General features: G+C 70.4%; 44 protein-coding genes, 3 tRNA genes and 1 pseudogene (2 of these 48 running past the window's edge). 19 read left to right on the forward strand and 29 right to left on the reverse strand.

The genetic code is table 11. The annotated features are described in order from the left end of the window. The 6 genes and pseudogenes from ACIRQP_RS23930 to ACIRQP_RS23955 form a co-directional block, all read right to left on the reverse strand. A protein-coding gene (locus ACIRQP_RS23930) for a beta-ketoacyl-[acyl-carrier-protein] synthase family protein (protein ID WP_403893162.1) crosses the window boundary here: on the reverse strand, window positions 1–619 show its 5' portion. It extends 611 nt beyond the left edge of the window; only the first 619 of its 1,230 coding nucleotides appear in the window; it begins with the start codon at window positions 617–619; its stop codon lies beyond the left edge, outside the window. A 116-nt stretch (window positions 620–735) separates the two neighbouring features. Further along, a pseudogene (locus ACIRQP_RS23935) lies at window positions 736–960 on the reverse strand (acyl carrier protein); the annotation flags it as partial. 46 nt (window positions 961–1,006) lie between these two features. Further along, window positions 1,007–3,004, reverse strand: a complete 1,998-nt coding sequence (locus tag ACIRQP_RS23940; protein WP_403893163.1) for an acyl-CoA dehydrogenase — start codon at window positions 3,002–3,004, stop codon at window positions 1,007–1,009. Between the two features lie 251 nt (window positions 3,005–3,255). Then, window positions 3,256–4,509, reverse strand: coding sequence for a beta-ketoacyl-[acyl-carrier-protein] synthase family protein (locus tag ACIRQP_RS23945; RefSeq protein WP_403893164.1), 1,254 nt, complete (start codon window positions 4,507–4,509; stop codon window positions 3,256–3,258). After that, window positions 4,506–5,711, reverse strand: coding sequence for a beta-ketoacyl-ACP synthase 3 (locus ACIRQP_RS23950; RefSeq protein ID WP_403893210.1), 1,206 nt, complete (start codon window positions 5,709–5,711; stop codon window positions 4,506–4,508). Before ACIRQP_RS23950 ends, ACIRQP_RS23945 begins: the two co-directional genes overlap by 4 nt. A gap of 163 nt (window positions 5,712–5,874) precedes the next feature. Then, on the reverse strand, window positions 5,875–8,184 hold the full coding sequence (locus ACIRQP_RS23955) for a germacradienol/geosmin synthase (RefSeq protein ID WP_403893165.1): 2,310 nt from the start codon (window positions 8,182–8,184) through the stop codon (window positions 5,875–5,877). A gap of 158 nt (window positions 8,185–8,342) precedes the next feature. Here ACIRQP_RS23955 and ACIRQP_RS23960 point away from each other — a divergent pair, with 158 nt between their 5' ends. Both ACIRQP_RS23960 and ACIRQP_RS23965 read left to right on the forward strand, forming a co-directional pair. Then, the gene (locus ACIRQP_RS23960; RefSeq protein WP_403893166.1) at window positions 8,343–8,948 is read left to right on the forward strand and encodes an HhH-GPD-type base excision DNA repair protein; all 606 of its coding nucleotides are present in this window, start codon (window positions 8,343–8,345) and stop codon (window positions 8,946–8,948) included. 160 nt (window positions 8,949–9,108) lie between these two features. Next, on the forward strand, window positions 9,109–10,650 hold the full coding sequence (locus tag ACIRQP_RS23965; RefSeq protein ID WP_403893211.1) for a M28 family peptidase: 1,542 nt from the start codon (window positions 9,109–9,111) through the stop codon (window positions 10,648–10,650). A 34-nt stretch (window positions 10,651–10,684) separates the two neighbouring features. On the opposite strand, the gene ACIRQP_RS23970 is transcribed toward ACIRQP_RS23965, so the two are convergent. Continuing rightward, on the reverse strand, window positions 10,685–10,825 hold the full coding sequence (locus ACIRQP_RS23970) for a DUF397 domain-containing protein (protein ID WP_240045375.1): 141 nt from the start codon (window positions 10,823–10,825) through the stop codon (window positions 10,685–10,687). Beyond that, entirely contained in the window at window positions 10,782–11,729 is a 948-nt protein-coding gene (locus ACIRQP_RS23975; RefSeq protein WP_403893167.1) for a Scr1 family TA system antitoxin-like transcriptional regulator, read from the reverse strand. The genes ACIRQP_RS23970 and ACIRQP_RS23975 overlap by 44 nt, the downstream gene beginning before the upstream one ends. An 865-nt stretch (window positions 11,730–12,594) precedes the next feature. Here ACIRQP_RS23975 and ACIRQP_RS23980 point away from each other — a divergent pair. Together ACIRQP_RS23980 and ACIRQP_RS23985 are read left to right on the forward strand one after the other, a co-directional pair. Next, the gene (locus ACIRQP_RS23980; protein WP_023540426.1) at window positions 12,595–12,897 is read left to right on the forward strand and encodes a type II toxin-antitoxin system VapB family antitoxin; all 303 of its coding nucleotides are present in this window, start codon (window positions 12,595–12,597) and stop codon (window positions 12,895–12,897) included. 149 nt (window positions 12,898–13,046) lie between these two features. Continuing rightward, complete coding sequence (locus ACIRQP_RS23985; RefSeq protein WP_403893168.1) at window positions 13,047–13,682, forward strand: LytR C-terminal domain-containing protein; 636 nt, start codon at window positions 13,047–13,049, stop codon at window positions 13,680–13,682. Between the two features lie 61 nt (window positions 13,683–13,743). Here the strand turns inward: ACIRQP_RS23985 and upp are convergent, their stop codons facing one another. Then, window positions 13,744–14,379 carry a uracil phosphoribosyltransferase gene (gene upp, locus ACIRQP_RS23990; RefSeq protein WP_030349959.1) on the reverse strand — a complete coding sequence of 212 codons (636 nt, stop codon included), beginning with the start codon at window positions 14,377–14,379 and terminating at the stop codon, window positions 13,744–13,746. Between the two features lie 141 nt (window positions 14,380–14,520). Between upp and ACIRQP_RS23995 the strand changes: the two genes are divergently transcribed. The 4 genes from ACIRQP_RS23995 (at window position 14,521) to ACIRQP_RS24010 (ending at window position 16,296) form a co-directional block, all read left to right on the forward strand. Further along, on the forward strand, window positions 14,521–14,844 hold the full coding sequence (locus ACIRQP_RS23995) for a hypothetical protein (RefSeq protein WP_403893169.1): 324 nt from the start codon (window positions 14,521–14,523) through the stop codon (window positions 14,842–14,844). Between the two features lie 224 nt (window positions 14,845–15,068). Beyond that, window positions 15,069–15,605, forward strand: coding sequence for a hypothetical protein (locus ACIRQP_RS24000; RefSeq protein ID WP_403893170.1), 537 nt, complete (start codon window positions 15,069–15,071; stop codon window positions 15,603–15,605). 65 nt (window positions 15,606–15,670) lie between these two features. Continuing rightward, window positions 15,671–16,099 carry a tRNA adenosine(34) deaminase TadA gene (tadA, locus tag ACIRQP_RS24005; RefSeq protein ID WP_403893212.1) on the forward strand — a complete coding sequence of 143 codons (429 nt, stop codon included), beginning with the start codon at window positions 15,671–15,673 and terminating at the stop codon, window positions 16,097–16,099. 112 nt (window positions 16,100–16,211) lie between these two features. After that, window positions 16,212–16,296 (forward strand) — tRNA-Ser (locus tag ACIRQP_RS24010). 312 nt (window positions 16,297–16,608) lie between these two features. On the opposite strand, the gene ACIRQP_RS24015 is transcribed toward ACIRQP_RS24010, so the two are convergent. Next, complete coding sequence (locus tag ACIRQP_RS24015) at window positions 16,609–16,731, reverse strand: hypothetical protein (protein WP_403893171.1); 123 nt, start codon at window positions 16,729–16,731, stop codon at window positions 16,609–16,611. Between the two features lie 1,457 nt (window positions 16,732–18,188). Between ACIRQP_RS24015 and ACIRQP_RS24020 the strand changes: the two genes are divergently transcribed. Next, complete coding sequence (locus tag ACIRQP_RS24020; RefSeq protein WP_403893172.1) at window positions 18,189–20,894, forward strand: ADP-ribosyltransferase; 2,706 nt, start codon at window positions 18,189–18,191, stop codon at window positions 20,892–20,894. Window positions 20,895–21,113: 219 nt separating this feature from the next. On the opposite strand, the gene ACIRQP_RS24025 is transcribed toward ACIRQP_RS24020, so the two are convergent. The 7 genes from ACIRQP_RS24025 to ACIRQP_RS24055 all read right to left on the reverse strand — a co-directional run bounded on the left by ACIRQP_RS24025 (window position 21,114) and on the right by ACIRQP_RS24055 (window position 30,412). Next, window positions 21,114–22,175: a tetratricopeptide repeat protein gene (locus ACIRQP_RS24025; protein WP_403893173.1), complete on the reverse strand. Its 1,062-nt coding sequence runs from the start codon at window positions 22,173–22,175 to the stop codon at window positions 21,114–21,116. A gap of 22 nt (window positions 22,176–22,197) precedes the next feature. Next, window positions 22,198–24,696 carry an Hsp70 family protein gene (locus ACIRQP_RS24030; protein WP_403893174.1) on the reverse strand — a complete coding sequence of 833 codons (2,499 nt, stop codon included), beginning with the start codon at window positions 24,694–24,696 and terminating at the stop codon, window positions 22,198–22,200. A gap of 21 nt (window positions 24,697–24,717) precedes the next feature. After that, window positions 24,718–25,251, reverse strand: a complete 534-nt coding sequence (locus tag ACIRQP_RS24035) for a hypothetical protein (RefSeq protein WP_403893175.1) — start codon at window positions 25,249–25,251, stop codon at window positions 24,718–24,720. A gap of 23 nt (window positions 25,252–25,274) precedes the next feature. After that, window positions 25,275–26,531, reverse strand: coding sequence for a hypothetical protein (locus tag ACIRQP_RS24040; protein WP_403893176.1), 1,257 nt, complete (start codon window positions 26,529–26,531; stop codon window positions 25,275–25,277). Window positions 26,532–26,584: 53 nt separating this feature from the next. Then, entirely contained in the window at window positions 26,585–27,634 is a 1,050-nt protein-coding gene (locus ACIRQP_RS24045; RefSeq protein WP_403893177.1) for a serine/threonine-protein kinase, read from the reverse strand. A gap of 102 nt (window positions 27,635–27,736) precedes the next feature. Next, window positions 27,737–28,534, reverse strand: a complete 798-nt coding sequence (locus ACIRQP_RS24050) for an FHA domain-containing protein (protein WP_403893178.1) — start codon at window positions 28,532–28,534, stop codon at window positions 27,737–27,739. Between the two features lie 456 nt (window positions 28,535–28,990). Beyond that, the gene (locus tag ACIRQP_RS24055; protein ID WP_403893179.1) at window positions 28,991–30,412 is read right to left on the reverse strand and encodes a tol-pal system YbgF family protein; all 1,422 of its coding nucleotides are present in this window, start codon (window positions 30,410–30,412) and stop codon (window positions 28,991–28,993) included. Window positions 30,413–31,138: 726 nt separating this feature from the next. On the opposite strand from ACIRQP_RS24055, the gene ACIRQP_RS24060 reads away from it, so the two are divergent. The 4 genes from ACIRQP_RS24060 to ACIRQP_RS24075 all read left to right on the forward strand — a co-directional run bounded on the left by ACIRQP_RS24060 (window position 31,139) and on the right by ACIRQP_RS24075 (window position 33,771). Next, window positions 31,139–31,303, forward strand: coding sequence for a hypothetical protein (locus tag ACIRQP_RS24060; protein ID WP_165371796.1), 165 nt, complete (start codon window positions 31,139–31,141; stop codon window positions 31,301–31,303). Between the two features lie 67 nt (window positions 31,304–31,370). Beyond that, the gene (locus ACIRQP_RS24065; protein WP_403893180.1) at window positions 31,371–31,664 is read left to right on the forward strand and encodes a Dabb family protein; all 294 of its coding nucleotides are present in this window, start codon (window positions 31,371–31,373) and stop codon (window positions 31,662–31,664) included. Between the two features lie 175 nt (window positions 31,665–31,839). After that, window positions 31,840–32,670, forward strand: coding sequence for an RNA polymerase sigma factor SigF (locus ACIRQP_RS24070; RefSeq protein WP_403893181.1), 831 nt, complete (start codon window positions 31,840–31,842; stop codon window positions 32,668–32,670). A gap of 234 nt (window positions 32,671–32,904) precedes the next feature. Then, entirely contained in the window at window positions 32,905–33,771 is an 867-nt protein-coding gene (locus ACIRQP_RS24075; RefSeq protein WP_030349953.1) for an RNA polymerase sigma factor SigF, read from the forward strand. Window positions 33,772–33,843: 72 nt separating this feature from the next. Here the strand turns inward: ACIRQP_RS24075 and ACIRQP_RS24080 are convergent, their stop codons facing one another. After that, a complete protein-coding gene (locus ACIRQP_RS24080; protein ID WP_129767389.1) occupies window positions 33,844–34,053 on the reverse strand; it encodes a hypothetical protein in 210 nt (69 codons plus the stop codon). Between the two features lie 335 nt (window positions 34,054–34,388). Between ACIRQP_RS24080 and ACIRQP_RS24085 the strand changes: the two genes are divergently transcribed. From ACIRQP_RS24085 to ACIRQP_RS24100, 4 genes are all read left to right on the forward strand, one after another. Further along, entirely contained in the window at window positions 34,389–34,874 is a 486-nt protein-coding gene (locus ACIRQP_RS24085) for a MarR family winged helix-turn-helix transcriptional regulator (RefSeq protein WP_403893182.1), read from the forward strand. Between the two features lie 13 nt (window positions 34,875–34,887). Continuing rightward, window positions 34,888–37,437 carry an MFS transporter gene (locus tag ACIRQP_RS24090; protein WP_403893183.1) on the forward strand — a complete coding sequence of 850 codons (2,550 nt, stop codon included), beginning with the start codon at window positions 34,888–34,890 and terminating at the stop codon, window positions 37,435–37,437. A 158-nt stretch (window positions 37,438–37,595) separates the two neighbouring features. Beyond that, on the forward strand, window positions 37,596–38,477 hold the full coding sequence (locus ACIRQP_RS24095; RefSeq protein WP_403893184.1) for a YceI family protein: 882 nt from the start codon (window positions 37,596–37,598) through the stop codon (window positions 38,475–38,477). A gap of 109 nt (window positions 38,478–38,586) precedes the next feature. Beyond that, the gene (locus tag ACIRQP_RS24100; protein WP_129767386.1) at window positions 38,587–39,051 is read left to right on the forward strand and encodes a PPOX class F420-dependent oxidoreductase; all 465 of its coding nucleotides are present in this window, start codon (window positions 38,587–38,589) and stop codon (window positions 39,049–39,051) included. 129 nt (window positions 39,052–39,180) lie between these two features. Here ACIRQP_RS24100 and ACIRQP_RS24105 read toward each other — a convergent pair whose 3' ends face one another. The 10 genes from ACIRQP_RS24105 to ACIRQP_RS24150 all read right to left on the reverse strand — a co-directional run bounded on the left by ACIRQP_RS24105 (window position 39,181) and on the right by ACIRQP_RS24150 (window position 50,926). Next, on the reverse strand, window positions 39,181–40,032 hold the full coding sequence (locus ACIRQP_RS24105) for a TetR/AcrR family transcriptional regulator (RefSeq protein ID WP_403893185.1): 852 nt from the start codon (window positions 40,030–40,032) through the stop codon (window positions 39,181–39,183). Window positions 40,033–40,227: 195 nt separating this feature from the next. Continuing rightward, window positions 40,228–41,823 (reverse strand): MFS transporter, encoded by a 1,596-nt coding sequence (locus ACIRQP_RS24110; RefSeq protein ID WP_403893186.1) that lies wholly within the window; start codon window positions 41,821–41,823, stop codon window positions 40,228–40,230. Between the two features lie 130 nt (window positions 41,824–41,953). Continuing rightward, window positions 41,954–44,173, reverse strand: a complete 2,220-nt coding sequence (locus ACIRQP_RS24115) for an ArnT family glycosyltransferase (RefSeq protein WP_403893187.1) — start codon at window positions 44,171–44,173, stop codon at window positions 41,954–41,956. Further along, complete coding sequence (locus ACIRQP_RS24120; RefSeq protein WP_403893188.1) at window positions 44,170–45,621, reverse strand: glycosyltransferase; 1,452 nt, start codon at window positions 45,619–45,621, stop codon at window positions 44,170–44,172. Before ACIRQP_RS24120 ends, ACIRQP_RS24115 begins: the two co-directional genes overlap by 4 nt. Window positions 45,622–45,646: 25 nt before the next feature. Further along, entirely contained in the window at window positions 45,647–47,521 is a 1,875-nt protein-coding gene (locus tag ACIRQP_RS24125) for a sensor histidine kinase (protein WP_403893189.1), read from the reverse strand. After that, on the reverse strand, window positions 47,518–48,273 hold the full coding sequence (locus tag ACIRQP_RS24130) for a response regulator transcription factor (protein WP_403893190.1): 756 nt from the start codon (window positions 48,271–48,273) through the stop codon (window positions 47,518–47,520). Before ACIRQP_RS24130 ends, ACIRQP_RS24125 begins: the two co-directional genes overlap by 4 nt. Before the next feature lie 81 nt (window positions 48,274–48,354). After that, on the reverse strand, window positions 48,355–49,314 hold the full coding sequence (locus tag ACIRQP_RS24135) for an amidohydrolase family protein (protein WP_403893191.1): 960 nt from the start codon (window positions 49,312–49,314) through the stop codon (window positions 48,355–48,357). Between the two features lie 18 nt (window positions 49,315–49,332). Continuing rightward, window positions 49,333–50,238 (reverse strand): DUF2797 domain-containing protein, encoded by a 906-nt coding sequence (locus ACIRQP_RS24140; protein WP_403893192.1) that lies wholly within the window; start codon window positions 50,236–50,238, stop codon window positions 49,333–49,335. Window positions 50,239–50,518: 280 nt separating this feature from the next. Then, window positions 50,519–50,591: transfer RNA gene (locus ACIRQP_RS24145), tRNA-Arg, on the reverse strand. Between the two features lie 244 nt (window positions 50,592–50,835). Further along, window positions 50,836–50,926, reverse strand: a tRNA-Ser gene (locus ACIRQP_RS24150). A gap of 193 nt (window positions 50,927–51,119) precedes the next feature. Here ACIRQP_RS24150 and ACIRQP_RS24155 point away from each other — a divergent pair. Together ACIRQP_RS24155 and ACIRQP_RS24160 are read left to right on the forward strand one after the other, a co-directional pair. Continuing rightward, window positions 51,120–51,635, forward strand: coding sequence for an SSI family serine proteinase inhibitor (locus tag ACIRQP_RS24155; RefSeq protein ID WP_403893193.1), 516 nt, complete (start codon window positions 51,120–51,122; stop codon window positions 51,633–51,635). Window positions 51,636–51,947: 312 nt separating this feature from the next. Further along, a complete protein-coding gene (locus ACIRQP_RS24160) occupies window positions 51,948–56,576 on the forward strand; it encodes a PAS domain-containing protein (RefSeq protein ID WP_403893194.1) in 4,629 nt (1,542 codons plus the stop codon). A 137-nt stretch (window positions 56,577–56,713) separates the two neighbouring features. Here ACIRQP_RS24160 and ACIRQP_RS24165 read toward each other — a convergent pair whose 3' ends face one another. Continuing rightward, window positions 56,714–57,671 carry the 3' portion of a long-chain fatty acid--CoA ligase gene (locus ACIRQP_RS24165; RefSeq protein WP_403893195.1) on the reverse strand. The gene runs 689 nt beyond the window's last position, so 958 of the gene's 1,647 nt are visible here — the last part of the coding sequence; its start codon lies off the right edge, out of view; it ends in the stop codon at window positions 56,714–56,716.

Below are 57,671 nucleotides of genomic sequence, written 5' to 3' on the forward strand. Positions count from 1 at the left end.
CGGCGCCCGAGCGAACGAACCCGGTTATGGCGACCGGGAAGACGATCGATTCCGTCGCCCCCGCCACGGCGATGTCGCACTGCCCGGTGGAGAGCAGATCCCGTGCCACGGACAGCGCCGTGACCCCCGAGGAACACGCCGTGCACGGCGCCATGCTGGGCCCGGTGGCCCGCATCTTGATGGCGATCTCGGCCGCCGGCATGTTGGGGATCGTGAGCAGGATGCCGGACGGGGAGGTCGCCTCGGGGCCGCGTCTGTCGAGCGCGACGGACTGTTCCGTCAGGCTGGCGGACCCCCCGCTGCTGGTCCCGACCACGACGGCTACCCGGGTGCCGTCCCAGCTCGCCGGGTCGAGTCCGGCGTCGGCGACCGCCTCGCGCGCGGCGAGAAGCGCGAACTTCACGTACCGGCCCATCCGGAAGGCCGTACGCCCGCCGATCGCGGCGTCGAGGTCGATGCCCTCGACCGTGCAGGCGAAGTCGACCGCGCAGCCGCTCAGTTCGGGCACCCGGTGGGCCGGGGAGACTCCCGCGCACACGCCGTGCCAGGTGGAATCGGTGTCGTTGCCGGCCGGGGTGATCATTCCCAGACCGGTGATGGCGATGGCGGGTCCGGTCATCGGCCGACGCCCACCGCGGCCTCGTTCGTCTCGCTGACGCCACTCGTCGTGCCGACCGCGTGAACCGCGCGAAGCGCGTGCGCCGCGTGCACGGCGCGCGCCGTACGCGCCGTACGCGCCCCGTCGAGAAACACGCTGATCTCGGTCAGCGTGGCGCCCTTGAGCAGCGAGTCCGAGTCGGCGTCGATACCCAGCGTCTCCTTGATGATGACGGCGAACTCGGCGACGGCGAGGGAGTCCATCTCCAGGCTGTCCATCGTGGCCTCGGGAATGATCTCCGCGGCGGGCACCTTGAACGTCTCCGTCAGCACCTCGGTGATCTTCGGGTGGATCTCGCTCATGGGATGTCCTTTCCAGTGGTTGGGTCGGTTGAAGGGATCGGTGGTTTCAAGCGGGTGCGGCGGGCGCGGCGGGCGCGGCAGGTACCGCGGGTACGGAGTGCCACGCGCCCTCCGCGTCGTCATAGGCGTCCGCGTAACCGGCCCCGGAGATGGGCCAGTCGGCGAACATCTCCTCCGGCAGCGCGAAGGACTCGACGAGGGCGGGGGCATGGCCGGCCAGCCGCGAGATGAGCTGTTCGACGGCCTCGGGCAGTTCGTCGAGATGACGCGGGGCCAGCCGGCCCGCGGCCAACAGATCGCCGCTGTTCCGGTCGATCCACTGGAGCGCGAAGAGCCGGTGCAGTGAACGCAGCAGGTCATGGGCCGAGGGCGAAGGCGACAGCGACGGCGAGGACGCAGACGAGGACGCAGACGAGGACGCAGACGCAGGCGACGACGCCGAGGCGGGCAACGGGCCGGGTTCCAGTTCTGCCACCGCCACCGCGTACGCCTCCGACGCGCGCCGGTACGCGTACGCCTCCACGGCGCGCAGCGCGGCACCGGACGCCGCGTTCCACCGCGCCAGCGAGTCGCCGTGCGGCACCTGGCTCATCCGGCGGCGGGCCCGTGCCAGCCATACGGCCTCGATTGCGACGAGGAGCCCGTCCAGGAACAGCGGATCGGTCAGCTCGCGGTCGGAGGGACCGTACGGTCCCTCCCCCTGCCCCGACCCCGTAGCCGCAGCTGGACCCGAAACCGAAGCCGGAGCCGCCGAGAACAGCATCTCGGCCGCCGCCTTCGCGTAGATCGCGACATTGTCGCCCTCCGCCGTGATGACGCCCTCGATACCCGCCAGCAGCTCGGTCATGCCGTTGTTCTCCAACAGCGCCTGCGCACCGCACCGTTCCCGCGACTCCACGATGACCTCGCGCGCCCGCCAGCTGATCCAGCCCTTGGCGACGGCCACCAGCCGCTCGGCCTCGTCCGTGTCCGCGTCCGTACGCGACTGCCAGGCGTCCAGCGCCGTACGGTGCAGCAGGGTCATCGCGAAGACCATGGCCAGGGCTCCGACCAGCGGGCCGTGGTGGCTGCGGTGCGCGAACACCGGTACCCGCTCCTCTCCTCGGGAACCGGAGATGTGCCGGTGCCGCCCGTATCGCACGGCGAGCGCCAGCGTGACCCGCGCCGAACCGACCGCGCACGCGCTCATCGAGAGCTTGCCCGCCGTGACCCGGCCGATCGAGGTCAGGAAACGCCGTCGGCGGTTGCTCAGCTCGCTCCGGAACACACCGTCCTCGCCGATCCGCCCCTGCGCGCCCCCCAGCAGCGCCTCGCGCCCCACGAAGACCCGGTCGAACGAGGTCAGACAGTGGTCCACCGGACTGCCCAGCCTGGCGGGCAGCCTGCGTACGCGGACTCCGGGGAGCGCCCCGACGGCGTCGGTCAGCGGCGTCAGGAACAGGAAAACGCCCTGATCGGCACCGTCCACGAGCAACCGGGCCGCCACCACGCCGGACTTGGGGCCGCCCGCCGCGCTGGTGTTGGGCATGAACTTCTGCGCCCCGGCATGCGGCGTGCGCAGGACGAAACCGTCCCGTTCCCGGTCGTAGGTGGCCGTCGTCTCCACGGCGACCGCGTCGTTTCCGTGCGCCAGTTCCGTACAGAGGAAGGTGCCCACCCGGCGCAGCGCGAAGAAGTCGGCCAGATCCGCCGGGGCCGCCCCGTCCCGCGCCGAGCGGCGCGCCCCGCCCTGCTCGCTCTCCGCGTGGTCGAGGAGACTGCCGAGGAACAGGTTGTAGTGAATGCCCGCGACCGTCGTGAAGGCCGGATCGACCGGGCCCAGCCACTCATGCAGCGCGGCGAGCCCGCGCGGGTCGGCCACCAGCCCCGCCGGGCTGTCGAGCGTGTCGTTGACGGTACGCAGCCGCTCGTACGCCATCGCCAGCCGTTCCCCGGACGAGGCACCGGGCCGGCGGCGGAACGGCGCCGCGGCGGCGAGCCGACGCCACGGCGCGTGCTCCCGGCCGAAGTCCGCCCCGAAGAGCACGCGCGTCAGCGGATCCACCGTCGGGTCCGGTGATCCGGCCGGGCCCAATGAGCCGGCCGGGTCCAATGCGCCCACCCGGTCCAATGAGCCTGTCTGGTCCAATGAGGCCGTCTGGTCCAATGAGCCCGTCTGATTCACCGTGTTCACGGCCACGGCGTTGATATTTATACTCACGCCGGTATAACGATCAATCAATGGCGAAGAAACGACTCTCCCACCCGCAGAACCATGGGACATTCGTACGATCAGCTCCCTGATGTGACCTGTCGTCAGGCCCGCCGAAACGCCAGCGCCACGTTGTGCCCGCCGAACCCGAACGAGTGGCTGACCGCTGTCTCCACCCACTGCCGCCGGGGTTCCTTCGTCACACAGTCGAGGTCGAACTCGACAGCGGGCGCGTCCACGTTGGCGATCGGCGGAATCACGCCATGTTCGAGGGTCAGCACCGTCGCCACCGCCTCGATCGCCCCCGCCGCCGCCAGCGTGTGCCCGACCACCCCCTTCGGCGCCGTGACCGGCGGCCGGTGCGGGTAGACCCGGTCGATCAGTGTCGCCTCCATCGTGTCGTTGAGCGGTGTCGACGTGCCGTGCGCGTTGACGTGCTCGACGTCGTACGGGCTCCAGCCCGCGTCCCGCAGCGCCGCCTCCACCGCCACCTGGGCCCACCGCCCGTCCGGCGCGGGCGCCGTCGGGTGGTGCGCGTCCGTACTGGCGCCCGCGCCGGCCAGCAGCGCGCGCGGCGCACGACCCCGGGCCCGCGCGTCCGCCTCCCGTTCCAGGATGACCATGGCGGCGCCCTCGCCGATCACGAACCCGTCGCGGTCCGACGCGAACGGCCGGGACGCCCCGCCCGGATCGCCGGTACGTGTCGACAGCGCGCCCATCCGCGCGAAGGCCGTCACCACCAGCGGGGTCAGTACGGACTCGGCGCCCCCGGCCACCACCACATCGCACTGGCCGCTCGTCAGCAGATCGCGGGCCACGGCGATCGCGGTGGCCCCCGAGGCACAGGCGGTCGCCGGGGCCAGGCTCGGCCCCCGGGCCTTGAGCGCGATGGCGACCTCTCCCGCCGCCGCGTTGGGGATCATCATCGGTACCAGTACGGGGGAGACCGCCTGCGGACCGTCCGTCTGGAGCTTCAGCGCGTTGTCGACGAGTACGGAGACACCCCCGACCCCCACCCCCAGCACCACGCCCACCCGGCCGCCGTCCCAGCTCACGGGGTCGAGTCCGGCGTCCGCCACGGCCTGGCGGGCCGCGATCAGCGCCAGCTTCACGAACCGCGCCATCCGCCAGACCGACCGCCCGCCGATCACGGCGTCGAGATCGATGCCCTCGACCGCGCAGGCGAAGTCGACCGGCATACCGGCCAGTTCCGGGCGCTGCCTGGCCACCGACCGCCCCGCGCACAGCCCTTCCCAGAAGGACTGTTCATCGTGGCCGGCGGGAGTCACCACCCCGAGCCCGGTCACCGCGACCGTCCCGCTCTCCTGCCCGCGTCCCCGCTCAGCCGTCGGCGTCATGATCCATTCCTTCCGTCGAGGGCCGTGGCCCGTGAGTTCTCGGGCCGTGCGGCCCCGGACGTTGTCGTCGCAGGCGTGGTCGTCGCGGACGTGGTTGTCGCGGACGTAGTCGTCGCGGGCCAGCGCAGCGCCACCGTGCCCCAGGTGAGGCCGCCGCCGAAGGCGGTCAGCAGCATGCGGTCGCCCGTGAGGAAACGTCCCCGCGCGTCCGCGTCCGCCAGGGCGAGAGGGATGGAGGCCGCGCCGGTATTGCCCACCCGGTCGAGATGGGTGACACAGCGCCGGCCGTCGATCCCCACCCGTTGGGCGACGGCCCGCAGGATCCGGGCGTTGGCCTGGTGCGGTACGAAATGGTCGACCTCGGCGGCGTCCCAGCCCACCGTGCGCAGCAGGGAGCGGCACGAACCGGTCATCCGCTCGACCGCGTGCTGATAGACCGCCCGCCCCCGCATCCGGAAGAACTCGTCGCCCTCGGCGGCCGCTTCCGGCACCGACCTCGACCGCGCTCCGCCGCCCGGCACGGTGATCAGGTCGTATCCCGTGCCGTCACTGCCCAGATCGAAGGCGAGCAGCTCGCCCGGGTCCCCGGCTTCGCCCGCACCGATCAGCGCCGCTCCGGCGCCGTCGCCGAACACCACTCCCGAGGAGCGGTCCCGGGGGTCCAGCCAGGTCGAGTACACATCGGCGCCCACCAGGAGCACCCGTTCATAGAGCCCGGAGACCACCAGGCCATGGCAGACGGCGAGACCGTAGACAAAGCCGCTGCACACCGCGCCGATATCGAACGCGGGTACCGTGCCCAACCCCAGCCGGGCCGCCAGCGCCGGCGCCGTGCCGGGACAGAGATGGTCCGGCGTCGCCGTGGCCAGCACCACGGCGTCCACCCCGCGCGCGGCGCCCACCCGCACCGGAGCCGCCCCTACAGAGGCCGCACCCATCGGAGCCGCCCCCACCAAGGCCGCACCCGCGCCCGCGAGCATGTCGGCACCCGCACCCGCGTCCGCGAGGCCGGGCGCCGCCGCGACCAGCAGCCTCGCCGCCTCGTACGCGATGTCCCCCGTGGACATCCCCGGCGCAGCCCGATGGCGGCCCGCGATGCCCGTGCGCTTACGGATCCAGGCGTCATCCACCTCCCACTCCGCGGGCAACGCCCCATTGGGGACCGGCTCCCCCGGAACCCATCCGGCGACGGCCTCCAGCACCGCCGTCCGCGGCTCCACCCCCTCCCGTCTCTTCTCACGCCCCCTCGCGCGCGGGCCTCGCGCCTCCGTGCGCCCGTACACTGCGTTTCCGCTCGCCACCCACGGCCCCCATCCAGTAAAGATCACATCGACCGGATGACAAACGGGCGCGCCCGTAAGCGAGTTACTGCGCCATTTGGGGCAAAGATCGCGTCGGTTCCCACCCAGGTAGGTGAATCCGTGCCGCGGAGGTGCCGAGCCCGCTCGGAACGGGTGGCAGCCGGCGGGTGATACCGGCCCGGTCCTCCAGCAGTTCGGCCTCCTTGTACCGCTTACAGCCGTGGTGCCAGTTGAGGATCCCGGACAGCCAGTTCTCCAGCTCCTTCACATAGCCGTCGAGCACCCCGCGCGCGTCCGCGTCCAGGTCGAAGTCGTCGTACAGCGTGGGCAGTTCGTGGGCGACGACATGCTGGAACTGGCTCATCCGCGAGTTCATCAGGTCGTCGATGATGACCAGGGCGGTCGGGTAGTCGCAGTTGAAGAAGTTCTGCACGACGAGCAGGCCGTTGTGCACCTCGCCCTCGAACTCGATCTCCTTCTGGTACGAGAAGACGTCGTTCAGCAGCACCGCGTAGTCCTGGGCCGCGTTCTCCAGGGACTTCATCGGCCCCGAGCGGTAGATCTCGGGCGGCACCGCCCGGCCGTGGCTCAACCGCGACAGACTCATCGTCATGTCCGAGCCGAAGGTCTGCCGGCGCATCTCGATGTAGTCGACGGGGTCGGGGATACGGTTCTGCACCTGATTGGCCAGCTCCCACAGCCAGCTGTCGGTCATGTCGACGACGGACTTGCGGAAGACGCGGCGTGCCTCCGGGCCCATCGGGCCCGCCGTACGGGCCCACAGATCGGCCAGGCCCCGTTCCAGCCCGGTCGCGGGCACCGGCGTCTCGAGGCTCTCGACCGGCATGAACAGCGCCAGCCGGTCATTGCACGCCTTCGCGCCCGCCACATCGCGCGCGTTGCCGTAGACGACCGGGTAGTAGTCGTCGCCGTACGTCCCCCACGTCAGCCAGTCCGAGGTGAGGTCGAGCCCCTCCGCCGTGGCGTCCGGATGGATACCGGCCGCGCAGAGCGGCAGATCGATACGGCGCAGCCGCCGCTCATCCCAGACATCCGAGCCCGGGATTCCCGGCTGCCCCCTCAGGATCCCCATGCGATGGGCCCACTCGACGGTGTGCTCCCGCGAGTGGTCCAGATGTGGGCTCATCGACAGCCCGAACGGCATCCGGAACTCCGGCAGCACGGCGGGACCGACCCGCTGGAACGGGATACGGCCATGGCTGCGCGCCCGCGCCGGCGCACCCGCGCCGATCGTCTTCGCGATATCGGCCGCGGCCGTACCGAGACCGACCGGCACCATCGAGAACGACACGCCCGCCCCGCCCGGCACACCACCCGACCCGCTGACCGCCGCGCCGCCCGCGCCGGAACCGGACTCGGAACCGGCACCGTTCATATAACGGCTGGAGCGCATATGCCACTCATGGCCGCCCGACTGCCAGTCCTGGAGCCCCTTCACATAGGCGAGGGTGTCGGCGCACGACTGCGGATCCAGGGCCTTCTCGGCGAAGAGCGGCCCCAGCTCGGTCAGCGCGGTGTTCTCGAACTGCTGGATGCGCGAGGTGAGCAGATCGTTGACGGCGTCCGCCGCCTCCTGTGTCGTACAGCCGAGGAACGTCTCCAGGACGAGCACGCCATTGCTCAGCTCGCCCTCCTCCTCGATCTCCCGCTGGTAGGAGAACAGGTCGTTGCGCAGATGGACAGCGTCCGAGAACGAGTCCCTCAGAACCCGCAGGGGACGTGAGCCGGCGATCACCGCGGGCACTTCGGCGCTCGCCGCGTACTCGATGAGCCCCGCGGACCAGGGCGCTCCGCCGACCTTGCGGCGCATCTCGATGTACTCGACCGGATTCGCGATCCGGTGCGCGTTGATGTTCGCGAGCTCCCAGTCGGACTCGTTGAGGAGATTCTCCGTGGACTCCGCGAACCGCTGCCGCCACGCCATGGACATGCTCGGGACCGTACGGGCCCAGAGGTCCGCCAGCCCCGCCTCGACCGGATTGGTCGCCTCCGGGAATCCGGCGGCGAGATCCATCGGCATGAAGGCGGCCAGCCGTTCGAGATACGCCTTGCCGCCCTCCCGGTCCTGGGGCCGCTTGTAGACCTCCAGGAAGTGGTCGTCGAAGAAGAACACCCACACGTACCACTCCGTGACCAGCGACAACGCCGGACCGTCGCAGTCCGGATGCGTATACGAGCAGAGCAGGGCATAGTCATGGGAATCGAGGTCGCACTCCTCCCAGACACCCGACCCCTCCAGCATTCCCATGTCCCTGGCCCATCGCTTGGAGTGCGCCCTGGCCTCCTCCAGGTGCGGATTGAGTCGGGCCGGATAAGCCATATAGAAATCCGGCAGTTCAAACGGCTGTGTCACGGGCGAGCGGCCTTTCCCGACAGTTCCGGTGGTTTTCCCCTGCGTCGTGATCTACCCCTCGCCCCACTCGCCCATCCGGACCACAAAATAGTCATATGAACACACCGCAAGCGCGTGGCGTAGGCGCCCAACGCCGCGGCCCGGGTGATCATCGCTGAATGAGCACCACGATCCGGCTCGCACAACAGCCCGAGGCCGACGAACTGCTCGGCCGCAGCCCGCTGGCCGCGCTTGTCGGCATGCTGCTTGACCAACAGGTTCCGATGGAATGGGCGTTCTCCGGCCCGTACACCATCGCCGTACGCATGGGACACGACGATCTCGACGCGCGGGAGATCGCCGCGTACGACCCCGAGGCGTTCGTCGCGCTGCTCATGGACAAGCCCGCCGTCCACCGCTATCCGGGGTCGATGGCCAGACGCGTCCAGCAACTCTGCCAGTACCTCGTCGAGCACTACGACGGCGATCCCACCGCGATCTGGCGTGACGTCGCCACCGGCACGGAGGTCCGGGACCGGCTCAACGCGCTGCCCGGCTTCGGCAAGCAGAAGGCCCAGATCTTCCTGGCGCTGCTGGGCAAGCAGTACGGAGTACGGCCCAAGGGCTGGCGCGAAGCCGCGGGCGCCTACGGGGACGTGGGGTCGTACCGCTCGGCGGCGGACATCACCGGACCCGAATCGCTGGCCAAGGTACGGGCGTTCAAACAGGAGGCGAAGCGCGCGGCCAAGGCGGCGAAGCCGGCGCGAGCGCCCAGGACCGACTGACCGCCGGCCGATCCGGGCCCGATCCGCGGCTGATACCCCGATACGTACCGTGAACTGCGACACAGCTGTTCCCAGGCGGCGCGGCGCTGGCTAGCTTTCCCTCACATTTGTTCGCACCGGAAGGATCCCAGCCCCTGTGAACGCAACTTCCCGCAGAATCCTGGCAGTCGTGGCGACCACCGCGCTCGCCGCTCCTCTGCTGCTGTCCGCCTCGCCCGCCTCCGCGCGCTCCCACGACCCGGCCGAGGACGCCGCCAGGGACGCGGCGAAGCTCTCCCGGAAGCTGGTGCGCGAGGCATCGGCCGGCGACGCGTACCGGCATCTGGAGAAGTTCCAGGCCATCGCGGACTCCGCCAACGGCAACAGGGCAGCGGGCACGCTCGGCCATGACGCCTCCGCCGCGTATGTGTACAGCCAGCTGAAGAGGGCCGGTTACCAGGTCTCGTACGACACGTTCGACATCACCTATATCGAGACGCTCGCCGAGAAGCTCACGGTCACCGCGCCGACCCCGCGCGATGTCACGATCACAGCCATGTCGTACACGACGTCCACCAAGGAGGGCGGCATCGCGGCCGACCTCGCCGCCGTCCCGGTCGACGCGACCACCGGCTGCGAGCCCGCCGACTACGCCGCCGGCGCCTTCACCGGCAAGATCGCGCTGATCCAGCGCGGCGGCTGCGACTTCGCGGCGAAGCAGAAGGAGGCGGCGGCGGCCGGCGCGGTCGCCGCGATCATCTACAACAACACCGAGGGCGCGCTCAGCGGAACCCTCGGCGGCCCGGACGCCGGGAAGATCCCCACGGGCGGCATCACGCAGGCCGACGGCCAGGCGCTCGCCGCCGAGGCCGCCAAGGGCGCGGTGAAGGTCTCCCTGGACATCCGCCAACTCCAGGAGGAGCGCACCACCCGCAATGTGGTCGCCGAGACCAAGGGCGGCAGGGCGGACCGGACCGTGATGCTCGGCGCCCACCTGGACTCCGTCACCGAGGGTGCCGGCATCAACGACAACGGCTCCGGTTCCGCCGGGCTGTTGGAGGTCGCCCTCAAGCTCGCCAAGACACACGACAAGCCGGCGAACAAGGTGCGCTTCGCCTGGTGGTCGGCGGAGGAGCTGGGCCTGCTCGGGGCCGAGGCGTACGTCAACGGCCTCACCGCCACGCAGCGCGCGAACATCGCCCTCTACCTCAACTTCGACATGATCGCCTCGCCGAACTTCGCTCAGTTCGTGTACGACGGCGACGACTCGGACGGCGAGGGCGCGGGCCCCGGCCCCGGGGGCTCCGCCCAGTTGGAGAAGGGCATCACCGACTTCCTCGACAGCAGGAACGTTCCGCACGAGGGCACGGACTTCGACGGCCGCTCCGACTACGGTCCCTTCATCGACGCGGGCATCCCGTCCGGCGGCACCTTCACCGGCGCCGAGGGCATCAAGTCCGAGGCCCAGGCCACGGAGTACGGCGGCGAGGCCGGTATCGCGTACGACAAGTGCTATCACTCGGCCTGCGACGACCTCTCGAACATCAATATGAAGGCGTTCGGCATTAACATCGGGGTGATCGCCAACGCCGTGGGCACCTACGCCCACGATCTGAGTTCGGTGACCAAGCCGGTGGCGACAGCCGACGCGGCGCTGATCCCGCTCAAGGGTGGCGAGAGCGAAACTGTTTCGCACTCGCGCGGCCACACGCCCACCGCGTAGCGGCCCGTCCCGAGCAGAGCGCACCCCATCGCGTTCAGGCGGTGGGGTGCGCGGCAGTTCTGGCACCGGAAACGAAAGTGGAGAAAACGGCTCTGCTGAACACAAGGACCGGGCCTTCGGTATTCTTGCTGTCACGTACGGGGATAATGCCCGGGATACCGGTGCCTATTTCCACGCAGTTTCCGCTGTTGTCGCCGCTGTAACTGCTCTTTACCCACGTTGTCGCTCTGAAATCGCGATTCATCATGGTGGCCGTACCCTTCCATCGCGTCATTGAGCAACGCGGCAGACTCGGAGGCGGACAGCGCATCCGCCCTCAGAACAGCATAGGTCTGTGCATGACGGCCGGTAACTGCCGGATCGTCGCTGAAGTGCCCGCGGTCCAGCGATTCCGAGTACACCCAGACATGGCCATCCGAGAGGGTGATCAGAGACATGGACGTATTGGGACGCCAAATACCCGGGACACCCGCGGGGGCGACTTGGACACGGATGTTCGGCTGCTTTCCCACGCGCAGCAGATGTGCGCACTGATCCCGCATGACGGCCGCGCTTCCGACGGTGTTCCGGATGCAGCTCTCGTCCAGGACCATGAGCAGAAGCGGCCCCTCCGGGGAGAGAAACCGGTGTTGTCTGCTGAGCCGCGCGCGAACACGCCTTTCCAGCTCATCCCCACCGGCCCGGCGCGAGAGCAGCGCGCGGGCGTAGTCCTCGGTCTGCAGCAGACCCGGCATCATCTGGGTCTGGTACTCACGGAGCGCCGTCGCCTCGGCGTCCATGGCGGCACGGCGCTTGAACCAGTCCGGATGGTCCACTTCCGGATACCAGTCGATCTTGTGCCAGAGCTTCTGCAGGATACCGCCGGTACGCAGCACGATGTCGCACGTCTCCGCGAATTTCTCGTCAGGAACACGTGTTCCGGCTTCCACACGGGCAACGTAGGAGCGATCGCAGGGGACTTCGCCAGCCAGTGCTATTTGCGTAACACCTATGGACTCACGGCAGTGCTTGAGAACTTCGCCGAACACATCGGCCGTGCTGGCGCCTTTCTCCCCGCCTCCTGCGTTGCGTCGGCCCATGGCCGCTCCCCTCATGTCATGTGACAGATCTCGACTGGAACGCGTGCGACGTTGTGCGCCCGCCCCGCGCAACGCAACCCTTGTCCCGTGCAACGTAGTTGCATCGCCCCGAGGACGACAATGCACAAGGAATCGAACTCAATGACACACCGTCCCCCTGAATTGGAGGCCGTGGTCCTCGGCACGACTATGCTCCGGCTGCGCCGGGCGGAAAAACTACCCGCCGAAGCAGGTGAATTGCACGAGCCGGTTTGTTTTCGGGTGTCCCCCGGAGAGCACCAGAACGCGGCGCACGGAAAGGTGACTTGATGCCCAGGGCAACCTTGACCACCGTGCTTCTTTCAAAAACGGACTGCTGGTACTGCGAATCCTGCTGGATAAACAGCGTGGAGGCGGCACGCACCACCCAGGACGACTGTATGGACCTGCTGTGCCTCAGATGCGCCGAGGCGAATTTCCCGAGGCGCGTGGACATCTTTCCGCCGTTCGGAATCTTCGGGCTCTCGAACCGCAAGACCAGAATGAGCAGTGGAAAGCACGCGAAACCGGGCGGCCCCAAATTACCCCCCGATCCCGGACCGCATCCGCCGCCGAACCCGCGCCCGCAGTCCCCGCCGGGGACCCCGCCCGTCTGACGGGTCCGACGCACGGGTGGCCGGGGTGAGGCGCTGTCGCGCATCTCACCGGACCCCTTTCGAGCGAATCAGCGGCCCGGTCCGGCGGCCGGCGGCCGCGTTCCCGAGGGGTACGGGCACCGGACGAGTGGGTTCCACTCACGCTTCACTCCCCATTTGCCACCTAATGCGACCTTTGCACTCGGTCACCATGGCTGCGCCCGGAGCCGCTCGCCCGGTAGGCTTTCCGTGTGATCTTCAAGCGCATCGGTAACGGGCGGCCGTATCCCGACCACGGCCGGGAAAGCACCCGGCAGTGGGCGGATGTCGCGCCGCGCCCGGTCCGCCTCGATCAGCTCGTGACCACGAAGGGTCAACTGGACCTGGAGACGCTGCTCGCCGAGGACTCGACCTTCTACGGGGACCTTTTCGCCCATGTCGTGAAGTGGCAGGGCGATCTCTATCTGGAGGACGGACTGCACCGCGCCGTCCGCGCCGCGCTCCAGCAGCGCCAGGTGCTGCACGCGCGCGTGCTGGAGCTCGATCTGGGCTGACCCGGCCCGTACAGGCAGGGTCCGCGGAGGAGTCCGCGGCAGGGGTGACCTGTCGGGTACTGAGCCCTTCGGGGTCTTTCGTCACCCGGACCGCTCAACCCATTGATCATTTAGTAGGAAACACCACTGGAGCGCACTACGCTGCGGCCATGAGCATGCTGACTCCCCCCGGCATGGGTGGAAAGTATCGCATTACGGGCACCAAGTACCCGCGCATGCGCCGCCCCCGTCATCGCCGCAGGATCGTGCTCGTGGCCGTCGCATCCGTCGCTGCCCTCGGCCTGGCCGGCTGGGGAACGCTACAGCTCATCGATGTCTTCACGGGGGGCGGCACGAAGAGCGCCGCCGCCCGGAAGCCAGGCTGCGAGCACTCGTCCGCGCCCGTCAAGGCACTTCCCAAGCCCGGCCAGATCACGGTCAACGTCTATAACGCGACTCCGCGAGGCGGACTCGCCAAGACCACCGCCGACGAGCTGAAGAAACGCGGCTTCGTCATCGGCAAGGTGGGCAACGCCCCGGCCTCGTACGACAAGAAGGTCCCGGGCACCGGGATACTGGTCGGCGCCTCGAAGCCCGAGGACGGATTCTTCGTGGTCCTCGGCGCCCAACTGAAGGGGGTCACGTCGAAGACCGACTCCCGTAAGACACCGGATCTCGATCTGATCCTCGGCGCGGCCTTCAAGGAGCTGAACGTACAGGAGGAGGCCGACCAGGCCCTGGCCACCGTGTCGAGTACCGCGTCGGATCCCGCCTGCGGGGATCTGGGGGCGGCCCCGAAGAACTGACCGCTCCTTCCGGTGGGGCCCCGGTTCGCCTGCCGCGCGAACCGGGCCCCAGAGGGATGTCCTACTCGGCCGTCCCATACATACGGTCGCCCGCGTCGCCGAGACCCGGGACGATGTAGCCGTTCTCGTTGAGGCGCTCGTCGACCGCCGCCGTGACGACCGTCACCGGCGTACCCGCGAGCTCGCGCTCCATCACCTCGACACCCTCGGGCGCCGCGAGCAGCACGACCGCGGTCACATCGTCCGCGCCGCGCTTGATCAGCTCACGGATCGCCGCGACCAGCGTGCCGCCGGTCGCCAGCATCGGGTCGAGCACATACACCTGGCGTCCCGAGAGGTCCTCGGGCATACGGTTCGCGTATGTGGACGCCTGAAGGGTCTCCTCGTCGCGGATCATCCCCAGGAAGCCCACCTCCGCCGTCGGCAGCAGCCGCACCATGCCGTCCAGCATGCCGAGGCCGGCCCGAAGGATCGGGACCACCAGCGGGCGGGGATACGAGAGCTTCACGCCCGTCGTGCCCGTCACCGGTGTCTGGATGTCGACCTGTTCTGTCCGTACGTCCCGGGTGGCCTCGTACGCGAGCAGGGTGACCAGCTCGTCGGCGAGGCGCCTGAAGGTCGGGGAGTCGGTGCGCCGATCGCGCAGCGTGGTGAGTTTGTGCGCCACCAGCGGGTGGTCGACGACATGAATCCGCATGGCGACCACAGTAACCGGGGGCCAAGGCTGTACGCGCTGCCACCGCCCGGTCGGCATCAACCCCCGCCGACGAGGGAATGTGTCAGAAGGCCCCGGTACGACCGCGGAGCCGGGCACGCAGCCTGAGGTGGTGACGCATCCATGCCGGACGAGGATCGGGAAGGCCGGGATCAGCGCCCCGACCAGGTCGGGGCCGAGGCACCCGCCGAGGCGCCCGCCGAGGCAGAGGCCCGGGAAGCGGCTCGGGCGGAGAGCCGGGACAGGGCTGGGGCGGAGAGCCGGGACGAGGCCGGGGCGGAGCCCCCGGCAGACGCTCAGGAGAGCGAGGCGGAGCGCCGTCGGCGGCGCGCGCAGTTCCTGCGGGAGCTGAACGAGGCCAAGGCCCTGCGCGAGCGCGTGAAACCCCGCCAGGCCCGCGCCGCGCGCATGCGCCAGCAGATGCGGATGCGTACGTTCCGGTGGTGACCGACCGGTAGCCGCGCCCGGCGCGCGACGTACCGTGCCTTCGTCCCGCATGCTCATGGGAGGCATCCGGCGCCCGGGGCCGAACAGGGGCCTAATAAAATGGCCCGACGACGCAACGGTGGAAGACCTCTCGCGAAGCGTTCGTTTCTGCCACGATTCCGAGTGGGCGGGGCAGATCAGCGCACCGCCGGATCGTCACACCTCTGACCAGTGGGAGAGTCACGGTGTACTTCGCCGCACTGCTCGCGCGCACCGAAGACGGGTGGGAAGCGAGCGACACAGAGCTCGACGATGTGGAGACCTTGTCGGATCTGACCGACTTGGCCCGCGAAGCCTCGGTGGACGAGGACACGGTGCTCGTGTTTATCGAGCAGGAGGATGCCTGGTTCGGCATTCTCCGCGTGGAAGGCGAGGAAGACCCTCGCATCTACGTCTCCGACGCGGCCGCGGCCGCGCGCTCCTCGTACGGGGAGATCCTCATTGATGAACTGCTCGGCAGGGACGATGACGACCCGGCCGACGACTTGGACACGCTGGACCTCGACGGTACGGAGGACGGCGAACCGGACGAGAACGACGAGGAGGAAGAGGACATCCCCCTGAAGGACGGGGAGACCCTGCCCGTGGGAGCCGTCGGCGACCGCGAGATTCTCACCGACCTCGGCCTGTCCGAGGCCGATCTGCTGGCGCTGGATTCCGACGCGATGGCTGAGATCGCGGAGGCTCTGGGTGCCGCCGAGGTACTGGAGACCGTCCGCTGAGGCAGGCCCAAGTGATCCAGCACGACCCCGCGCCCGACCCGGTACGCGCACCGTGGCGAGCGGCCATGCGCCTTGCCCTGGAGGAGGCGGCACGGGCCGCCTCCTCCGGTGACGTGCCGGTCGGCGCCGTCGTGCTGTCCCCGGACGGCACGGTGCTCGCCGCGGGCCACAACGAACGCGAGGCCACGGGCGACCCGACGGCGCATGCGGAGATCCTGGCGATCCGCAGGGCCGCCGGGAAGCTCGGAGCCTGGCGGCTCACGGATTGCACGCTGGTGGTGACCCTGGAGCCGTGCACGATGTGCGCGGGCGCGATAGTCCAGTCCCGGGTGGACCGGGTGGTGTTCGGCGCACTCGACGAGAAGGCGGGAGCGGCCGGCTCGCTCTGGGATGTCGTACGGGACCGGCGGCTCAATCACCGGCCCGAGGTGATCCACGGCGTTCTCGCGGAGGAGTGCTCCGAGCTGCTGACGTCGTTCTTCCGGGACCGCTGACCGGTCGTCGAGCAGCCGCCGGGCCGCCGGCCGGCAGCCATCCGGCGGCCTTCGGGAAGCACTTGGGATATCGATTTCGGAGCACGACCCACCTTGGGCTAAGCTCTCTCTCGGTAGCGTGTCCGAGCGGCCGAAGGAGCTCGCCTCGAAAGCGAGTGTGGGGAAACTCACCGAGGGTTCAAATCCCTCCGCTACCGCTCTCACACCCTCCTGATCCGCAGAAACGCGGTCGGGAGGGTGTTTTGCGTGCGGCACGCAAGGGCCGAGGGCAAGAGCACAACTGGCCCACGCACCATGCGGCTACGCCCTCCCATGGAGGGATCCGGCCCCGCGGATCCCTCAGCCCCCGCAGCCGGTTCTTCCACCTCCGCCGAAAACGGTCGGCACCTACGGAGAAGCCGCCATCCGTGCCGTCCTCGCGTCGGCCCAGGGCAAACCAGCCACGGCAGATCCGCATCGATCCAAACCGCGCCACGCCACCGTCGCGCCTTCGCCATGAACAGACCTGGTCATCGACGGAGGGGATCCGCCCATGCTTGGACCATCTCCGGAGAACTGCTCGCGGTCAGCTCGGTCAGCAGCGTCACTTCCGGCTCCTGCGAACCGTCCAGCACCTGAAGCGCCTCAACCATGCCGACCCGGGGCTCCTCACAGCGCTGCTCCAGATAGGCCCGTACCGCCTCGGCGATGAGATCTTCTTGGTCAGCCCCAAGAAGTGCGCGCCCTGGCTGATGAGCTTGTCCGTGTCCGGATCCACCGTGAGCGGCGCCGGCCAAACTGGACCAATAAGTCGCCCCGACCCAGGAAAACAGGCCCGGGACGGTTTTGGTCTGCCGCTTCCGCAACATGCCGCGACGGGAGCACGGCAGACGCACCGCCCCCCTGGCGGCGGCAGATGCCCGTCGGTCTGCCGGGACCTGGAGGCATCGGCGAGGACGAGATCAAGGCGCGAAAAAAATCTCCAGAGCTCTGCAATCTCCACGGACTGCTGTACCGGCACCCTCCAGTCGAGTGGAGCATGAGCCCGCGATCACCCTTTACGCGTAGCACCGGGTGACCAATCTCCGCCGCTGATCAACCGACCACGCCCTCATAGCCCCCACGCCACGCCATCAGGCGACGCGAAAAGTACTCTGGCAGCCAGCGAAGACGCGCGTTCCACACACCCCTTAGAAGCAAAGAAGTACCTAATGCCGGAATTTGCGAAAGCAAGTAACCCCAGGCACCGAGCCACGTAAATCCCCGGGTCAGCTCCCGTGGTCCCCACGCACGCGGGGTTGGTCCGGCCCCTTACCGGCTGGCCCCGTTCGGCCCGCCGTAGCATGCCGCGGGCCGTGATCACCAAGCTCACCCGAGCCGGCTCGTCGCTGATCCCAGCCCCTGGAGACACCAACCAGGCGAGAACTGCTGGCCGCCAGTGGGGAGAACTGAGTGGCCGCTGACGTACCGCAGACATTCCAGCTGCGATGGCCCCCTTGGAAGTAGTGCTTGCGTCCTCGCGAGAGGTCCCCGCTTACGAAGGCTCGCTCCCGCCGGGCCGGGTGCGGCCCACCCCGCCGTCCGTGCTGGGTCGCCGCCCCGGAGCTCTGGGAAACGCTCGGCGGTCGGATGAGAGTGGTCAGGAGCCGGTCGAGGAACACCAGTCGGTGCTTCACGTCGACGTCCACGGCCCGCCTTCGCGGCCCGAAGAAGACGCCTGGCCTGATGCCGTTCGGTCCACAACGGGCCTACCTCGGCGATGAGTTCAGCAATCACATCGGCCGATACGCGCCCACCACGCAACCATGATCACCGATCAATGCCTCGACGTCTTGCCGCCAACCAAGTGCGGCTAAAGCCCGCTCTGTTCGGTCACTCAATGTCGTTCGGGGAGAGGGAGAACTGCTGAGGCGCGGCGCGGTCCCGGCGTGGGCCCGAGGTGGGTCCGTGGGCCCTTGGAATGGGTCTTGGGCGTACGTACTGTGCCGACATACGTGCCACGGCTGGACGCCTGGGCCGGACATTTTGAGCAGTTCGCTGGAAGGGTTTCCCCGTGTCGGACTCACAGGGCCTGGCGTTTCAGGCCGGCATACCCACGCATCGTTGGGAGTTGCCGAGATCACTCGCAGTGACCCGGGTTCTGCTGTATCTGATGTTCGGTCTCACGCTGCTGGGCGGCGTCGGCGTGCTGGACTCGTTGCTGGAGCTGGGCAGCCGTGTCACGCCGACGCTCACTTTGCTGGCGTTGTACGCGGTGGCGCCGGGGATCGCCGCCGTGGTCCTGGCGCGGCGTTTGTGGACTGGTGGGAAAGTCGTCTGGTTCGCGTTGATCGCTCTCCAGGCGTGGCTGCTGGTCGGCAGCATCGTCAATCTGTACGGGGGGTCGGAGCGGGGGCTCAGCCAGCTGCTGCTGCCGGGTGCGCTGGTGGCGCTGCTCAGTGCGGGTGCCAGCCGTGCCTGGTTCGAACGGCCTGCGGAACAGCGGGCTGTGAGGCCGCGTTGGACGCGCGAGCGGTTGCGTCGGGTCGCGGTCCCGTCGATTCCGCATGTGATCGGGTGGCGCCGGAACCGCGGTCAGTCGACGGTCGAGTACGTGGGCATGGTCGGTCTGGTCGCCCTGATCATCGGCACGCTTGTGCTCAGTGGCGTGGGAACCCAGCTCGCCGGCGGTCTCCAGACAGCGGTCTGCACCATCCTCGGCGGCGACTGCGAGAGCGACACGGTCGCCGGGGGCGGCGGCGAGTCGGGCGGGGGAGACAACGGTGGCGGCGACTCCGGCGGCGGCAACTCCGGCGGCGGCAACTCCGGCGGCGGCGACAGCGGTGGCGGTGACTCGGGCGGTGGTTCCGACGGCGGCGGCTCGGGCGGTGGTTCCGACGGCGGCGGGTCCGACAGCGGCGGTTCCGACGGCGGGTCCGACAGCGGCGGTTCCGACGGCGGGTCCGACAGCGGCGGTTCCGACGGCGGGTCCGACAGCGGCGGTTCCGACAGCGGCGGTTCCGACGGCGGGTCCGACAGCGGCGGTTCCGACGGCGGGTCCGACAGCGGCGGGTCCGACGGCGGGTCCGACAGCGGCGGGTCCGACGGCGGGTCCGACAGCGGCGGGTCCGACGGCGGGTCCGACAGCGGCGGGTCGAGTGGCGGCGTCGAGTGCAATCCCGTCATGGCCCCCTGGGGCATCACCCAGAGCTGCACGGAAACAGGCACCGGCGGTTCCGACGGCGGCGGTTCGGACGGTGGGTCCGATGGCGGCGGTTCGGACGGGGGCGGCTCCGACGGCGGGTCGGACGGCGGCGGTTCGGACGGCGGCGGCTCCGACGGCGGGTCCGACGGTGGCGGCTCGGACGGGGGTGGTTCCGATGGCGGCGGGTCGGACGGCGGCGGCTCCAACGGCGGTGGCTCCGACGGGGGTTCGGACGGCGGTGGTTCCGATGGCGGCTCCGACGGCGGTGGGTCGAGTGGCGGCGTCGAGTGCAATCCGGTCATGGCCCCCTGGGGCATCATGCAGAGCTGCACGGAAACAGGCACCGGCGGTTCCGACGGGGGCGGGTCCGACGGGGGCGGGTCCGACGGGGGCGGGTCCGACGGGGGCGGGTCCGACGGGGGCGGCTCGGACGGCGGCGGGTCCGACGGGGGCGGCTCGGACGGCGGCGGCTCCGACGGCGGCGGGTCGAGTGGCGGCGTCGAGTGCAATCCCGTCATGGCCCCCTGGGGCATCACCCAGAGCTGCACGGAAACAGGCACCGGCGGTTCCGACGGCGGTGGCTCGGGCGGGAGCAGCGGCGGCAAGAACGACGACAATAAGGACGACGACACCGATGAGGACAACGACGACGACAAGGACGACAACGACAACGACGACGGCAAGAAGGACTGCCGGGACGGCACCAAGGTCGCCTTCTTCGGACCGGTGACCACCGGCGCAGCCGGCGATGGGCGCTACACGCTTGCCTCGGCCGCGGTTCGTACGCGTGTTGTCGTCAGCGGCGTCACGCTCGCAGCCGACCCCGGAAGCGCTTCCGCGATGGACCTGGTGCAGTCGCTATCCGGATTCTCTATCGCTGGTGTCGATACGTACCAAGACGCGGAGAACAGGCTCAGCAACGCTCTTGGACTCACTGACGAGCCGAGGCCGGAGCCCGAGCCCGCCTCGGAGCGCGAGCCCGAGCCGGGGCCGGACGGGGGAAGTTGCCCCGAGCGCCCAAACCCGATGACCGCGCTGGACGGTGTCCCGAAGTACCGCAATGGCGACAGGAAGAATTGGTCGGAAGAGGTCGAGAAGAAGGCCGACGAGAACCCGCTGACAGAGGATCTCACCGCCGAGGACGCGCTCATCATCGCCGACTACACCGGCCCGTGGGCCGAGGACGCGAACAAGTACCTACGTGGTCAGCCGATCTCGGGTCTCCGTGCGGGGCGGGTCCCGGAGTTCATCGAGAAAATGGACCGTGCTCTGGAGCACCTGCCGCCGGTCGAGGGGACGTTCTACCGGGGTACGTTCATGCCGGACGAGTTGATGGAGAGGTTCGCCAACGGTGAGCAGGTCGAGATGCCCGAGTACCTCAGCACGTCCAGCGACCCGGCAAAGGCCGACCGCGCCGCCGAAAACGCGAAGGCCAATGGCCGGAAGGGCGAGAATGTCGTGATGGAGGTCATTACGGACAACGGCCGCAACATCGACCCCTTGTCCCGCTATTCGCCAAAGGAGTCGGAGGTCCTCATCCCGCGCGGCGGCAAGTTCGAGCAGGTGGGCGTGAAGACGAAAATCATCGGCGGCAAAGAATACAAGGTCATCCAGGTGAAACAGGTGGGTTGAGCCCTGCCCCACGGCCGGGCTCGTGTTGAGCGTGTGGACCGGACCGACAGCATGCTCGACGTGGTGCCGCTGTTGCCGAGTCGGCCACGTCCCTCCGCCACCGCCACAGAAAACCGCCCCCGGCCTGCGAAAGCAGGCCGGGGGCGGTTTTCTGTCGCTGCCCGTGTCCCGACGAGCCGCACCGCGAGCGCGACGGGGCGGTCCGGGGTGTACGGGTTCCTACCCGGGCGTGATCACCACGGTGACCGTCCGGTTCTTCGCCGCGCTCGCGTACGGCGCGTCGTGCTGGTCCGCGCTGGCGGTGGTGAACGCAGTGAGGGGCTTGCCGCTCGCGGCGCTGAGCTCGCGGGCGGCGATGAGCGCGCGCCAGAGGGACACGACGGAACCGCCGCTCCGCGGGGCCCCGGGGACGGTGGCGGCCTGACCGTAGATCTCGATGCGCGCCTCCCGCCCGGCCAGGTGCTCGCCGAGAACGGCGAGCCGCTCGGCGCCGGTCGGGGTCAGCTGGGTTCCCTCGGAGTAGAGCCCGTCCGTGAAGGCGACCTCCACGGAGTCCCCGCGGACCACCGGGCGCAGCCCCGGAGCGCGCAGCGCGCGGGCCAGCGCGTCGGCCGCCTCCGATCGGCGGGCCGTCTCGCGGTCCTGCTCCCGTGCCTGTTCTGCTCTGCGATCGGCGTCGAGACGCTGGGCGAGCTGTTCCACCCGGTCGGCCTGCGAGGGACCCGGCCGCGCGGACTGCCCGTCGGCGCCGTCGATGAGGACGACCGTTCCCACCGTGACGGCGGCCACCGCGCACACCGCGACGGCCAGTGCCGTACGGGCGCGGTACCGGGTGAGCGCCGCCCGCGGTCCTCGGCGGCCGAGCCGCTCGATCCGCGCCAGCCCCGCCGCTGCCGCCGGTTCTCGCGGGTGCTGCTCCTGGACGCGCCGCCAGCACGCCGCCGCCTCGGCCAGCTCGCCCCGCTGGGCGTGTACGCGGGCCAACAGGTCGAGTACGTCCCGGTCTCCGCCGACCTCGGGATCGTCGGCGCCGTTCAGCAGCCGCAGGGCACCGTCCAGGTCACCGGAGCGGGCCATCGCCCGTGCGCGCGAGACGAGCAGCCCGACGCGCGAGCTCCCGGCGGGGGCCGTATCACCGGACTCCGACCGGCTGCCGGACGACGTACCGCCGGACCCGGCACCACCGAACGCCGTCCCGCTCTGTTCCGTACCGTCGGCCCCCGGGCCGACGAACGGCGCCGCGTCGGACCGGACCCCGGTCGGGATTCGGGAATCGGGCACCTTCAACTCCTCGTTTCGCAGCCTAGTTGACACCGCCGGTCTTCCTCTCGACCTCATCCGCGACCCCCGGCGGCAACAGTCGGCGCAGCCGCTCGTTGACCCCGGCGAGGGCCCTGCGGTTCCCGGCGGCGACGGCATTCCTGCCCTCCAGGATCGCGGCGTCCGCCTGAGCGCGGGACATCATCTCGTCGCGCAGGTCCACCAGGGCGTTGAAAACCAGATACTCCCACTGGTCGGTGCGGCGCAGCAGCTCGATGTGCAACTCCCCGGCCCGCTTGACGAGCCGCCGCAGGTCCGCCGTGCTGGCGTCATCGCCGAGCGAACTGGCGCGATCGCGCAGGTTCTGCAGCTCCCGCCGGTCGGACGGACCGCCGCCGACCTGCCCGATGGTGTCCTCGCAGGCGCTCAGCAGATCCCACAGCTCACGCTGGAGTCCGGGAATCTCGATCGCCTCCTCGATGTCGTCGAGCTGGGCCTCCAGGTCGCGGATGCGACGGTCGCTGGTGACGGCGGCGCCCGTGTCGACGGCCGCGGCGTCCACCTCCTTACGCAGCTGGGGGAGGGTCTTCTGCTCCGAGAGGTCCTCCAACTGTGCCCGCGCCTGTTCCGAGTGCACCTCCTCGGCCTGGTCCTGCAGGCCGCGCACCCGCTGCTCCAGGTCGTGCAGGCGGTCCGCGAGCTCTCCGTGTTCGGGTGCCAGCAGCTCGGAGCGGTTGATCGTCGCTTCGAACTGCTGGTTCACCAGCGGGATGTCGGCGGTGACCAGGACCTCCCGGTTGCTCGCCTGGATCTCGAAGGTCACCTCGACCTCGCTCTGCGCGGGCAGGTCGATCCGGACGTCCCGCGGACGGATCTCCAGCAGCCCGACCCGGGTGTTGCGGTCGGCGCGCCCGCGCTCCCCTTCCAGCAGGGGGATACGGATGACGGCGTCCGGTTCGGACCGGCGCAGCGCGATGGTCGTCCGGTAGGTCTTGGTCACCATGGCCGGCAGCGCCGTGCCCTTGCGGAGCATCGGGTCGAAGGTGCCGTCGGCCTTGCCGATGCCGAGGGTGCCGGTGAGCACCGCGTCGCCGGGGACGACCGCCACGTGGGTGATGGAGAAGGAGTCCCCGTCCAGTTTCTGCCGGGTGCCGGAGGCGTCGGTGAGCTCCACGGTGAAGCGGGACTTGGTGTCGGCGTCGATGGTCACTTCGGTGTAGAAGCCGCCGTCCGGGCTGAGTTCGGTGCGCGGTCCGCGAAACGGCGGGCGGCCCTCCGGGTTGCTCAGGGTGACGGCGAACCGACTCCAGTCCACGGTGCTGCCGCTGTTCACCCTGCCCGAGACCGGGATGTCGGTGGTGTCGACGGACTGCGCGGAATAGTTGAGTTCGACCGTGAACTCGCCCGGCGCCGCCTTCTGCGGCTTCCTCGGCAGCCGGACCGTACGGGCGAACACGGCGGCGCCGCGCGCGACCACTGTGGTGGGGTCCTGGCTGTGGTCGAGGAGGATGCCGGGCCCTTCGACGGGGTCGGCGAGCAGTTCGCGCAGTCCGGGGCTGAGGGTCGCCCCGCCGACCAGGAGCAGCCGGTCGATGTGGTCGGGGCGCAGCGAGCTCTCGGCCAGCGCGTCGCGGCAGAGCCGGATGGCGCGGGTGTAGAACGGCAGCGCCAGGTCGTCGAGGGCGCCCCGGGTCAGGGTGTATTCGAAGGGTTCCGTGCCGCCGTTGCCGTCATCGAGGTCGAGGGAGATATCCATCGCGGCGGAGCGGGACAGCGCGATCTTGGCGTTCTCCGCCTCCAGTTTGAGCTTCGCGAAGTTCTTCCGCCACCGGGGGTTGTTCCGGGTGAAATCGGGCAGCCCTAGATCGCGCCGGGCCGCGGGGGCCAGCAGGTCGTCGACGAGGGCCCAGTCGATGAGCTTTCCGCCGAGGTACGGGTCACCGGCGTGCTGGATCAGCTGGAGTTCGCCGTCGCGCTTGCTCATCACGGCGGCGTCGAAGGTGCCGCCGCCCAGGTCGAACACCATCCAGTGGGCGGAGTCGGAGGCGTCCTGCACACCGTACGCGATCGCCGCGGCGGTCGGCTCCTGCACCAGTGGGCAGTGCTCGCCGAGCCCGGCGAGGGCCGCGGCCTCACCGGTGGCGTTGTTCTGGTTCAGGGCGAAGGAGGCGGGGACGGTGATCACGGCCGCCTCCGGCTGGTATCCGTACTCGTGCGCGACGTCCTGGCGCAGCGACTTGAGCACCTCGGCGGAGAGTTGCTCGGGGCTGAGCGAGATTCCCGCGCGGCCGAACCGGCGATGGGCGCCCGCCACCCCCATTTCCAGCTTGAACTCGGCGTAGGCGTCGTCCGGATCGATCTCCGTCCGCTCCCGGGCCCGCCGGCCCACGTGGATCACGCCCTCCTTGGGGCTCCACACGGCGGACGGTGTGTAGTCCCACCCGTCGTTGTTCTTGATGACGCGTACGCCGTCGTCCTCCGCCACCGCGATGGCGCTGTTGGTGGTGCCGAGGTCGATTCCGAAGTCAATGGTCTCGCGCATCGCCGTGGTCTCCTTGATCGTTCACGTGCCGGGGGTCTGCTCGGGCGCGGGCCTGCCGACGATGACCTGGCCCATCTGGATCCGTTCGCCGTGGAGGTAGACGGACGGCCGTACGGTCTCCAGCACCACCTCGCGGGTCAGTCCCGGCTCGTCCTGGAACACCAGGACCTCCAGTGACAGGCCGGAGTCGAACGCCATGCCGTCGTGCTCCTGGATCTCCAGTCCGTCGTCGGCGAGCGCCTGGCGGCTCGTTTGGACCTGGCGGCGCACCTGCCGCAGATCGGCCGCCGACAGGGTGCCGGTGCCGCCGCCCTTGTCGAGCTTGCGCAGGGCGCGCCAGATGCCGATGGCGGCACCGAGCAGCGCGTCGCGACCGGCGCCGTCCGGGGTACGTGCCTGGGCCGCGAGGGCCTCGGCGGCCTCGGCCTCGGCGAGCACGGCCGTGACCCATTCGGCCTGGGCCGGCTCCAGGAACGGCGGGGGGACACGGAACTCGGGCGGGTGCCTCAACTGGGCGAGCGCGTCGCGTACTCGGCGGCGGACGTGGGGAGTCATCTCGTTCTCCTTCTGCTTTCGCTTCACCACGCACTGCCGATCATGTAAAAGAGGCCCACCGCGATGCCGACGGCCACGGCCGGTCCCCAGAGGACCCCCGACATGACCACCACGAAGATCGCGCCGCCGAGGATGAGAACCGCTTTCTTCCACGGGAACCCCCTGGCGACCGCGGGATGTCCGGAGCCCGTGAACTGGTCATAGATGATGCTCCAGTTCTCCTTGATCCCTTCCGCGTCGCGGTCCGGGGCGATTTCGTATGCCTTCTCCGCGAGCTCGACCACCGTCTTCCGCTGCTTGGCAGTCGGCGGTTTGACCATGTGATGGTGTTGCAGTGCCACCGCCAGGTTGTTCAGTGCGACGGCGACCGAATGCGCGACCTGCTCATGTCGCCATTCCGAGACGAACTCCCGGAAGGAATCGAGCCGGTGGTAATCGGCGAGGACCTTTTCCCGCAGGATCACGACGGCGTCCCCGTACTGCCCCGCTTCCCGTTTGTCCTCCGCCGACCGCAGGCCGTCGTTGATCGTTCGCTCCGTTTCGTCCACGGTCTCCTCGAACAATTCGGAGAAGAGATCCGAGAACGGTTCGTACTCCGCCCAGCCCGCGCACACCCGGGCCAGCCGCGGTGCGAAGCCCGGTCCGGAGGCGATTTCCGTCAACGGGGACACGAGCAGCCGGGGAATCCCGGCCAGGAAGTAGTCCGCCGAGTGGTTGCGGAGCCTCGGGTCGTCGAGTGCCCTGATCCGGTGGGCGATGTGATCCCGGAACTCCGGGCGCTCCAGCAGCGTGCCCCAGGTGCTCGCCGCGCCCCTCCAGAGCGTGTCCCGCCCCTCCTCGGTGGCCTCGATGCGTCCGTCCTCCGCCTCCAGCGCCATGGCGTGGAAACGCACCGCCTGGTCGTGCTCCTCGTGCACCGTCCCGGGGCATTCGCACCCCAGGTCCGCCTCCCCCCACCGCCACAGCAACTCGTCCACCAGCCGCCGTCGTGGGTCCTGGAACTCCTCGAACGCGGCGCGAACCTCGTCCTTGCGGTGCCCGCCCACGAGGGGCGAGTCCGCCTCTCCCGGCCAGGTGTCCTCGATCGCCAGCCGGGCCTCCAGCCGCTGCCTGTGCTGCCGTACCGCACGCCCCTGCGCGTTCGCCGGGAGTCCGGTCACGGCGAAGGCGTTCCTGCGGTACAGCCGTACACCGGCCAGATCCGCGAAGCGGGGCAGGTCCCCGGTGCCGCGTCCGGGAGCCGGCTCACGCGCGCCGGCACCCGCCGTTGTCTCATCCATCGGTCCCCCGTACGTTCGCTGCTCACGCATCCGTCTCTCCCGCGTCGGGCCGTTCACATGACCACTCCCCTGCGCCACGTCATGAGCCGCGCCATGTGTCGTTCCCGGATCCGGGGGTGGCGGCTGATGGCCTCCTCCAACTGGTTCGCGGCGTCCGCCAGTCGTCCGGGCACCCGGGAGAGCGCGATGGCTGCCTGAATCAGCCCCTCGACCGACCCCTCCACCACCGGAGGACCGTGTCGTGGCCGGCTCACTCCCGTGGACGGGCGCAGGGCCGCGGCTCGCTCGGCGACCTCGCGGGCGGTGGCGGGCCTGTCGTCCGGGTCGATCCGCAGCATGTCCGTGACCTGCCGGTCCAGTTCGGGACCGACGTCGTCGTTGAAGGCACTGGGCGGCAGCAGCGGGCGGTTGAACCGCTCCAGGGAGAAGGACTGCACCGGATCGCCGCCGTTGTACGGGAAGTGATTGGTGAGCAGGAAGTACGCGATGGTGCCCAGTGCCCAGACATCGCCGGCGCACGAGTAGCCCTTGCCGCGGCGCAGCACCTCCGGTGGCATGTAGGCGACCGTCCCTTGGGCGCTGGCCGCCATCGTGCCCGGGTCGGTCTCCTTGGCCAGCCCGAAGTCGCTCACCTTCACCCGCAGCCCCGACTCGTCGTAGGTGATGAGCAGGTTGGCCAGCGACAGATCGCGGTGCACGATGGGGTGCTGCCGCTCGTGGGCGACGGCGAGCCCTTCGGCGGCCTGCCGCAGCACGGCCGTGACCTCACCGACCGGCACCATGCCGGAGTGCGAGGCGACCAGCCGTTCCAGACTGCCGCCCGCCACGTACTCCATGGTGATGTAGCCGCGCATGCCCTCGGACGTCTGTACGGTTCCCGCGTCGAACACCCGGATGATGTTGGGGTGTCCCAGAGTCGAGAGGATGCGTGCCTCGTCGAGCATCCTGGAGGTCGCCTCCAGCGAGGCCACGTGTTTGAAGAGCTTCAGCGCCTGCCACCCGAGAATGTGGTGGCGGACCCGGTACACCTCGGCGAAGGCGCCCTCGCCCAGCCTGCGATCCACGACGAGTCCCGCGTTGACCCGCTGCCCGCGGATCAACAAGGATCCCTCCACGCCGGTCGCGTCCCCCGTCATCCGATGCCTCGCCGTCCGCAGTCCCCGTTGGCCCGTGCCCAGTTCGCTGTGCTGTCGTCCGACAGCCCCTTATGGCCGCTCGTGCTTCCGCCCCTCCGCCGGGGCCTCCGGATACACGTACAGCCGGTACCCGATGGTCGGAACGGTCTCCAGGATCCGGGGGCGCGCCGGATCCGGCTCGATGCACCGGCGGACCGCGCGCACCACACCCGCGAGGTCCGTCCTGTCGTAACTGCGGCCGAGCGGCCACTCCTCCCGGGGCCTCCACAGCGCGGTGATCAGTTCGTCGTGGTCGCAGGCCACCGCCTCGACGCCCGGCAGACCGCTGCTGCGCGCCACCATGTGCCGCAGCAGCTGGTGCCCCTTGGGGCGCAGGCCCTCGATGAGGGTCTCCTTGTCCCCGTCGGTCCGGTACACCCGGCTGCCCACCACGTCGTAGCGGAGGCCGGGCCGGGACGTGTCCTGTCCTGACGTGTCGAGCCGACGGGGCGCGGGCCGCGTCGCGTGCGCGTCCACGTACGTCAGCCGCCAGTAGAGCTGTTCGTCGTCGCCCACCATGTCCCCGAGGACCAGCAGGGTGTCGCCATGCTTCAGCAGCTCCCGGCCGCGCACCGGCCGGACCTCGCAGCCCGGGACGTCGCTCTGCAGCAGCGTGCCGTTCCTGGCGTGGTCGGTGACCCACCACTGGCCGTGCTCCAGATCCAGGATGCAGTGCAACCGGCTGATCCAGCCCTGCGGATCGGGCGCGAGCACGATGTCCGGCTCGTGGTCAGGTGCCGTGCGGCCGACGGTGAACTGGTCACCGTCCAGGACGTACACGCGTACCTTCCCGGCAGGTGATGTCACCTTCAGCTTCGCCACTTGCATGCGGTGCTCACCTCCTCCGCCCACAGCTCCCGGTCCGTCGCACGTGCCTCTCCGAGTATCCCGACGGCGTCCACGGGTGACCATGGAAAGGAGTTGGAATCCGGATGGACACGGGAACGGCGCGTCGCCGGACGACACATCACAGGCGGGCCTACTCGATCACGTCGCATCGGAGGGGAACTTCGGGCGGCGCGAGCACGGGCACGCCGTGCGCCAGAATGTGTCAGCCTCCGTGTGGATGCCGCAACTTCATGTATGGCCAAGGGCGTTGGCACACAGCTTCGCAGCGGTCTTCCGCGCTGCCTCAGCCCCGCACTCAACCTCCGCACGGTCTCCACGAACGGGTTCGTTGTGGCGGCCGACCGTCGCACGACGCCAACCGGCGTCCGTGGGAGAGCCGCCCGGCGGTCGAGGGGCGGGGAGAGGGCCCGCGAAGATCGGCCGGACAGGGTCTGGTCACCGGGTGATCAGCGACCTGAAGCCGTCACCTACGTCGGCCTTGGACGCCTCGACGTTCACATCCGACGGCGGGCCGAAATCGCTGATGTAGGTGGTGTATTCGAGGACAGCGGGACAACTCGAACCGCTGATCCGCACCGTGCGGTCGGCCACCAGCTTTCCGGTCCGCAACTCGTAGGCCTTCACGGGAATCTCGATCTTGTGGAACGTCACGTCCGTGGTGCCGCCGAGGGCGAGTTTGCTCTCGTAGGGGCACGTCCGGACGGGGGTGCCCTCCTGCTCCTCGTCCGCGCAGACCACCAGCACGGCCTTGGCGGGGTCGGTGACCCGCCACGTCGCGGGGAGCTTGTCCGTGTACTCGTCGTTGCCGTAGAACAGCGCGCGGTTGGTTCCCTTGCGATAAGGGGCGGCGCCGCTGTACTTCGCCGGGGCGGAGCAGTACTCGGGTGGTGAGCCGGTCGACCCGTCCAGAAGCTCGCGGACGTTCGCCAGCTCGATGGTCAGCGTGGCCTTCCTGACTCCGCTCCGGGCCTTCTTCGTGCGTTCGTCGTCGGGGTACTGGGTGAGCAGCTGGTTGTAGTGCTGACGTGCCTTCTCCCAGTCCTTGCCGGCCATCAGGTCGTCACCGCATCCGACGAGCGCCGCCGGCGCGGTCCGCGTGACGATGTCGGCGGACTGATCCAGCGCGTTGTGGATCGGCTTCCGGTCGCGAAGCCAGTCGGTGACCGTGACGGTGCGGCAGGGGTCCTTGGTGGGCAGGTTGCCGAGAAACCCGTCCAGGACCACCTCGACGCTCTTCTCGTTCCTCCCGGATTCCGCGAGGACCGAGGCGAGTGTGTCGAAGCCCCCCTTCAGCGCCTTGGTGTCACCGGTCAACCCGGTGGTCAGCTCGGCCTTGGCCGTTCGCAGCCGGTGGCACGCCTCGACGATCTCGTCGCCACGGGCGGCCAGCGGGGCATCGGCCATGCGGTGGCCGAACCATGCCCTGCCCTGGGCGGTCAACACCTGGGCGCAGTCGCCGCGTTCGCGGGCCTCGTCGACGCCCCGGTCGATCCGGAAGGCGTCGTACCGCAGGAGCCCGACGGCCAGCAGCACCGGAACCGTGACGCCGAGCGCGATCAGCCGCGGCCTGCGCGCCGGGACCCGCTCCGCGCGCCCGCGCGCCAGGAACCACCCGTGCACGACGACGGCCGCCCACCACAGGAGCACGACGACCTCGCACCACGACCGGGCGACCGAGACGACTACGGAGACGAGCACGACGGTGACCACCACGGCTGCGATGGCAAGCTTGCGCCGCCCCAGGATCAGGTAGCCCACTCCGAGCAGAGAGGCGTTGCCGAGGGCAACGGCCAGCGGGTCGTGCGCCCGGACCCCGGGCGGCGCGGGCTCCGGTACAGCATGCGTCGAGTCGTCCATCCTGGTCTCCCCCTGTCGCGGGACGGGCGTGGGCCGTCGGGCCGTGCGCCACTGGTCTCCCCGTAGTCTCGGGAAGGCTCGGGCCGAAGACCATGGAAGGCAGTTGGAATCGGCTGGTGAGCGACGACGGCGGGCGAGGCCGCGGGACGCCCGTCGCCGGAGAAGTCGCCGACCGCGATGAGCCGCGCCATCCCGTTCCAGCCGCAGCCGCCCGTGCCGGCAAGGGCGCGCCCGCCGAGGGTGACGGAGCGGCCCGGTGGAGCCACAGCTTGCTGGTGGACGCCTCGCGCGCGATGAGGTCGCGCTCCGGCCGGCCGGCCGCACCAGTAGCCCGCCGGGCACGTCGTACGCGCCGGCGGCGGCCGGAGTGGCGGTCACGGTGACCGGTCCCGCACCGGTGAGTGCCAGACCGGCCGCGGACGCGCGAAGGCACATAAACGACGGATGCCGACCGGGCAGCCGGCCCCTCCCGCGCTAACGGGGGGTACGTCCCAATTTCAAGGAAAACCGCAGGTGAACGGGGCACGTAAGCGGGTTCATATCCCTCCGCTACCGTTCCCGGAAGGGCCCCGGTGCAGCGCGGCCGGGCCCTTCAGGCATGTGTGGGCCGGGAGAACCTTGGCGCCCGGGACCGGAGCAGTGCGAGAGAACGACCTCTGGGCACAAACGTTCATACGGTTAGACTCACGCGCGACCGCACTGGGGAGACAGGGGAGGAAGCGGCGGATGGGGCAAGCGAGAAAGATCGTGCTGTACGCGGTCGCCGTCTTCGTGCTGTACACGATCATCACGTCGCCTGCTCGGGCCGCCGATCTTGTCCAGGTAGGGTTCGAGGGTATTTCGAGCGCCGCCCAGGGCGTCGGCGAGTTCATGTCCGAGCTCATCAACTGACCGACACTCGGCCACGGACCGGCCCGCACCCCCGCTGTCTCTTCTCCGCGTCCCCCAAGGAGTGCCCGTGATCCGCCACCTGGTCCTCTTCAAGCTCAATGAGGGTGTCTCGCACGACGAGCCGCGCGTCGTCGCGGGGGCGAAGGCCTTCAAGGAGCTCGGCGGACAGGTGCCCGAGCTGGAGTTCTGGGAGTGCGCCTGGAACTTCAGCGACCGCCCGATCGCCTATGACTTCGCCATCAACGCGGCAGTCGCCGACCGCGCGGCGCTCCAGCGCTATCTGGACCACCCGGCGCACCAGGCGGGCGTCGGGCAGTGGCGTGAATTCGCCACCTGGGTGATGGCCGACTACGAGTTCTGAGCCGTCCGCCTCCTCGCCCCGCACCCATTCGGTGTGGGGCTTTTGGGTTTATTGCTCCATCTTGCCGTCAACACGGTTTTTTTAGGTGCTTGCACACAGTGGACATGTCTTGTGATGCTATGACCGCTTTTGACGGATGAGTTGACGTAGTCGACCGCAAAGGGGTGGCGTCACCGTGCCGGCCAGTACTACGCCTCAACTGCTGCCCCAGATCGAGACCGAGCCCCGCACCACGACACAGAGCCGGGGCGCGGACACCAGAGCACTGACCCAGGTCCTCTTCGCCGAGCTGAAGGGGCTTGAGACGGGCAGCGTGGAACACACCCGGGTACGTGGAGCGCTCATCGAGGCGAATCTGCCGCTGGTGCGCTACGCGGCGGCCCGGTTCCGCAGCCGTAACGAGCCCATGGAGGACGTCGTCCAGGTCGGCACGATCGGTCTGATCAACGCCATCGACCGGTTCGACCCGGACCGCGGGGTGCAGTTCCCCACTTTCGCGATGCCCACCGTCGTCGGCGAGATCAAACGCTACTTTCGGGACAATGTGCGGACGGTCCATGTCCCGCGTCGGCTGCACGAGCTGTGGGTACAGGTCACCGGCGCGACCGAGGATCTGACGACGGCCCACGGCCGCTCCCCCACGACCGCCGAGATCGCCGAGCGGCTGAAGATCTCCGAGGACGAGGTACTGGCCTGTATCGAGGCGGGACGTTCGTACCACGCGACCTCACTGGAGGCCGCCCAGGAGGGGGACGGACTGCCGGGCCTGCTGGACAGACTCGGTTACGAGGACCCGGCGCTGGCCGGCGTCGAGCATCGCGATCTGGTGCGGCATCTGCTCGTACAACTGCCCGAGAGGGAACAGCGGATCCTGATGCTGCGCTATTACAACAACCTGACGCAGTCGCAGATCAGTCAGGAATTGGGAGTTTCCCAGATGCATGTGTCAAGGCTTCTGGCCAGAAGTTTTGCCCGACTGCGATCCGCAAATCGGATCGAGGCGTAACCCTCAGGGGTAGACCCACTACGGTCCCCCTTCGCGGTCCGAAAAGCCCCACACCCCCTCTTTCCAGGGCGGATTCAGCACTTACTTGTCGACATGTCACTACAGCGTGTTGCCGACATGTGACATTCTGCTGGAACCGCGTTTGCCGCAGTCCCGGCTCCGGTATTCAGGTGGAGGCTGCGTTCCACTGACGGGAGCGGCCGACGCGACCGTCCGCGACCTCAAGGGGGTGGCATGTCCGTAGAACAGGGCAGCTCGAAGGTGCTCACGCTCACAAAGAGCGCTCCCGCGCCCGATGCTCTCGACCACGTGGTGCAGCCGCGTGTGTCCCAGCCGGAAGCCATCGACACCCGCACTCTGTCCCGCTCCCTGTTCCTGCGGCTCGCCGTACTCGATCAGGACAGCCCGGAGCGCACCTACGTACGTGACACCCTGATCGAGCTGAATCTGCCGCTGGTGCGCTACGCGGCGGCCCGGTTCCGCAGCCGTAACGAGCCGATGGAGGACATCGTCCAGGTCGGCACGATCGGCCTGATCAAGGCGATCGACCGGTTCGACTGCGAACGCGGCGTGGAATTCCCGACGTTCGCGATGCCGACCGTCGTCGGCGAGATCAAACGGTTCTTCCGGGACACCTCATGGTCGGTGCGGGTGCCGCGCCGGCTCCAGGAGCTGCGGCTCGCGCTGACGAAGGCCAGCGACGAGCTGGCGCAGAAGCTGGACCGTTCGCCGACCGTCCCCGAACTCGCCGCCGTACTGGGCGTGTCGGAGGAGGACGTGGTCGACGGCCTCGCGGTCGGCAACGCGTACACCGCTTCCTCGCTGGACTCGCCCTCACCGGAGGACGACGGCGGGGAAGGCTCGCTCGCGGACCGGCTCGGCTACGAGGACATGGCACTTGAGGGCGTCGAGTACCGCGAGTCGCTGAAGCCGCTCCTCGCCAAACTGCCGCCCCGCGAGCGGCAGATCATCATGCTCCGGTTCTTCGCGAACATGACCCAGTCGCAGATCGGCGAAGAGGTGGGCATCTCCCAGATGCATGTCTCGCGGCTGCTGACCCGTACGCTCGCGCAGCTGCGGGAAGGACTGATCTCGGACTGAGGCCCGCGGACCCCGCCCCTCGCCCGTTCTCGGGCGATGTCGCGGGCGGGGTTCGGAAATGGACCTACCGGGTCAGGCGAAGGCCAGCCAGGCCACCACGGCCAGGACCACGACAGCCGCGACGACGCCGACGATCACTCCGACCTTCGGCCCGCTCTGCTGGGGCGGCGCCTGCCGGCGCTGCGGCTCGCCATCGTCGACGAACGCACGGAACATCTGGGTGCTGCCCGCGGGGTCGGGATTGCCCTCGGGGCCCTGCGGGGCATGGGGGTTGTGTGCCATACGCCAGGACCCTAGCGAACGCGCGGATCCCGTCCAACGCCGGGCCCGTCGCTGACTGATATGGCGCTGCCCGCCGACTGATACGCCCCCTTTGCCGGGCCAGCCGCCGCTCCTCTGCCGCCAGGCCGACCACTGCTCCTCTGCCGGGCCGACCGCCGCTCCCTCGCCGGGCCGGCCTTGGCAGGCCGGACAGCTCCCGCGCCGAGCATTGACCTCGGCCATGCCAAGCCTTTTGGGTTCCTTTACTCCGCTCGGCCCGTTTTCGTTTGCCTGCAGCAACCAACGGCTTCTATGGTTCTATGGTTGCCCCAAGCAACAAGATGTCGGGAGGACCCATGACCGCAGCACAGAGTCAGTACGCGGAACTGGCCCGACAGCTCAGTGCCATCGGCACCGTCAAACGGGGGCTGGCGCGCATCCTTCCGGCCGAGTGCCCGGCCGGCACGGCCGCCGTGCTGACCCTGCTCGACCGGAACGGCGAGATGCGGATGAGCCGCCTCGCCGAGCTGCTCGCCGTCGACATGTCGGTGACCAGCAGGCATGTCGCCCACGCCGCCGAGCGCGGCTGGATCGAGCGGTCCCCGGACCCCGCGGACAAGCGCTCACGCATCCTGCGGCTCACCCCGGCGGGCCAGGAGCTGATCGCGGAGCTCGCCCTGCGGACGACAGAGATGTTCGCGCGGACGCTCGACGACTGGACCGACGACGAGGTCGGGCAGCTGGTCACGATGCTGGAGCGGCTGCGCAGCAGCTTCGGCGACTGCCGGGAGTGGCGCTACCAGGATTCGTACACCCGTACACCCATGCGGCAAGAGACGTAGGACAAGGAATTCAATGGCTACAACCACACCAGCGGGTGTGCGGGCCGGCCACGCCAAGCACGGAGGCGGCGCCCCCGTCCCCGTGAGCGGCGCGCCGATGACACACCGGCAGATCATGGAGGCGCTCTCCGGGCTGCTTCTTGGCATGTTCGTCGCGATCCTGTCGTCGACGATCGTCTCCAACGCCCTGCCGGAGATCATCTCCGACCTGGGCGGCGGACAGAGCGCCTACACCTGGGTGGTGACCGCGTCGCTGCTGGCGATGACGGCGACCACCCCACTGTGGGGCAAGCTCTCCGACCTCTTCAGCAAGAAGCTCCTGGTTCAGATAGCCCTGGTCATCTATGTCTCGGGCTCGATCGTGGCCGGCCTCTCGCAGAACGCCGAGACGCTGATCGCCTGCCGGGTGGTCCAGGGCATCGGCGTCGGCGGTCTCTCCGCCCTCGCCCAGATCGTCATGGCCGCGATGATCGCCCCGCGCGAGCGTGGCCGGTACAGCGGCTACCTCGGCGCGACCTTCGCCGTCGCCACCGTCGGCGGTCCGCTGCTCGGCGGTGTCATCACCGACACCTCGTGGCTGGGCTGGCGCTGGTGCTTCTACGTCGGCGTCCCGTTCGCCGTCATCGCGCTGATCGTGCTCCAGAAGACCCTGAAGCTCCCGGTCGTCAAGCGCGAAGGGGTCAAGGTCGACTGGTTCGGAGCCTTCTTCATCAGCGCGGCCGTCTCGCTGCTGCTGGTGTGGGTCACCTTCGCGGGCAACAAGTACGACTGGATCTCGTGGCAGACGTACGCGATGGTCGGCGGATCGGTTCTGCTCGGCGCCGTGTTCATCCTCGTCGAGTCGAAGGCGCGCGAGCCGATCATCCCGTTGCGGCTCTTCCGTAACCGCACCATCACGCTGGCCTCGCTGGCCTCGCTCTTCGTCGGTATCGCGATGTTCGCCGGCACGGTCTTCTTCAGCCAGTACTTCCAGCTGGCCCGCGACAAGTCGCCGACGATGTCCGGTGTCATGACCATCCCGATGATCGGTGGTCTGTTCATCTCCTCCACAGTCTCCGGCATGATCATCACCAAGACGGGACGCTGGAAGGTCTGGCTGGTCAGCGGTGGTGTGCTGGTGACGGCCGGGCTCGGACTGCTGGGCACCATCCGGTACGACACCCCGTACTGGCACATGGCGATCTACATGGCCCTGATGGGTCTCGGCGTCGGCATGATGATGCAGAACCTGGTCCTGTGCACCCAGAACCAGGTCTCTCCCGAGGACCTCGGCGCCGCCAGCTCCACCGTCACCTTCTTCCGCTCGCTGGGCGGTGCGGTCGGTGTCTCGGCGCTGGGCGCCGTGCTGGGCAACCGGGTCACGCATTACGTCAAGGAGGGGCTGGCCGATCTCGGCCCGCAGGGCGCGGCCCTGGGCCACGGCGGGACCGGTGGCGGCGGCATCCCGAACCTGGACACGCTGCCGGCCCCGTTGCGGCAGGTCATGGAGATGGCGTACGGCCATGGCGTCGGCGATGTCTTCCTCTACTCGGCACCGGCCGCGCTGGTCGCGCTGCTCCTGACGCTGTTCATCAAGGAGGTCGCGTTGAAGTCGCGGGCCGGCGATCAGACGGCGGAGGGCGCGGCTCCCGCCGGGACGACCGCACCTGCCGCGACAACCGCCGCGATACCCGTGGTGTCCGAGACGACGCCGTCCCCGGTGGCGGCACCTGTGGCGGCGGTGTCCGGAATGGCAGCTTCTGGAGGGACCATGACAGCTGGATCGGCCGAATCGTCATTCGCGGCGGCACCCGCGCCGGGCACCGCCGTACAGGGTGCGGTGCTCGGTTCCGAGGGCACGCCGGTGCCCCGCGCCGCCGTCACCCTGATCTCCCTGGCCGGGCGGCAACTGGCCCGCTCGGTCGCCCAGTCCGACGGCGGCTACGTCCTGGACGCCCCGGGCGCCGGCTCGTACGTACTGATCGCCTCCGCCGACGGCTTCCAGCCGCAGGCGTCCACGGTGGTCGTCGGGGACGGACCTCTCTCGTACGACATCCTGCTCTCCGGTACGAGCGGCCTCACCGGGGCCGTGCGCGCCGCGGACGGCGGGTACCCGATCGAGGGCGCGATGGTGATCGTGACCGATGTGCGCGGCGATGTGCTGGCCACCGGGAAGTCGTCCGAGCTGGGCGAGTTCGGCTTCAGTGAGCTGGTCCCCGGTTATGTGACCGTCGCGGTGAACGCCGCCGGCTACCGCCCGCTGGCCCTGCCGGTGGAGATAGGCGGCCAGGGCGTCACCCGAGTCGAGGCGGTCCTCCTCTCCGGCGCCCTGGTGCAGGGAACGGTCAGGGCGGGCGCGGCCCGCCGCCCGGCGCACGACGCCCGGGTCACGCTGGTCGACGCGGCCGGAAACGTGGTCGCGACGGCGACGACCGGGGAGGACGGGGCGTACGCCTTCGCCGACCTGGACTCGGGCGAGTACACGGTCATCGCGACCGGTTACCCGCCGGTGGCGGGCTCGCTGACGGTCACCGGCCGCGGGGTCGACGGCCACGACATCGAACTCGCCCACCCCGGCGAGTAGTCGAAACCCCCGGACCGCGCGGCGCTTGTAGCGGGCGGCGCGTCGGTCGGGTGCGGAAACGGGCTCCGGCGGCGGGGGCGGCGGGCAGGGGACGGCCCGCCCGCCCCCTGCCGGGGCCCGGCTCTGGAGACCGAGGGACCGAGGGAGAGAGAAACGGGATGGGACTTCGCGGACAGGTACGGACGCGGGACGGCTGGGCCCTGCAGCACGCGGTCGTGACCATGACCGATATGAGCGGTACGCAGGTGCTGCGGGAGGGCGCCGACGAGAACGGCGCGGTACGGACCGACGCGGCGCTGGCACCGGGCCCGTACACCGTGGTCGTGACGGCCGTCGGCTACGCGCCCGTCGCCTCCACGGCGCTGGTCACGGCGAGCGGGCGGGCCGAGGTCGGCACGGTGATCCTGGCCAGGCAGGGCGGGGTCGAACTGCCGCCGCCGGGCGCCTGGAGCCTGGATCCGGCGCACTCGGCGGTGAGCGCGGTGGCCCAGCATCTGGGGATCTCCAGCGTGCGCGGGAGGTTCACGGAGTTCGGGGGACGGATCGAGATCGCGGAGGGCGCGGCGGGCACGGGAAGCGCGGGAGGCGGGGCGACTACCGGGGGCGCGGGGAGCGCGTACGGAGTTGAGGCGTCACGCGTCGACGCGGTCATCAGCGCGGCGAGCATCGACACCGGCAACGCGCTGCGGGACAAGCACCTCAAGTCACCCGACTTCCTGGACGTGGAGCGCTTCCCGGAGATCACGTACAGCAGTACGGGGCTGACCCCGGCGGGCCCCGACCGCTGGACGGTGCGCGGACTGCTGTCGCTGCACGGCGTCGTACGCGAAGTGGACCTGGACCTGAGCTACCTGGGCACCGGGCCCGACCCGTGGGGCGGGGTACGGGCGGCCTTCCGCGCGACCACGGAGCTGCGCCGGGAGGACTTCGCCATGAACTACAACCAGGTGGTGCAGGCGGGGATCTCGGCGATCGGGACGACGCTGCGGGTGGAGCTGGACATCCAGGCGGTACAGGGCGAGAGCGTGCCGGGCATGTGACCGCCTCCTGCGGGGCAGGCGATTCCCGTGCGACTCCGCGGACCGTTGAATTCCGGGGGGCCGGGTGTGGTTCGTGGCGGGCGGGCTCCGAGGTCGTAGGCTGCGCGGCATGGCACCGAATATCGCAACGAATACCGCCGTTGACCTTGCCGGGCTGCTGGAGTTCGTACGCCCCAGGCACCGCGCGATCCTGCTGACCACCCGTTCCGACGGCCGACCGCAGGGCTCCCCGCTCGCCTGCGGGGTCGACGACTCGGGCCGGATCGTCGTCTCCACGTACCCCGAGCGCGCCAAGACGCGGAACGCCAAGCGGGACGAGCGGGTGAGCGTGATCGTCCTGTCGGACGACTGGAACGGTCCGTGGGTCCAGGTCGACGGTACGGCCGAGGTGATCGACTCCCCGGAGTCGGTCGAGCCACTGGTCGAGTACTACCGGAACATCGCGGGCGAGCACCCCGACTGGGACGAGTACCGGGAGGCGATGGTGAAGCAGGGGAAGTCCATCATCCGGATCACCCCGGAGCGCTGGAGTCCGCTGGCCACCGGCGGCTTCCCGGCCCGTCTCGTCTCGTAGGAGCGGGTCCCGTCTCGTCTCGTCTCGTCTCGTAGGAGCGGCCCGGAGGGGCTCGATCCCGGGCCCCTCCCCCGGATTCAGTCCCGGGGCCCGTCCAGGGCATTCAGTCCCGGGGCACGTCCCGGGCACTCAGTCCCGGATTCCGTCCCCGCCGGAGTCGCGGGGTCCGTCCTCCGCCCCGGCGCGGGGCCCGGCGGGGAACCGGTCGCGCTCCCGCATCGTCTCGATGCCCGCGATGAGCAGTTCGATCGCGAACGTGAAATCGCGTTGACGTATCGCCGCCACGGTATCGCCGCCGCGGGCCTCCATCAGTTCGTCCGCGCTCTCGAACGACTCCTGGAACTCGGGCTGTTCGTTGATGGCGCCCATCGCCTGCCGGTAGTACTCGTCCTGGCTCAGCCCGGCGTCGGCGCAGCGCTGTACGAAGTGGCCCTCGATCGTGCCGAATCCGTAGACGAACTGGAAGACCGCCGACAGCCCGCCCATCCGGCCGTGCGGCGCCAGGCCGGTCCGGCCCATGACGGCCTGGACGGCCGCCGAGAAGGCCATCGAGTGCGGGCCGATGTTCAGATATCTGCCGATGAGCGGCGAGACCCAGTGGTGCCTGACCAGCAGCTCCCGGTAGCTGGTGGCCAGTTCGCGCAGCTGGTCGCGCCAGTCGGCGTCCTCGTCCGTCATATCGGGGACCCGTACCTCGCCGAAGACGGAGTCCAGGGCGAGTTCCAGGAGGTCGTCCTTGGTGTCGACGTACCAGTACAGGGACATGGCGGTCACCCCGAGCTCCGCGGCCAGCCGCCGCATGGAGAACTTCGCCGGGCCCTCCGTGTCGAGCAGCCGCACCGAGACCGCCGTGATGCGGTCGCGGTCCAGGCCGGCGGGGTGGTCCGAGTTCTCGCTTCTGCGGCCGCGTGCCGCAGGCTTACCCTCCAGCCATACGCTGGTACGGGTCGGCCGCTTGGCGCTGTCGGCTTCCGGCACCATGGGTGAGCCTCCTCGTTCCCGCCGGCCGGGCTTCGGCCGGACTCCACTTCCCTGCCCGGCTCGTGCCCACGGCCGGCTCAAGCCCGGCCGACTCCGCGGCCCCGGCGGTCCGCCTCCGGGGACCGGGGCGACAACCGGGGCGACGACCAGGTGATCCGATGAGCCGGAGCCCGGACGCCTGCCGCACTTCCGATGCTATGCCGCACCTGACATGGAGTCCGACGCGGAGCCGGACGACGCGGCCGACGGAGAGCCCGACGGAGAGCCCGCCCGGGAGCCCGGGGAACCCGGAGTGCACGGCGTGGGGTTCGCGCGCTCGGCCCTGCGCAGCAGCAGCGCGGCCAGCAGACCGCCCGCCAGCACGGCCACGGCCCCGACCAGCTGGCTCGTCTCCAGGCTCGACGCGAACGCGTCGGAGATGCTCAGCCGCTCCGCCTCCCCGTCCGCCGCCGTGAGGGCGGCGGGCAGCGAGGCGGCCCCCACCGCCGCCGGGACGAGCGCGGCGAATCGGGAGTTGAGCACGGCGCCCAGGACGGCGACCCCGAGACCGTTGCCGAACTCGGCCAGCGTGCCGTTGATGCCCGCGCCGACCCCGGCCTTCTCCGGCGGGATCGCGCTCATGATGGCGTTCGCCATGGCCGGCATGGAGAACGCGACACCCGCGCCCATCACAATCAGGCCGAGCAGCATCCCGCCGTAACCGTGCGCGCCGAGCACGGCGATCGCGGTGAGCCCGGCGGACACCAGGACCATGCCGAGCGCGATGGTGCCCGGGGTGCCCAGCTTCCGTACGGCCAGCGCGCCGGCGCCCGCGAGGTTCAGGACGATGACGCTGACCGCGAGCGGAGCCGTACGCAGACCGGCGTCCAGCGGCCCGTATCCCAGGACGAACTGGAGATGCTGGGTCAGCAGGAAGAGCGAGCCGGTCATCCCGAAGGCGACCAGGATGGCTCCCGCCACCGCCCCGGTGAAGCGCTGGTCCCGGAAGAAGTGCATGTCCAGCATCGGATACGGGATGCGCAGCTCCCAGAAGACGAACAGGCCGAGAACGACCAGGCCGACGGAGGCCGATGCCAGCACCTGACCGGAGAGCCAGCCGTGGTCGGGCCCGGAGATGATCGCGTACACGACGGCTGTCATGCCGATGGTGGAGAGCAGCGCGCCGAGGAGATCGGGGCGGTCGCCCTCCTTGCTCTTCGACTCCGGTACGAGCGCGGCGACGGCGATCAGCCCGAGCACCGCGACCGGGATGTTGATCAGGAAGATCGCCCCCCACCAGAAGTGGTTGAGCATGGCCCCGCCGATGAGCGGACCGGCGGCGAAGCCGAGGGAGTTGACGGTCGACCAGATACCGATCGCCTTGACGCGCTCGGGGTTGTCGAACAGCTGGACCACGACGGCGAGAGTCGTGGTGATCAGCAACGCGCCCCCGACGCCCATTCCGGCGCGGGCGGCGATCAACTGACCGCTCGTCTGGGCGAGTCCGGCGGCCAGCGAGCCGATCCCGAACAGTACGAGGCCCACGATCAGCAGTTTCTTGCGGCCGTACCGGTCGGCGGCGTTGCCCGCGGTGAGCAGCAGGCCCGACTGGACCAAGGAGTAGGCGTTGATCATCCACTGGATGTCCGCGGTCGAGGCGTGCAGTTCGCGGGTGAGGGACGGGATCGCGACGCTGAGGACGGTGTTGTCGAGCAGCACGGTGAGCTGGGCGAGACAGATGACACCGAGGATCAGCCAGCGCTGCGGGTGACGTGCGGGGGCGGTGTGGTGTTCGGCGGCTGTCGCCGTCATGGAGAACTCCTTGTACGGTGTATGGGAGCCGTCGCCATACACCGTACAAGAGTCTCCCTTACGCCGTATAGCGTTTTTTTCTCGCCAGCTGGGCGCGTGCCGGTCGGGCTCCGGAGTCGGGGCTCCGAGGTCAGGCCTCCTGGGTCAGGTCGTAGAGGGTCACGCCGTCCACGGTGACCTTCTCGAAGGTGGACTCCACCCAGGTGGAGATCCCGGAGTTGGAACCGCCGAAGCCGCCCCGGCCGCCACCACCGCCGCCCTCGCCCTCGCCCTCGCCGCTCGACAGGAAGTAGTGGATCTTCCCGTCCGCGACGTACTGCTTGAACTGGTCGAGGGTCGGGGAGGGATCGCTGCCGTTGAAGCCGCCGATCGCCATGACGGGCTTCTCGGTGGCGAGCTGATAGCTGGCCGCGTTCTGGGAGCCGATGGTCGCGGCGACCCAGGTGTAGTCGGAGGCGTCCTTCTTGAGCGCGGCCTCGGCCTCGGAGCTGACGGTCTGGCCGTTGAGGAGGCCACCCATCGCGCCTCCGCCGCCCATACCGCCCGCGCCGCCCAGGCCGCCTTCGGGCAGCGCGCCATTCGGAGGCAGTTGGGGCCGGCCGCCCGCGGCCGGGGTTTGTCCCTGGCCCTGCGCCTGGCCTTGGCCCTGCCTCTGGCTTTGGCCCTGCCCCTGCCCCTGTCCCTGACCTTGGCCCTGTCCCTGGCCCTGTCCCTGGCCCTGTCCCTGGCCCTGTCCCTGGCCCGCTGCCTGCCGGCCGGGAGGCACCATCCCCGCCTCACGCGCGCCACCGGCGCCACCGGGCGCACCGCCGAAGCCGCCGCCACCACCGCGCGGGACGGCCGGTCCCGCCGTGATGATCGAGCCCCGGTACGCGGTGTTGACCGTGGTCAGCGTGTACGCGAGCGGCCCGGCGAGCGAGGCCGCGACCGCGATACCCGCCGCCACGAGCGCGAGCGGCCGGCCGAGCTTGCCCGCGACGAGCAGCCCCACCGCGGCCGACAGACCGCCGATCAGCACCGCCCAGCGCAGCCACGGCACATAGTCCGGGGTCCGGCCGAGCAGGACGTACGCCCACACCGCCGTCCCCGCCGCCGCGATCGCCAGCGTCGCCGACGCCAGGATCCCGGCGCGCTCCTCCCACAGCATGGTGACGCCCATGCCGATGACGGCCGCGATGTACGGCGCCAGGGCCACGGTGTAGTACTCGTGGAAGATTCCGGCCATGAAGCTGAAGACCGCGAGGGTCACCAGCAGCGAGCCGCCCCACACCAGAAACGCCGCGCGGACCGTGTCCGTACGCGCGCTCCGCCGCGTCACCACGAGGCCGACGACGAGCAGCAGCAGAGCGGCGGGGAGCAGCCAGGAGATCTGGCCGCCGATGGACTCGCTGAACATCCGGCCGATTCCGGTCGCGCCGCTGCGACCGCCCCCGCCCCCGCCGCCGCCACCTCCGCCGACGCTGCCGGCCTCCTCGCCGTTGAGCCGGCCGAGGCCGTTGTAGCCGAAGGTCAGTTCAAGGAAGGAGTTGGTCTGGGAGCCGCCGACGTACGGGCGTGAGGACGCGGGCCACAGCTCCACGATCGCGACCCACCAGCCACCGGAGACGACGAGCGCGAGACCGGCCAGCGCGAGCTGGCCGAGCCGGCGCCGTACGGGCGTGGGCGCGCACACCGCGTACACCAGCGCCAGCGCCGGCAGGATCAGAAACGCCTGGAGCGTCTTGGTCAGGAACGCGAAGCCGATCGCGGTCCCCGCCCACACCAGCCACTTGGTCCGGCCGGCCTCCAGCGCGCGCAGCACGCAGTAGATGGCGGTGGTCATCAGCAGCGCGAGCAGCGCGTCCGGGTTGTTGAAGCGGAACATCATCACGGCGACGGGCGTCAGCGCCAGCACCGCGGCCGCGGTCAGTCCGGCGACGGCGCTGAAGCGGCGGCGTACGGCGGCGTACAGCACCGCTACCGTGCCGAGTCCCATCAGTACCTCGGGCACCAGGATCTGCCAGGATCCGAGCCCGAAGAGCCGTACGGACAGGACCATCGGCCAGAGGGCGGCCGGGGGCTTGTCGACGGTGATGGAGTTCCCCGCGTCGGAGGAACCGAAGAAGAACGCCTTCCAGCTCTCGCTGCCCGCCTGGACGGCCGCGGAATAGAAGGAGTTGGCGTAACCGGAATCGCTCAGGTTCCACAACTGGAGCAGTCCGGAGACCAGCAGGACGGCGAGCAGGGTCGGGCGTACCCAACTGGCGTCTTCGGCCCTGCCCCGCCAGAGGCGGATGGCGCGGCCCGCGGCGCGATGGCGTTGGTGGTGCGCCGTCGCCGGAGGCCCGTCGGGCTGAAGGGTCATGGTCATCGTGCGGTCCTTGGGTCGAGGTCGGCGGTGTCGGAGGAGTCCGAGACGGGAGCGGGGGCGGGAGCGGCAACGGTGGCCGCAGCGGAGAAGGCCGTGGGAGCGGAGAAGGCCGTGGGAGCGGAGAAGGCCGTGGGAGCGGAGAAGGCCGTGGGAGCGGAGAAGGCGGGAGCGGAGGCCGTGGCGGTGTCGCGGGCAGGGAGATCGTCCGTACGGCGCTCCGGGAAGACCCAGGCGCGCAGCAGGAGGAAGCGCAGCACCGTCGCGGCGAGGTTGGCGGCGATCAGTACGGCCAGCTCCGTGGAGTGGGAGGGGGCGCCCGTGGCCGTGTCCAGGGCCGCCAGTGAGCCGCTGGTCAGGGCGAGTCCGATGGCGAAGACGACCAGGCCCTGGGCCTGGTGACGTACGGCGTGCTCCCGGCCCCGTACCCCGAAGGTGAGCCTCCGGTTGGCCGCGGTGTTGGCGATCGCGGAGACCAGCAGGGCGGCCGCGTTGGCGAGTTGTGGACCCGCCATTGCACGGAAGACGGAGTAGAGCAGAAGATAGAAGAGCGTGGACAGGGCGCCCACGAAGCAGAAGCCGACCAGTTGCCGGGCGAGTCCGCCGGGCACCCCACCGATCCGGCGGTCTCTCGGGTCATCCCCGAATGGCCTGGCCAGCCGGTCCAGAGGCAGCGCGCCCACCGCCAGTGCCCGCCCCACCCGCCAGACGCCCTTGAGATCCTCGGTCGCGGTCTTGACGATATGCACCGTGCTGTCGGGATCGTCGATCCAGTCCACCGGGACTTCATGGATCCGCAGTCCGGCGCGTTCGGCGAGCACGAGCATTTCCGTGTCGAAGAACCACCCGGTGTCCTCGACCATCGGCAGCAGTCGCTGGGCGACTTCACGCCGTATGGCCTTGAACCCACACTGCGCGTCGCTGAAGCGCGCGGAGAGAGAGGACTTGAGGATGAGGTTGTAGGCCCGCGAGATGAACTCGCGCTTGGGGCCGCGTACGACCCGTGACGAACGGGCCAGCCGCGACCCGATCGCCAAATCGGAGTGGCCGGAGATCAGCGGCGCCACGAGCGGGAGGAGTGCGTTGAGATCCGTGGACAGGTCCACGTCCATATAGGCGAGGACGGGTGCGTCGGAGTGGGACCACACAGTACGGAGCGCCCTGCCGCGGCCCTTCTGCTCCAGGCGGTACGCCCGTACCTCCGGGATCTCGCTGTCGAGCCGGGCCGCGACCTCGGGGGTCCGGTCGGTACTGGCGTTGTCGGCGATCGTGATGCGAAAGCTGTACGGGAAGGTGCGGGCGAGGTGTTCGTGCAGGCGCCGCACACATGGTTCGAGGTCCTGCTCCTCGTTGTAGACGGGGATCGTCACGTCAAGTACGGGGGCATCGGTTACCTCGACCGGGAGATGCTCCCGGGCCGGGAGTGTGCCCCATGAAGTGTCGGTTCGCATGCCTCGACATTCGCGAGACGCGCTGTCACGGCAGTGTGGTGAGGCTGTGCCCTGTCTGTGAGTCACGGCCGCGTCCCCACGCACGCTGCTGACGCTGCTGCTGCCCATGTGAGGGATGGGTCCGCCCCGGCCTGGGCGGGCCGGGCAGACGCACGGAGAACACGGTCCGGCCGGGAACGCTCTGTACGGTGACGGTCCCGCCGTGCGCGGTGACGACCGCTTGGACGATCGCCAGGCCGAGGCCGGTGGAGCCGGCCGCGCGGGAGCGTGACGCGTCACCGCGCGCGAAGCGTTCGAAGACATGCGGCAGCAGCTCGGCCGGGATCCCGGGGCCGTCGTCCCGCACTTCGAGGACGACGGAGGATCCGCTGCCCGACAACCCATCGCCGCCGGACAAGCCACCGCCGTCCGGAAATCCCTCAACCGGGACTCCGTCGCCCGGGACTCCGTCGCCCGGGACTCCGTCGCCCGAGGACCAGACGCCCGACGACCACACATCCCATGGTCCGCCGCCCCAGTACCCGCCGTCGCTTCTGCGGACGCGTGCGGTGACGGTGGTGCCGGGCGGGGTGTGCGTACGGGCGTTGGCGAGGAGATTGACGAGCACTTGATGGAGGCGGGAGGCGTCGCCGTACACCGTGGCGGAGGGCTCGTCCGGCTCGGGCAGTTCGAGGCGCCAGTGATGGTCCTGTCCGGCGGCATGAGCGTCGCTCACCGCATCCACGACCAGAGGGGAGAGATCAGTGCTCTCGTACGAGAGCGGGCGTCCGGCGTCGAGCCGCGCCAGCAGCAGCAGGTCCTCGACCAGGCCGGTCATACGTTCCGCCTCGGCCTCGATACGTCCGAGCGCGCGCCGGGTGTCGGGGCCGGTCTCCTCGCGCCCGCGCCGGGTCAGCTCGGCATATCCCCGGATGGAGGCGAGCGGCGTACGGAGCTCATGACCGGCGTCGGCGACGAACTGCCGTACCCGCGTCTCGCTCTCCTGCCGGGCCGCGAGCGCGGAACCGACATGCCCCAGCATTCGGTTGAGCGCCGCACCGACCTGTCCGACCTCGGTGCGTGGGTCGGCCTCGGCGGCGGGGACCCGTGCGAGCGGGGCCACCTCACCGCTGTGCAGCGGCAGTTCGGACACCCGGGTGGCGGTCGTGGCCACGCGCCTGAGCGGTCGCAGCGCGACGCCGACGAGGGCACTGCCCGCGATACCGGCGGCGATCAACCCGGCGACGGTGACGCAGACCTCCACGAGCACAAGGGTGTTGAGGCTTTCCTGTACTTGAGCGGCCGGTATACCGACGAGGTAGGTCCCGTTGACGCCGCCGACGTACCGGACCCGGTAGTCGGCGCCCTCGGGCAGCGTGACGGTGTGGGCCTCGTCGTCCCGCGGGACGGCCGCCATGGCCGCCTTCTGCGCTTCGCTGAGCGGCGTCTCCGCGATCGGCGGCCAGTCGTTCTCGTCCTCCTGCAAGGCGCTCATCAGTCCCCGGCCGACGGAGCCGTCGGCCGTCAGCTCGACAGCGACCGTACCCACGGGCGCGCCGCCGCCCGTGACGATCTTCAGCGGGTCCCTGATCTCGGGGGCGGTGTCGGCCGGCCGGTCGCCGGCGCCCGTACGGTTGCTCCCCGCGCCGTCACCCGTACCGCTGTTCCCCGAACTCCTCGCGCGGTCCCCCGGCTCCTTCTCGGCACCGTTCGCCGCCTTTCCCGGCGGCGGCCCGGCGGCCCGCTTGGCGATGGCCTGCACCTGCGTGTCCAACTGGTCGTACAGATACGAGCGGTACGCGATCGTCGTGACCGCCCCGATCACCGCTCCGACGATCGCGATCAGCGTGACCGCCGACACGACGAGCCTGGTCCGCAAGGACCAGCGCCGCTTCGTCCCCCCTCGCCGGCGTCCCTTCATCGTGGGGCGTCGCCCGGCTCACCGGGCTTGATCAGATAGCCGGCCCCGCGCCGGGTGTGGATCATCGGCGGGCGCCCCGCGTCGATCTTCCGCCGCAGATAGGAGATATACAGCTCGACGACATTGGCCTGGCCGCCGAAGTCGTACGACCACACCCGGTCCAGGATCTGCGCCTTGCTCAGCACCCGGCGCGGATTACGCATCAGATAGCGCAGCAGCTCGAACTCGGTCGCGGTCAGATGGATGGACTGCCCGTCGCGGGTGACGTCATGGCTGTCCTCGTCGAGCGTCAGATCGCCGACGACCAGCAGCGACTCACTGCGCACGGCCGCCGCGCCGGACCGCCGGATCAGCCCGCGTAGCCGCGCCACGACCTCCTCCAGGCTGAACGGCTTGGTGACATAGTCGTCACCGCCCGCGGTCAACCCGGCGATCCGGTCCTCCACGGAGTCCTTCGCGGTGAGGAAGAGCACGGGCACCTGCGGCAGTTCGTGGCGCAGCCGGCCCAGGACCGCCAGCCCGTCCATGTCGGGCAGCATCACATCCAGTACGACGGCGTCTGGCCGGAAGTCCCGCGCCGTCCGCATGGCGCCCATGCCGTCGCCGGCGCTGCGCACCTCCCATCCCTCGTACCGCAGGGCCATGGACAGCAGCTCGGTGAGCGAGGTCTCGTCGTCGACGACAAGCACGCGGACGGGGCTCCCGTCCGGCCTGAGCATTTCGGTGCGCCCCCGGGGCGAGGTGATGGTCATGCTCTTCACCCTGAGGACGGCCTCTGAGATTGCCCTTTCCGCTTCCTGTGAAATCCCTGAGAAACGACCGCGGGCTCCTGACTAGCGGGCGGGGTCCGGATCCTCCGGATTCGGGTCCTGGCCCTGGGCGCCGGCGAGCCCGAAGAGCTGGGCACCGTTCCCGTAACAAACCGCCCGCAGCCACTCGTGCCCCAGCCCGAGCCGCTCCAGGGCCTCCAGCTGGTGGACGTACGCATAGGGGATGTTCGGGAAGTCCGTCCCCAGCAGGATCCGGTCCCCCAGATCCGCGAGCCGCGCCGTCGCCTCCCCGGGGAACGGCGCGAAGTCCTCGCTGAAGTCCGTGAACGCCATGGTGGTGTCCAGCCTGACCTCCGCGTACCTCTCGGCGAGATCCAGGAAGTCCACGTACTCCGGCATCCCGAGATGCGCGACGATCAGCCGCAGCCGGGGATGGCGCGCCAGCAGCCGCCCCACCGGCTCGGGCCCGGTGTACTTGCCGGGCGCGGGGCCGGAGCCGCAGTGCATCACCACCGGGACGGCGGCCTCGGCGAGCAGCCCCCAGACCCGGTCGAGCCGCTCGTCGTTCGGGTCGTACGCGCCCACCTGGAGATGCGACTTGAAGATCCGGGCGCCGCCGATCCCGGCGCTGCCCTCGACGGCCTCGCGTACGTACGCCTCGACGCCGTCCTCCGGGAAGAGCGTGGCCGTCCGCAGACAGTCCGGCGTACGCGCCGCGAACCCGGCGGCCCAGCCGTTCAGCCACTCCGCCATCCCCGGCTTGTGCGGGTAGAGCATCGAGGTGTACGCCCGCACGCCGAAGGCGCGCAGCAGGGCGACGCGTTCGTCCTCCTCCTGCCGGTAGGAGATGGGCCACTCCCGCCCGACGAGCGGCCCGGCGGCGTCGAAGTAGGCCCAGACCTTCCTGAGGACCCGCTCCGGCATGAAGTGCGTATGTACGTCGATGAGGTCCGGGAGCCCCGTCCGCTCCCGGAACCGCCGTACAGCCTCGATGCCATCCTCGCGACCGGCTATATCGGCCATACCAGCCCACTTTCCCCTTCAGAAGAGCCCGTCCTGCACACCGCCGCTGTGCACGTCCCTGACCGGCACCGTGACCAAGCCCGCGCCCCCGCCCGCGCCCACACCCCCGCCGTCGCTCGCCGCCGATGTCAACTCCCACCCGCTCATCAGCCGGGTGTCCAGCACGATCATCCCGCCGTCCGCCGTGGCGAGGTGCAGATCGGGCCCGGCGGCCGCGACCAGCCGCCCCGCGACGCGCCCGCCGTCCACCAGCTCCACCACCACGCCGGTGGCCGGCGCCAGCCCGTCCAGACCGAAGGCCCCCGCATGGTCGACGGCCTCGAACTCCATCCGCTCCAGCGACTGCGGCCACCCTTCCAGCGCCACCGCCCGTACGTACAGCCGCTCGATCTCGGCCACCCGCTCCGCCAGAACCGGCAGGCCGGCCCGTACGGCCCGCTTCCGCGCGTACGGGATACGGTCCGGCACCCCCAGCGCCCTGCGCAGCAGCTCCTCGGTCCGCCGCGCGGCCATCAGCGGCCCGCGCCCGAGCCAGCTGAACGCGACCGCCCCCTGCTCCAGAAGGCGCGCGGGCCCACGCTCCTCCGCGGTGATCCCGACCTTCACCATCCCGGGCCCGAACCACGCGAGATAGACGCGGTACGTCCGCGGATCATCGGCGATGGTGTCGGCGGCCACGGAGTGCGCCCGGTCCAGCCGCGCGCACTCGGCACACTGCCCACCCGTACCGCGCCCGGCGATCAGCGCCCCGAGCGGACACACATTCCCCCGCGCCCCGGCGCACATACGCGCCCCGACGACACGAAACCCCAGGTCACGCCCGTACCCCAGCACGCTCTCCCGCCGTGCGCCACCCTCGTCCCGCCGCCATCCGAGCGCGGGCACCCCCTCGCTCCAGCGAAGCCCTTGGCACTTCCACCTCATAGCGCTCAGGATGCCAGCCGCGGACAACATGGGCGGGACGAGGCGTGGAGGGATACCGGGTGAAGACTCGACCACTTCGCTGAATAGATCCGCGCCCGGATGCCCTCGCCCTGGAGGCCAAGCCCCTCCAACTCGCCCCGGGCGCGGCGGTCATCCACCCGATCCGTACCGCGTTCGACACCAACTGCCCGCGACGTGAGACCGGAACCGGGGCAGCGGTCCGCGACCCGACCAGCAACGCGAAAGGCCCCCGGATTCCTCCGGGGGCCTCTCACCTGTGTGCACTCGGCAGGATTCGAACCTGCAACCTTCTGATCCGTAGTCAGATGCTCTATCCGTTAAGCTACGAGTGCTTGGCGTTCCGGGCTTTTCTTCCCGGTCGGCGTTGCGGGAACAACATTACATGACCTGTGGCGCCAGGTGAAATCCATTCGCAAGACCACAGCTGACCTGCGAAAACGCCTCAGATTCGACCTCGGAACCGCGCGGCGGCGGCCGTGCGGACGATCACTCCTGGGGGCGGTCACTCGTACGGGCCATCGTTGCCGGAACGGCCGAAGCCCCGGCCGTGGGGCCGGGGCTTCGGTGATCAACACGCGGAGGCGGAGGGATTTGAACCCTCGATGGGCTTTAAGACCCAAACCGCATTAGCAGTGCGGCGCCATAGACCGGACTAGGCGACGCCTCCAGCACACCCGCGCGGGCGCGGATGGTGCGTGCAGATGATGACACAGCCGGGTGGGGTGTCACCAATCGCTTCTCACGGTACTAGGCGGGTGGCCCACAGAGCAAAGCGCTTCCGCGTGCGCAACGCCGGGGCTTGACGCGCGTTAGAGAGGGCGGGGCGTTGGCCCCGGATCCGTCACCCGTCAGGAGCTTCCATGCTGCGTCGCCTCGTCCTCACCGCCGCCGCCTCCGTCGCCGCGTCCGCCGCCATGCTGGGCGGCGCCGCGCCTGCCGTCTCCGCGGACGCCTCGGCCCGCGCCGACACCGGCGCCTTCACCGAGACCGCCGGTTTCGGGCTCACGCGGCTCGCGCCCGTACCGCTGCCCCGAGCCGAAGCCGCGCCGGACGATTTCACCGTCACCGTCGCGGGCTCCGGGCTCCGGGGCGCCGACGGCACGTACCGCCTGAAGTGCCGGCCGGCCGGTGGCACGCATCAGTGGGCGCGGGCCGCATGTGACCGGCTGGCGCAGTTGGCGAGCGAGGACCGGGATCCGTTCGCGCCGGTGGCGAAGGACACGCAGTGCACGATGCTGTACGGCGGCGACGCCACCGCGCGCATCACCGGCACGTGGCAGGGGCGCGCCGTCGACGCCGCGTTCAACCAGAAGAACGGGTGCGAGATCGCCCGCTGGCAGACGCTGGAGCCGGTGCTGCCGAACACCCGGGCGTAAGCCGCCCGCGGTCCGTACGCGGCACTGGCCGCGCCGCCCGTCGGCTCATACAGGCGCCTGCCCCGACCCGTCAGGGCGGGCGCCGGACCGGGTAATACGTTCCACCATGAGGCAATTGCGAGGTGCGGGAAGCTGCGTGAAAGGCCAGTGGCACAGGCCATTCGCACACAACCCCTGCGAGAGCTCCCGCTCATCCGCCGTCGCGGCCGCCTCCCCAGCCCTTAGACTCCCTTCCGTGACAGGCCGGAACCCGAGGGGCAAGATGGGTGCCGCGGTCCGCAAGGTGCAGTGGTTCAGGGAGGAAGCGTCGTCGTGAGCAGCAGGCCATCCCGAGGCGCTGCTCGCCTCGCGGCGATACTCGACGCACTCCCCGACGGCTTGGTGCTCGTCAACGCCAACGGCACGGTCGTCAACGCCAACACCATCGCGCTGGAGATGTTCGAGACCCCCGGCACCGCGCTGGTCGGCCGCGGGCTGCTCGATCTGCTGCCCGAGTTCGACTCCAAGCTGATCCCCGGTTCGATGCGCCGCCCGGAAGCGGCGGACGCGCGCGGCCGTACGAAACCGACGCGGATGATCGCGCGGCGTACGGACGGCGGTGAGTTCCCGGCCGAGGTCACCAGCGCGAGCCTGGAGGACGGCCGGGACGCGTACAACGACTCGCACAGCTACACCGGCGACGAACTGCTCATGCTGGTCGTCCGCGATCTCTCCGGCACGATGGACACCGAAGCCGAGCTGGCGCGCTCGCAGCGGCAGACCGAGATGATCCTGCGGGCCGCGTCGGAGGGTGTCGTCGGTACGGACACCGACGGCCGCGTCGTCCTCGTCAACCCCGCCGCCGCGCAGATCCTCGGCTTCCGCGCCAGCGATCTGGGCGGCCACCAGCTGCACCCGCTGATCCTGCACTCGCGCGCGGACGGCGAGCCCTTCCCGTACGAGGACTCACCCCTCGCGGACACGCTCAGGTCGGGCCGCAAGCACCGGGTGCGCGGGCAGGTGCTGTGGGCGAAGAGCGGCAAGCAGGTGCCGGTCGATCTGACGACCGCGCCGGTCCGGGACGGCGATCAGCTCGTCGGCGCCGTGATGACCTTCACCGACCGGCGTCCGTACGACGAACTCACCGAGCAGCACGCCACGGCGCTGGCCGCCGCGGAGGAACGGCACGCCTCCGAGCTGACGGAGACGACGGAGCGCCTCACCACCGAGCTCACGGACACGACCGCACGCCTCCGCGCCGAGCTGGCGGAGACCACCGAGCGGCTGCGCGCCGAGCTGGACGAGGCGACCGAACGGCACGCGGCGGAGCTCGCGGACCGCAGCGACCGGTACGCGGCCGAGATCGAGGAGCTGACGGAGCGGTACGGCGAGACGTCCGACCGGCACTCCCAGCTCACCGCCGTGCTCGGTGAATCGCTGCGCGGGCCGCTGGTCGAGCTGCGCGGCGAACTGACCACGCTCGCCGCCGACCCGGCCGGACAGCTCTGGCCCGAGGCCAACCAGATCCTGCACCATCTGGCCGCCGGCTACTCGCGGATGACGACACTCGTCGACAACGTTCTCGGGTATCAGCGGCTCGACGCCGGTACGGAACAGCTGATCAAGACCAACGCGCTGCTCGACGGGGTCGTGGCGGCCGGTGTGGAGGGCGCGGTCGAGCTGATCGGGCCGGGCCGGGCGCAGTTCGCGGTGCACGCCCCGCCGATCGAGGCCGAGGTGGACCCGGGCCGGCTGGCGACGGCGCTCGCGCATCTGATCGCCGATGTGGCCGGGGTCGACTCGACGGGCCGGGCCAGGCTGGTACCGGGCGGCGGATACGTCGACTCGACGATCGTGGTGGCCGCGGCGCAGCGCGGCGATGTCGTACGGATCGAGGTGCGCGGGCCGTTCGCCGGCGGTGATCCGGTGCATGAGCCGATCGTGCGCGGGATCGTACGGGCGCACGGCGGGGTGCTCCAGACGCACGACATGCCGGGCATGGGCGGCAGCGCCTATGTGCTGGAGCTGCCGCTCGGCGAGGGCGCGGGTACGGTCAAGCCGCCCGCCGGGATGCCGGGGTCCGCACAGCCCGCCCTGCCCGCGCAGGGAACGGGACCGGGCGCGGGGACGGGGACCTCGGGCGGCGGCAGGCGCCGCGCGCGGCGGGCGTCCACGGACGCGTTCCTGGCGTCGGCGACGGAGACGGGGGACGCCGGGGAACCCACGGGACGGCGCCGGGCGCGGGCGGCCGAGCCGGGTCCTGAAGCCGGAACGGCCGGAGCCGGGACGGAGGGCGGCGGTCTCGGGGGCCCGGGAGTCCACGGGAACCAGAACCAGGGGATCCAGAACCAGGGGAATCAGCAGAATCAGGGGAGTCAGGGGAACCAGGGAGTCCGGCAGGACCTGATTCCCGCACAGGGCTCCGGCGGGGGCAGTGGCACGGGCCGCCGACGCGGCCGTCCGAGCCCCGCTGACGACGTGGCGGCGGCCGCTGCCGCCGGGCCTGGTGCCGGCGGACCGAGTGCCGCCGGGCCGAACCCGGGGTCCGCTGTCGCGCTGCCCGCCGCCCCGCCCTCCGAAGGGTCGGTCGTGACGGCCGCCGAGGGTGCGCATCCGACCGGACGGGCGGCGCTCGGCCAGGCGGTCCCGCCCCAGGGTGTGCCCGCGGATGCCGCCGCCGGGACGGGGCGCCGGGCTCGGCATGGAGGCCAGGGCGGTCAGAGCGCCCAGGGTGGCCGGGGCGGCCAGGTGCAGCGGGCGCTACCGGCGTTGCCGGCCGGGCCCATGACGCCCGCCGCTCCAATGACGCCCGCCGCTCCAATGACCCCCGCCGCTCCAATGGCGCCCACCGCTCCGATGACGCCCACCGGACCCGCGTCCGGACCCGCGTCCGCGCCCGTACAGCCGATCGCTCCGGCGGGGGTCGCGGCCCCCGCCTCGCCCGGCGCCGCGTCACCGGGACCGGCATCCGCTCCGGCACCGGCACCGGCACCGGCACCCATGCAGATGCCTTCAGCTCAGCCGACGCCACCGGCCGGGCGCCGTGCCCGCCGCGCGCTCGCCCCCGCGCAGGAGCGGCACATCCCCGTGCCCGCCGAGCCGGAGGGCGCGCGCAGTCCGTTCGCGCTCCCGCCCGCCGAGGCGGACCGCACGCCGGCGCCCGGCCTCGGTCACGGTCACGTCGCCCCCGTCGCCCCGCCCGCGCCGGGCGGTTCATTGCCGGGCGGTTCGTCGCCGGGCCGCCATGACGCCGTACGGACGAATCCGGGCGACGATCACACCCCGCCGCAGCCGCACCCGCTGCCGTCCGGGCGCAGGGGGGCTTTCGCCGAGACCGAGGACGCCCCGAACCCGAACGCCTGGGGAAACCCCGACCGGACTCCGCCCGGCCGGTCCGCCCGCGACCACGATCACGGCCATGGCGCGAGCCCGGCGTCCCATACAGGCCCCGCGTCCCGTACCGGCTCGGCATCCGGTACCGGCCCGGCGTCCCATACGGGCCCGGCGTCCAACGACCAGGGCATGCTCACGACTTCGGGCTTTGGCACGATGGCCCCGCCCCCGGGCTGGCCCGACGACCCCGCCACGGGCAACACCACCGGCAGCGTGTCGGTCCCGCCGGCCGCCCGTACCTCCCCGGCGCCCGAAGCCGCGCCTGAGGACTCTTCCGCCCAGCGCCCGTCCTCGCCGGCCGGCGTCGCCGCCGTACCGAATCCCCGGCGCGGCGCTCATCAGCCCCTCCCGCCCGCGCAGCCCCTGCCCGAAGAGGCTCCCGTCTCGCCGGATTCCACACAGGGGCGGGCCTTCAGCGTGCGTACCCTCGGCCAGGGTGTCCCGTTCGCGCAGCAGCTCCCCCACCAGCAGAACCAGCCCCCGGGCCAGGTACCGGGCCAGATCCCGGGACAGGCGCCGAACCAGCCCCCGAACCAGCCGCAGTCCCTCGGCTCCGGCCGCCGCCGCAAGCTGGGCACCCCGCCGGACGGCACCGAACGCCCCGACCCGGCCGGTCACGGCACCGGAGCCGGTACCGGTGCGAGTTCCGGCCCCGGCGCGCACCCCGCCGTCGGCGCGGCACAGGGCGGTTCGCGCCTGCCCCACGCCCACGCCCACGCCGAGGGACGTTCGTACGCGATAGGGGCGCCCGACGAGGGCGCCGAGGGCCCCGAGCCGCTGGACGGCCCGGGCGGCGCGGTCGAGGTGGCCAACCGCCCCCAGCCGCGGCCCGTCGACGACGAACTCCCCCCGGAGCCGCTCGACAACCCGCGTCGGCTGCTCGTCTGGCCCGCGCCGGACGTGTCCACCCAGCAGGCGCTGAGCGACCGCGGCTACCGCCCGGTGGTCGTGCACTCCCGCGAGGAGGTCGACGCGCAGATCGCCGCGTTCCCGGCGGCGCTGTTCGTCGACCCGCTGACCGGGCCGATCACCCGTACCGCACTCCAGTCGCTGCGCCAGGCCGCGGTCGCCGCCGAGGTCCCCGTCCTGGTGACGGCGGGGCTCGGGCAGGCCACCCGCGAAGCGGCGTACGGCGCCGATCCGGCCGTACTCCTCAAGGCCCTGGCCCCGCGCGACAGCGAACAGCACCCCTCGCGCGTCATGCTGATCGAGGAGAACGAGGAGATCGCGCTCGCCCTGACGGAGACGCTGGAGCGGCGCGGCATGCAGGTCGGGCGGGCCGCCACCGACAACGAGGCGGTCCTCCTCGCCACCCAGATGCGGCCGAACCTGGTGGTCATGGACCTGATGCAGGTACGCCGCCGACGCGCCGGAATCATCGACTGGCTGCGGGCGAACGGCCAGTTGAACCGGACGCCGCTGGTGATCTACACCTCGGCGGGAATCGACCGGACGGAGCTGCCGCGGCTCGCCTCCGGGGAGACGGTGCTGTTCCTGGCCGAGCGCTCCACCAGCGACGAGGTGCAGTCCCGGATCGTGGACCTGCTCGCCAAGATCGGCACGAACTAGGGCGTGTTGGGCCGAGACGGATACGAGAGACGGGTACGAGAGACGGATATGTGCCGGGGCGGGGCGCCGGGGTGGGGCGCCGCCCCGAAGACAGCAGCCGCTCCACCCCGTGCCGACCACAGCTCCCAAGACAGGCCCTAGACGCGGGTGACGTCCAGCTCCCCGTCCGCGTACTGCTTGCGGATCACCTTCTTGTCGAACTTCCCGACGCTCGTCTTCGGCACGGCGGACACCACCGTCCACCGCTCCGGCAGCTGCCACTTCGCGATCCTCCCGGCGAGGAACTCCTTCAGTGACGCGTAGTCGGCCGTCGCCCCGTCCTTGAGAACGACCGTCGCGAGCGGTCGCTCGCCCCACTTGTCGTCCGGTACGGCCACGACCGCCGCCTCCGCCACCTCCGGATGGGCCATCAGCGCGTTCTCCAGCTCGACGCTGGAGATCCACTCGCCCCCGGACTTGATGACGTCCTTGGCGCGGTCGGTGAGCGTGAGATAACCGTCCGGGCTGATGGTCCCCACGTCGCCGGTCTTGAGCCAGCCGTCCTCGCTGAACTTGTCCTCGGGCTTGATCTGTTCACCGCCCGCGCCCCCGTAGTACGCCCCGGCGATCCAGGGACCTCGTACCTCCAGCTCGCCGGCCGACTCACCGTCCCATGGCAGGAGGTCGCCACGGGGCCCGGCCAGCCGGGCCTCGACACCGGCCGGGAAGCGGCCCTGGGTGATGCGGTACGGCCACTCCTCCTCGGCGTCGAGCCCTGCGGGCGGGTTGGACATCGTGCCGAGCGGCGAGGTCTCCGTCATGCCCCAGGCGTGGCAGAGCCGTACCCCGAGTTTGTCGTACGCCTCCATCAGCGAGGGCGGGCAGGCCGCGCCGCCGATGGTGACGCGAGCCATCGAGGTCAGATCGCGCGGGTGGGCGGTGACCTCGGCCAGCAGCCCCTGCCAGATGGTGGGGACCGCGGCGGCGTGCGTGGGCTTCTCGCGCTCGATCATCTCGGCGAGCGGGGCGGGCTGGAGGAAGCGGTCGGGCATCAGCATGCTGACGCCGGTCATGAACGTGGCGTGCGGCAGGCCCCACGCGTTTACATGGAACTGC

It is taken from the genome of Streptomyces sp. NPDC102274 (assembly GCF_044766385.1).
Lineage (GTDB): Bacteria > Actinomycetota > Actinomycetes > Streptomycetales > Streptomycetaceae > Streptomyces.

Excerpts from the sequence above, each read along its gene's own strand:
- ACIRQP_RS24015 (WP_403893171.1), bottom strand. The coding sequence starts at position 16,731 with ATGGTTGAGGCGCTTCAGGTGCTGGACGGTTCGCAGGAGCCGGAAGTG.
- ACIRQP_RS24155 (WP_403893193.1), top strand. The coding sequence starts at position 51,120 with ATGCTGCGTCGCCTCGTCCTCACCGCCGCCGCCTCCGTCGCCGCGTCC.
- ACIRQP_RS24130 (WP_403893190.1), bottom strand. The coding sequence starts at position 48,273 with ATGACCATCACCTCGCCCCGGGGGCGCACCGAAATGCTCAGGCCGGAC.
- ACIRQP_RS24030 (WP_403893174.1), bottom strand. The coding sequence starts at position 24,696 with ATGCGCGAGACCATTGACTTCGGAATCGACCTCGGCACCACCAACAGC.
- ACIRQP_RS24105 (WP_403893185.1), bottom strand. The coding sequence starts at position 40,032 with ATGGTGCCGGAAGCCGACAGCGCCAAGCGGCCGACCCGTACCAGCGTA.
- ACIRQP_RS24075 (WP_030349953.1), top strand. The coding sequence starts at position 32,905 with ATGTCCGTAGAACAGGGCAGCTCGAAGGTGCTCACGCTCACAAAGAGC.
- ACIRQP_RS24035 (WP_403893175.1), bottom strand. The coding sequence starts at position 25,251 with ATGACTCCCCACGTCCGCCGCCGAGTACGCGACGCGCTCGCCCAGTTG.
- ACIRQP_RS24100 (WP_129767386.1), top strand. The coding sequence starts at position 38,587 with ATGGCACCGAATATCGCAACGAATACCGCCGTTGACCTTGCCGGGCTG.
- ACIRQP_RS24085 (WP_403893182.1), top strand. The coding sequence starts at position 34,389 with ATGACCGCAGCACAGAGTCAGTACGCGGAACTGGCCCGACAGCTCAGT.
- ACIRQP_RS23975 (WP_403893167.1), bottom strand. The coding sequence starts at position 11,729 with ATGGGCCGACGCAACGCAGGAGGCGGGGAGAAAGGCGCCAGCACGGCC.
- ACIRQP_RS24040 (WP_403893176.1), bottom strand. The coding sequence starts at position 26,531 with ATGGATGAGACAACGGCGGGTGCCGGCGCGCGTGAGCCGGCTCCCGGA.
- ACIRQP_RS23985 (WP_403893168.1), top strand. The coding sequence starts at position 13,047 with ATGAGCATGCTGACTCCCCCCGGCATGGGTGGAAAGTATCGCATTACG.
- ACIRQP_RS24125 (WP_403893189.1), bottom strand. The coding sequence starts at position 47,521 with ATGAAGGGACGCCGGCGAGGGGGGACGAAGCGGCGCTGGTCCTTGCGG.
- ACIRQP_RS24090 (WP_403893183.1), top strand. The coding sequence starts at position 34,888 with ATGGCTACAACCACACCAGCGGGTGTGCGGGCCGGCCACGCCAAGCAC.
- ACIRQP_RS24120 (WP_403893188.1), bottom strand. The coding sequence starts at position 45,621 with ATGCGAACCGACACTTCATGGGGCACACTCCCGGCCCGGGAGCATCTC.
- ACIRQP_RS24055 (WP_403893179.1), bottom strand. The coding sequence starts at position 30,412 with ATGGACGACTCGACGCATGCTGTACCGGAGCCCGCGCCGCCCGGGGTC.
- ACIRQP_RS24080 (WP_129767389.1), bottom strand. The coding sequence starts at position 34,053 with ATGGCACACAACCCCCATGCCCCGCAGGGCCCCGAGGGCAATCCCGAC.
- ACIRQP_RS23945 (WP_403893164.1), bottom strand. The coding sequence starts at position 4,509 with ATGACGCCGACGGCTGAGCGGGGACGCGGGCAGGAGAGCGGGACGGTC.
- ACIRQP_RS24095 (WP_403893184.1), top strand. The coding sequence starts at position 37,596 with ATGGGACTTCGCGGACAGGTACGGACGCGGGACGGCTGGGCCCTGCAG.
- ACIRQP_RS24110 (WP_403893186.1), bottom strand. The coding sequence starts at position 41,823 with ATGACGGCGACAGCCGCCGAACACCACACCGCCCCCGCACGTCACCCG.
- ACIRQP_RS24135 (WP_403893191.1), bottom strand. The coding sequence starts at position 49,314 with ATGGCCGATATAGCCGGTCGCGAGGATGGCATCGAGGCTGTACGGCGG.
- ACIRQP_RS24115 (WP_403893187.1), bottom strand. The coding sequence starts at position 44,173 with ATGACCATGACCCTTCAGCCCGACGGGCCTCCGGCGACGGCGCACCAC.
- upp (WP_030349959.1), bottom strand. The coding sequence starts at position 14,379 with ATGCGGATTCATGTCGTCGACCACCCGCTGGTGGCGCACAAACTCACC.
- ACIRQP_RS24050 (WP_403893178.1), bottom strand. The coding sequence starts at position 28,534 with ATGCAAGTGGCGAAGCTGAAGGTGACATCACCTGCCGGGAAGGTACGC.
- ACIRQP_RS24060 (WP_165371796.1), top strand. The coding sequence starts at position 31,139 with ATGGGGCAAGCGAGAAAGATCGTGCTGTACGCGGTCGCCGTCTTCGTG.
- ACIRQP_RS23960 (WP_403893166.1), top strand. The coding sequence starts at position 8,343 with ATGAGCACCACGATCCGGCTCGCACAACAGCCCGAGGCCGACGAACTG.
- ACIRQP_RS23995 (WP_403893169.1), top strand. The coding sequence starts at position 14,521 with ATGCCGGACGAGGATCGGGAAGGCCGGGATCAGCGCCCCGACCAGGTC.
- tadA (WP_403893212.1), top strand. The coding sequence starts at position 15,671 with ATGCGCCTTGCCCTGGAGGAGGCGGCACGGGCCGCCTCCTCCGGTGAC.
- ACIRQP_RS24140 (WP_403893192.1), bottom strand. The coding sequence starts at position 50,238 with ATGAGGTGGAAGTGCCAAGGGCTTCGCTGGAGCGAGGGGGTGCCCGCG.